At 67.0% G+C, this 57,671-nt stretch carries 52 protein-coding genes, 1 tRNA gene and 1 pseudogene (1 of these 54 running past the window's edge); 27 read left to right on the top strand and 27 right to left on the bottom strand.

Annotation, left to right across the window (positions count from 1 at the left end; all coding sequences use genetic code 11):
- Positions 1-22 carry the 3' portion of a hypothetical protein gene (locus SLQ33_RS33105; protein ID WP_319458167.1) on the top strand. Its footprint begins 284 nt before the window's first position, so only the last 22 of its 306 coding nucleotides appear in the window; its start codon lies beyond the left edge, outside the window; it ends in the stop codon at positions 20-22.
- Position 23: 1 nt separating this feature from the next.
- Here SLQ33_RS33105 and mce read toward each other — a convergent pair whose 3' ends face one another.
- Positions 24-494, bottom strand: a complete 471-nt coding sequence (mce, locus tag SLQ33_RS33100) for a methylmalonyl-CoA epimerase (RefSeq protein WP_319458166.1) — start codon at positions 492-494, stop codon at positions 24-26.
- An 83-nt stretch (positions 495-577) separates the two neighbouring features.
- On the opposite strand from mce, the gene SLQ33_RS33095 reads away from it, so the two are divergent.
- Genes SLQ33_RS33095 through SLQ33_RS33085 form a run of 3 tightly spaced genes read left to right on the top strand, consistent with a single transcriptional unit; the run spans position 578 to position 3,107 of the window.
- Positions 578-1,759, top strand: coding sequence for an acetyl-CoA C-acetyltransferase (locus SLQ33_RS33095; protein ID WP_319458165.1), 1,182 nt, complete (start codon positions 578-580; stop codon positions 1,757-1,759).
- A gap of 51 nt (positions 1,760-1,810) precedes the next feature.
- On the top strand, positions 1,811-2,194 hold the full coding sequence (locus tag SLQ33_RS33090; RefSeq protein WP_319458164.1) for a DUF3817 domain-containing protein: 384 nt from the start codon (positions 1,811-1,813) through the stop codon (positions 2,192-2,194).
- Positions 2,195-2,207: 13 nt separating this feature from the next.
- Positions 2,208-3,107: a tetratricopeptide repeat protein gene (locus tag SLQ33_RS33085; RefSeq protein ID WP_319458163.1), complete on the top strand. Its 900-nt coding sequence runs from the start codon at positions 2,208-2,210 to the stop codon at positions 3,105-3,107.
- 87 nt (positions 3,108-3,194) lie between these two features.
- Here the strand turns inward: SLQ33_RS33085 and glgB are convergent, their stop codons facing one another.
- Together glgB and SLQ33_RS33075 are read right to left on the bottom strand one after the other, a co-directional pair.
- Positions 3,195-5,402, bottom strand: coding sequence for a 1,4-alpha-glucan branching protein GlgB (glgB, locus tag SLQ33_RS33080; protein ID WP_319458162.1), 2,208 nt, complete (start codon positions 5,400-5,402; stop codon positions 3,195-3,197).
- Positions 5,403-5,406: 4 nt separating this feature from the next.
- Positions 5,407-7,494 (bottom strand): alpha-1,4-glucan--maltose-1-phosphate maltosyltransferase, encoded by a 2,088-nt coding sequence (locus SLQ33_RS33075; protein WP_319458161.1) that lies wholly within the window; start codon positions 7,492-7,494, stop codon positions 5,407-5,409.
- Between the two features lie 193 nt (positions 7,495-7,687).
- Here SLQ33_RS33075 and glgP point away from each other — a divergent pair, with 193 nt between their 5' ends.
- The 3 genes from glgP to SLQ33_RS33060 all read left to right on the top strand — a co-directional run bounded on the left by glgP (position 7,688) and on the right by SLQ33_RS33060 (position 11,965).
- Positions 7,688-10,300 (top strand): alpha-glucan family phosphorylase, encoded by a 2,613-nt coding sequence (gene glgP / locus SLQ33_RS33070; protein ID WP_319458160.1) that lies wholly within the window; start codon positions 7,688-7,690, stop codon positions 10,298-10,300.
- Between the two features lie 65 nt (positions 10,301-10,365).
- Positions 10,366-11,151, top strand: a complete 786-nt coding sequence (locus SLQ33_RS33065) for a virginiamycin B lyase (protein WP_413467775.1) — start codon at positions 10,366-10,368, stop codon at positions 11,149-11,151.
- A 97-nt stretch (positions 11,152-11,248) separates the two neighbouring features.
- Positions 11,249-11,965, top strand: coding sequence for an MspA family porin (locus SLQ33_RS33060; protein WP_319458158.1), 717 nt, complete (start codon positions 11,249-11,251; stop codon positions 11,963-11,965).
- A 55-nt stretch (positions 11,966-12,020) separates the two neighbouring features.
- Here SLQ33_RS33060 and SLQ33_RS33055 read toward each other — a convergent pair whose 3' ends face one another.
- The 3 genes from SLQ33_RS33055 to SLQ33_RS33045 are packed head-to-tail and all read right to left on the bottom strand — an operon-like array spanning position 12,021 to position 16,828.
- Positions 12,021-13,451 carry a neutral zinc metallopeptidase gene (locus tag SLQ33_RS33055; protein ID WP_319458157.1) on the bottom strand — a complete coding sequence of 477 codons (1,431 nt, stop codon included), beginning with the start codon at positions 13,449-13,451 and terminating at the stop codon, positions 12,021-12,023.
- 54 nt (positions 13,452-13,505) lie between these two features.
- Positions 13,506-15,500: an ATP-dependent DNA helicase gene (locus tag SLQ33_RS33050; protein WP_319458156.1), complete on the bottom strand. Its 1,995-nt coding sequence runs from the start codon at positions 15,498-15,500 to the stop codon at positions 13,506-13,508.
- Positions 15,497-16,828, bottom strand: coding sequence for a nicotinate phosphoribosyltransferase (locus SLQ33_RS33045; RefSeq protein WP_413467774.1), 1,332 nt, complete (start codon positions 16,826-16,828; stop codon positions 15,497-15,499). Before SLQ33_RS33045 ends, SLQ33_RS33050 begins: the two co-directional genes overlap by 4 nt.
- A gap of 54 nt (positions 16,829-16,882) precedes the next feature.
- Here SLQ33_RS33045 and clpS point away from each other — a divergent pair, with 54 nt between their 5' ends.
- From clpS to SLQ33_RS32990, 11 genes are all read left to right on the top strand, one after another.
- Entirely contained in the window at positions 16,883-17,185 is a 303-nt protein-coding gene (gene clpS, locus SLQ33_RS33040) for an ATP-dependent Clp protease adapter ClpS (RefSeq protein ID WP_319458155.1), read from the top strand.
- A 4-nt stretch (positions 17,186-17,189) separates the two neighbouring features.
- Positions 17,190-17,777 carry a DUF2017 domain-containing protein gene (locus SLQ33_RS33035; protein ID WP_319458154.1) on the top strand — a complete coding sequence of 196 codons (588 nt, stop codon included), beginning with the start codon at positions 17,190-17,192 and terminating at the stop codon, positions 17,775-17,777.
- A 76-nt stretch (positions 17,778-17,853) separates the two neighbouring features.
- Positions 17,854-18,906, top strand: coding sequence for a P1 family peptidase (locus SLQ33_RS33030; protein WP_319458190.1), 1,053 nt, complete (start codon positions 17,854-17,856; stop codon positions 18,904-18,906).
- Between the two features lies 1 nt (position 18,907).
- On the top strand, positions 18,908-19,321 hold the full coding sequence (locus tag SLQ33_RS33025) for a M67 family metallopeptidase (protein ID WP_319458153.1): 414 nt from the start codon (positions 18,908-18,910) through the stop codon (positions 19,319-19,321).
- 20 nt (positions 19,322-19,341) lie between these two features.
- On the top strand, positions 19,342-19,614 hold the full coding sequence (locus tag SLQ33_RS33020; protein ID WP_319458152.1) for a MoaD/ThiS family protein: 273 nt from the start codon (positions 19,342-19,344) through the stop codon (positions 19,612-19,614).
- Between the two features lies 1 nt (position 19,615).
- The gene (locus tag SLQ33_RS33015; RefSeq protein ID WP_319458151.1) at positions 19,616-20,587 is read left to right on the top strand and encodes a cysteine synthase; all 972 of its coding nucleotides are present in this window, start codon (positions 19,616-19,618) and stop codon (positions 20,585-20,587) included.
- Positions 20,578-21,255: a rhomboid family intramembrane serine protease gene (locus SLQ33_RS33010; protein WP_319458150.1), complete on the top strand. Its 678-nt coding sequence runs from the start codon at positions 20,578-20,580 to the stop codon at positions 21,253-21,255. The genes SLQ33_RS33015 and SLQ33_RS33010 overlap by 10 nt, the downstream gene beginning before the upstream one ends.
- 172 nt (positions 21,256-21,427) lie before the next feature.
- On the top strand, positions 21,428-22,201 hold the full coding sequence (locus tag SLQ33_RS33005; protein ID WP_319458149.1) for a cyclic nucleotide-degrading phosphodiesterase: 774 nt from the start codon (positions 21,428-21,430) through the stop codon (positions 22,199-22,201).
- A gap of 18 nt (positions 22,202-22,219) precedes the next feature.
- Entirely contained in the window at positions 22,220-23,002 is a 783-nt protein-coding gene (rph, locus tag SLQ33_RS33000; RefSeq protein ID WP_319458148.1) for a ribonuclease PH, read from the top strand.
- Positions 22,999-23,598 carry an RdgB/HAM1 family non-canonical purine NTP pyrophosphatase gene (gene rdgB / locus SLQ33_RS32995; RefSeq protein ID WP_319458189.1) on the top strand — a complete coding sequence of 200 codons (600 nt, stop codon included), beginning with the start codon at positions 22,999-23,001 and terminating at the stop codon, positions 23,596-23,598. Before rph ends, rdgB begins: the two co-directional genes overlap by 4 nt.
- A 150-nt stretch (positions 23,599-23,748) precedes the next feature.
- Positions 23,749-25,188, top strand: coding sequence for an MFS transporter (locus SLQ33_RS32990; RefSeq protein ID WP_319458188.1), 1,440 nt, complete (start codon positions 23,749-23,751; stop codon positions 25,186-25,188).
- Here SLQ33_RS32990 and SLQ33_RS32985 read toward each other — a convergent pair.
- Genes SLQ33_RS32985 through SLQ33_RS32970 form a run of 4 tightly spaced genes read right to left on the bottom strand, consistent with a single transcriptional unit; the run spans position 25,181 to position 27,343 of the window.
- Complete coding sequence (locus SLQ33_RS32985; protein ID WP_319458147.1) at positions 25,181-26,026, bottom strand: GAF and ANTAR domain-containing protein; 846 nt, start codon at positions 26,024-26,026, stop codon at positions 25,181-25,183. The two genes, SLQ33_RS32990 and SLQ33_RS32985, sit on opposite strands and share 8 nt — an antisense overlap.
- Before the next feature lie 24 nt (positions 26,027-26,050).
- On the bottom strand, positions 26,051-26,428 hold the full coding sequence (locus SLQ33_RS32980) for a DUF3817 domain-containing protein (RefSeq protein ID WP_319458146.1): 378 nt from the start codon (positions 26,426-26,428) through the stop codon (positions 26,051-26,053).
- On the bottom strand, positions 26,425-26,805 hold the full coding sequence (locus SLQ33_RS32975; protein WP_319458145.1) for a hypothetical protein: 381 nt from the start codon (positions 26,803-26,805) through the stop codon (positions 26,425-26,427). Before SLQ33_RS32975 ends, SLQ33_RS32980 begins: the two co-directional genes overlap by 4 nt.
- On the bottom strand, positions 26,786-27,343 hold the full coding sequence (locus SLQ33_RS32970) for a hypothetical protein (protein ID WP_319458144.1): 558 nt from the start codon (positions 27,341-27,343) through the stop codon (positions 26,786-26,788). The genes SLQ33_RS32975 and SLQ33_RS32970 overlap by 20 nt, the downstream gene beginning before the upstream one ends.
- A gap of 307 nt (positions 27,344-27,650) precedes the next feature.
- Between SLQ33_RS32970 and SLQ33_RS32965 the strand changes: the two genes are divergently transcribed.
- Positions 27,651-27,732 (top strand) — tRNA-Leu (locus SLQ33_RS32965).
- A 30-nt stretch (positions 27,733-27,762) separates the two neighbouring features.
- Here the strand turns inward: SLQ33_RS32965 and SLQ33_RS32960 are convergent.
- From SLQ33_RS32960 to SLQ33_RS32905, 12 genes are all read right to left on the bottom strand, one after another.
- Positions 27,763-28,227, bottom strand: a complete 465-nt coding sequence (locus tag SLQ33_RS32960; RefSeq protein ID WP_319458143.1) for an NADAR family protein — start codon at positions 28,225-28,227, stop codon at positions 27,763-27,765.
- Positions 28,228-28,366: 139 nt separating this feature from the next.
- Entirely contained in the window at positions 28,367-31,783 is a 3,417-nt protein-coding gene (locus SLQ33_RS32955; protein ID WP_319458142.1) for a DEAD/DEAH box helicase family protein, read from the bottom strand.
- A 155-nt stretch (positions 31,784-31,938) separates the two neighbouring features.
- The gene (locus SLQ33_RS32950; RefSeq protein ID WP_319458141.1) at positions 31,939-32,829 is read right to left on the bottom strand and encodes a hypothetical protein; all 891 of its coding nucleotides are present in this window, start codon (positions 32,827-32,829) and stop codon (positions 31,939-31,941) included.
- Between the two features lie 43 nt (positions 32,830-32,872).
- Positions 32,873-33,106, bottom strand: a complete 234-nt coding sequence (locus SLQ33_RS32945) for a hypothetical protein (protein ID WP_319458140.1) — start codon at positions 33,104-33,106, stop codon at positions 32,873-32,875.
- A 13-nt stretch (positions 33,107-33,119) separates the two neighbouring features.
- On the bottom strand, positions 33,120-34,280 hold the full coding sequence (locus SLQ33_RS32940) for a restriction endonuclease subunit S (RefSeq protein ID WP_319458139.1): 1,161 nt from the start codon (positions 34,278-34,280) through the stop codon (positions 33,120-33,122).
- Between the two features lie 8 nt (positions 34,281-34,288).
- Positions 34,289-35,746, bottom strand: a complete 1,458-nt coding sequence (locus tag SLQ33_RS32935) for a class I SAM-dependent DNA methyltransferase (protein WP_319458187.1) — start codon at positions 35,744-35,746, stop codon at positions 34,289-34,291.
- Between the two features lie 264 nt (positions 35,747-36,010).
- Positions 36,011-37,648 carry a peptide chain release factor 3 gene (locus SLQ33_RS32930; RefSeq protein WP_319458138.1) on the bottom strand — a complete coding sequence of 546 codons (1,638 nt, stop codon included), beginning with the start codon at positions 37,646-37,648 and terminating at the stop codon, positions 36,011-36,013.
- A gap of 28 nt (positions 37,649-37,676) precedes the next feature.
- Positions 37,677-39,491 (bottom strand): sulfatase-like hydrolase/transferase, encoded by a 1,815-nt coding sequence (locus SLQ33_RS32925; protein ID WP_319458137.1) that lies wholly within the window; start codon positions 39,489-39,491, stop codon positions 37,677-37,679.
- On the bottom strand, positions 39,484-39,951 hold the full coding sequence (locus SLQ33_RS32920; protein ID WP_319458136.1) for an SRPBCC family protein: 468 nt from the start codon (positions 39,949-39,951) through the stop codon (positions 39,484-39,486). Before SLQ33_RS32920 ends, SLQ33_RS32925 begins: the two co-directional genes overlap by 8 nt.
- Positions 39,952-39,989: 38 nt before the next feature.
- Positions 39,990-42,365: a lysylphosphatidylglycerol synthase transmembrane domain-containing protein gene (locus tag SLQ33_RS32915; protein ID WP_319458135.1), complete on the bottom strand. Its 2,376-nt coding sequence runs from the start codon at positions 42,363-42,365 to the stop codon at positions 39,990-39,992.
- A gap of 50 nt (positions 42,366-42,415) precedes the next feature.
- Complete coding sequence (locus SLQ33_RS32910; protein WP_319458134.1) at positions 42,416-44,206, bottom strand: penicillin-binding transpeptidase domain-containing protein; 1,791 nt, start codon at positions 44,204-44,206, stop codon at positions 42,416-42,418.
- A gap of 70 nt (positions 44,207-44,276) precedes the next feature.
- Entirely contained in the window at positions 44,277-45,530 is a 1,254-nt protein-coding gene (locus SLQ33_RS32905) for a multidrug effflux MFS transporter (RefSeq protein WP_319458133.1), read from the bottom strand.
- Positions 45,531-45,596: 66 nt separating this feature from the next.
- Between SLQ33_RS32905 and SLQ33_RS32900 the strand changes: the two genes are divergently transcribed.
- Positions 45,597-46,085: a MarR family winged helix-turn-helix transcriptional regulator gene (locus tag SLQ33_RS32900; RefSeq protein ID WP_319458132.1), complete on the top strand. Its 489-nt coding sequence runs from the start codon at positions 45,597-45,599 to the stop codon at positions 46,083-46,085.
- 7 nt (positions 46,086-46,092) lie between these two features.
- Here the strand turns inward: SLQ33_RS32900 and SLQ33_RS32895 are convergent, their stop codons facing one another.
- Positions 46,093-46,728: a TetR/AcrR family transcriptional regulator gene (locus tag SLQ33_RS32895; protein WP_319458131.1), complete on the bottom strand. Its 636-nt coding sequence runs from the start codon at positions 46,726-46,728 to the stop codon at positions 46,093-46,095.
- A 122-nt stretch (positions 46,729-46,850) separates the two neighbouring features.
- On the opposite strand from SLQ33_RS32895, the gene SLQ33_RS32890 reads away from it, so the two are divergent.
- From SLQ33_RS32890 to SLQ33_RS32880, 3 genes are read left to right on the top strand one after another with little or no spacing between them, the layout of a single operon-like run.
- The gene (locus tag SLQ33_RS32890; RefSeq protein WP_319458130.1) at positions 46,851-47,387 is read left to right on the top strand and encodes a nuclear transport factor 2 family protein; all 537 of its coding nucleotides are present in this window, start codon (positions 46,851-46,853) and stop codon (positions 47,385-47,387) included.
- Between the two features lie 12 nt (positions 47,388-47,399).
- Positions 47,400-48,281, top strand: a complete 882-nt coding sequence (locus SLQ33_RS32885; protein ID WP_319458129.1) for an SDR family NAD(P)-dependent oxidoreductase — start codon at positions 47,400-47,402, stop codon at positions 48,279-48,281.
- Positions 48,271-48,828: a nuclear transport factor 2 family protein gene (locus SLQ33_RS32880; protein WP_319458128.1), complete on the top strand. Its 558-nt coding sequence runs from the start codon at positions 48,271-48,273 to the stop codon at positions 48,826-48,828. The genes SLQ33_RS32885 and SLQ33_RS32880 overlap by 11 nt, the downstream gene beginning before the upstream one ends.
- A 26-nt stretch (positions 48,829-48,854) precedes the next feature.
- Here SLQ33_RS32880 and SLQ33_RS32875 read toward each other — a convergent pair whose 3' ends face one another.
- Positions 48,855-49,652, bottom strand: coding sequence for an oxygenase MpaB family protein (locus SLQ33_RS32875; protein ID WP_319458186.1), 798 nt, complete (start codon positions 49,650-49,652; stop codon positions 48,855-48,857).
- Positions 49,653-49,753: 101 nt separating this feature from the next.
- On the bottom strand, positions 49,754-51,250 hold the full coding sequence (locus SLQ33_RS32870) for a transposase (protein WP_319458127.1): 1,497 nt from the start codon (positions 51,248-51,250) through the stop codon (positions 49,754-49,756).
- A gap of 229 nt (positions 51,251-51,479) precedes the next feature.
- On the opposite strand from SLQ33_RS32870, the pseudogene tnpA reads away from it, so the two are divergent.
- From tnpA to SLQ33_RS32855, 3 genes and pseudogenes are all read left to right on the top strand, one after another.
- Positions 51,480-51,851 (top strand): annotated as a pseudogene (gene tnpA, locus SLQ33_RS32865) (IS200/IS605 family transposase); the annotation flags it as partial.
- 282 nt (positions 51,852-52,133) lie between these two features.
- Positions 52,134-52,571: a DUF732 domain-containing protein gene (locus SLQ33_RS32860; protein ID WP_319458126.1), complete on the top strand. Its 438-nt coding sequence runs from the start codon at positions 52,134-52,136 to the stop codon at positions 52,569-52,571.
- A gap of 90 nt (positions 52,572-52,661) precedes the next feature.
- A complete protein-coding gene (locus tag SLQ33_RS32855; RefSeq protein ID WP_319458125.1) occupies positions 52,662-54,416 on the top strand; it encodes an MOSC and FAD-binding oxidoreductase domain-containing protein in 1,755 nt (584 codons plus the stop codon).
- Positions 54,417-54,419: 3 nt separating this feature from the next.
- On the opposite strand, the gene SLQ33_RS32850 is transcribed toward SLQ33_RS32855, so the two are convergent.
- Positions 54,420-56,048 (bottom strand): NAD(P)/FAD-dependent oxidoreductase, encoded by a 1,629-nt coding sequence (locus SLQ33_RS32850; protein WP_319458124.1) that lies wholly within the window; start codon positions 56,046-56,048, stop codon positions 54,420-54,422.
- Between the two features lie 86 nt (positions 56,049-56,134).
- On the opposite strand from SLQ33_RS32850, the gene SLQ33_RS32845 reads away from it, so the two are divergent.
- Positions 56,135-56,437: a hypothetical protein gene (locus SLQ33_RS32845; RefSeq protein WP_319458123.1), complete on the top strand. Its 303-nt coding sequence runs from the start codon at positions 56,135-56,137 to the stop codon at positions 56,435-56,437.
- A gap of 6 nt (positions 56,438-56,443) precedes the next feature.
- On the opposite strand, the gene SLQ33_RS32840 is transcribed toward SLQ33_RS32845, so the two are convergent.
- The gene (locus tag SLQ33_RS32840) at positions 56,444-57,550 is read right to left on the bottom strand and encodes an aminoglycoside phosphotransferase family protein (RefSeq protein WP_319458122.1); all 1,107 of its coding nucleotides are present in this window, start codon (positions 57,548-57,550) and stop codon (positions 56,444-56,446) included.
- Between the last annotated feature and the right edge of the window lie 121 nt (positions 57,551-57,671).

The raw sequence follows: 57,671 nt of genomic DNA, 5'->3' as shown, positions 1-57,671 counted from the left end.
CCCGACGAGGAAGTGGTCCTAGGTCAGTGGTCGTCGGCCGGCTCGACGAGCTCGACCAGCACGCCGCCAGCGTCCTTGGGGTGGATGAAGTTGATTTTGGAGTTCGACGTACCCCTGCGCGGCACGTCGTAGATCAGCCGGATGCCATCGGCGCGCAGCTTGTCGGAGATCGCTTCGAGGTCACTGACGCGGTAGGCGAACTGCTGCAGACCCGGACCGCGCTTGTCGAGGAACTTGGCGATGGTCGAGTTCTCGTCGAGCGGGGCCATCAGCTGCACCTGGGCGCTGCCCTTGGCTGCGCCGCGGACCGACAGCATGGCTTCGCGAATGCCCTGGTCCTCGTTGACTTCTTCGTGGAGGACGATCATGCCGAGGTGGTCGTGATACCACTTGATGGCGACGTCGAGGTCGGGGACCGCAATCCCGACGTGGTCGATCGCGGTTACCAACGCACTGGCGAGCACCGGACGTGCATCAACCTGCTCGGTCGTCATAACGTAACGGTAACCTTTACCTGAATGTTTGCGGAATGTGTGATCGGCCACATCTGCCGGCACCTGGCCCTTGGAGGTAGCAAATGACCACGTCGGTGATAGTTGCTGGAGCACGCACCCCGATAGGCAAGCTCATGGGTTCGCTGAAGGACTTCTCCGGTAGCGACCTTGGGGCGGTAGCGATCAAGGGCGCGCTCGAGAAGGCCGGGGTTCCGGCGTCGGCCGTGGAGTACGTGATCATGGGTCAGGTGCTGACGGCGGGGGCCGGGCAGATGCCCGCTCGCCAGGCCGCCGTCGCAGGGGGCATCGGGTGGGACGTGCCGTCACTGACCATCAACAAGATGTGCCTTTCCGGCATCGATGCCATCGCGCTGGCCGATCAGCTGATCCGGGCGGGCGAGTTCGACGTCGTCGTCGCCGGTGGCCAGGAGTCGATGACCAAGGCGCCGCACCTGCTGATGGACAGCCGCTCGGGCTACAAGTACGGCGACGTCACCGTGCTCGACCACCTGGCCTACGACGGCCTGCACGACGTCTTCACCGACCAGCCCATGGGTGCGCTCACCGAGCAGCGCAACGACGTCGACCAGTTCACCCGCGCCGAGCAGGACGAATTCGCTGCCCGGTCGCATCAACTGGCCGCCGCCGCCTGGAAGGACGGGGTGTTCGCCGACGAGGTGGTGCCCGTCTCGATCCCGCAGCGCAAGGGCGACCCGATCGAGTTCGCCGAGGACGAGGGCATCCGCGCGAACACCACTGCGGAGTCGCTCGGTGGGCTGAAGCCTGCCTTCCGCAAGGACGGCACCATCACCGCGGGCTCGGCGTCGCAGATCTCCGACGGCGCATGTGCTGTCGTGGTGATGAACAAGGCCAAGGCCGAGGAGCTCGGGCTGACCTGGCTCGTCGAGATCGGCGCGCACGGCGTGGTGGCCGGCCCCGACTCGACGCTGCAGAGCCAGCCCGCGAACGCCATCAAGAAGGCGATCGCCAAGGAGGGCATCACCGTCGACCAGCTGGACGTCATCGAGATCAACGAGGCGTTCTCGGCGGTCTCGCTGGCCTCGACCAAGGAGCTCGGCGTCGACGCCGACAAGGTCAACGTCAACGGCGGCGCCATCGCGGTCGGCCACCCGATCGGCATGTCGGGCGCCCGCATCACCCTGCACGCGGCGCTCGAGTTGGCCCGAAAGGGCTCCGGCTACGCCGTCGCCGCCCTATGCGGGGCCGGTGGGCAGGGCGACGCACTGGTGTTGCGACGCCCCTGAGCCGGCGACGTCAACGACGCTCTGTAGTAGCTGGCCGCGGATTCGGGCACAATGGCGGCCATGACGACGACCTCCGAGGTTCAACGCAAGGGAAGCACCGTTGCGGGCTGGTTCCGGTTGATCGCCTTCGCGGAGGCGGTCAGCTGGGCAGGTCTGCTGATCGGGATGTACTTCAAGTACCTCGGTAGTCCGCAGACAGAGGTGGGCGTCAAGGTCTTCGGGCCCATCCACGGAGGCATCTTCATCGCCTTCGTGGTGGCCGCACTGCTCGTCGGAATCGCGGTCAAGTGGGGCCTGGGCACCTGGTTGTTGGCGTTGCTGGGCAGCATCGTGCCGCTGGGCAGTGTGATCTTCCTCATCTGGGCCGATCGAACCGGCCGCATGGGTGCTCCGGCGACCGTCACAACCGCACCGCCGGTCGCCGAACCGACGTGACAGACTTGAAGGCGTGACGCGTCCACGACCTTCCATCGGACCCGCGCTCGCCGGCGCAATCGACTTGTCAGCACTCAAACAGCCCCCGCCGAGCAGTGCCGGCGCGGCGGCGACCCTTGCTCCCGGCGGCGTCGAGGTCACCGAGGCCAACATCGAAGCCGAGGTGATCGTCCGCTCGAACACGATGCCGGTCGTCGTGCTGTTGTGGTCACCGCGCAGCGAGGCCAGCATCGCATTGGGCGACACTCTGGCCGCGCTGGCTGACGCAGACGGCGGCAAGTGGTCGCTGGCGACGGTCAACGTCGACACCACCCCGAGAGTGGCGCAGATGTTCGGCGTCGAGGCCATCCCCACGGTGGTGGCGCTCGCCGGCGGGCAACCGCTGGCCAGCTTCCAAGGTGGCCAGCCGCCCGAGCAGCTCCGCCGCTGGGTCGACTCGCTGCTGAACGCCACCGCGGGCAAGTTGGCCGGAGGGGCCGAGGGCGAGGTCGAGGCCGAGGAGGTCGACCCCGAGTTGGCGCAGGCGCGCGATTACCTCGACAACGGCGACTTCGACGCCGCCATCACCGCGTATCAGGCCATCCTCGACGCCAAACCCGGGCATGCCGAGGCCAAGGGCGCGATTCAGCAGATCGTCTTCCTCAAGCGGGCGACGGCCCACTCACCCGACGCCGTCGCGCGCGCCGATGCGGCGCCCGATGACATCGACGCAGCATTCGCCGCCGCCGACGTCCAGGTGTTGCAGCAGGACGTTGCCGGTGCCTACGACCGCTTGATCGCGTTGGTGAAGCGCACCGCCGACGACGAGCGGACAAAGGTGCGGACCCGGCTCATCGACCTGTTCGACCTGTTCGATCCCGCCGACCCGGTCGTCATCGCGGGTCGGCGCAACCTGGCCAACGCGCTCTACTGACTTCCTTCTCGCCGAGACTGCGGTGAGATCGCTGATTTCGCGCTCAGGACGATCTCCCAGCAGGCTCGCCGGTGATCCGGGGTCGAGCTAGGCGGGCTCGAACCACACCGCGGCCAACGGCGGCAACACCATGACCGCCGACGCCGGGCGGCCGTGCCACGGGTCGTTGGTGGCCTCGACCGCGCCGTAGTTGCCGATTCCCGCGCCGTTGTAGACGTCGGAATCCGTGTTGAGCACCTCACGCCAGGTGCCGGCATGCGGCAGGCCGAGCCGGTATTGGGCGTGCTCGGAGCCGGAAAAGTTGAACACGCACGCCATCACCGAGCCGTCGTCGCCGAAGCGCAGGAAGCTCAGCACGTTGTTGGCCGAGTCGTTGGCGTCGATCCACGAGTAGCCCTCGGGACTCGAGTCCCGTGACCACATCGCCCGGCTGGAGCGGTAGATGCCGTTGATGTCGCGCACGAACCGCTGCAGGCCGCCCGAGAAACCCTGCTCGCCCAACTGGAACCAGTCGAGGCCGCGTTCCTCCGACCACTCGGCGCGCTGGCCGAACTCCTGGCCCATGAACAGCAACTGCTTGCCCGGATGTGCCCACTGGTAGGCAAGCAGCCCGCGCAACCCGGCCGCCTTGACGTGGTCGTTGCCGGGCAACCGCGCCCACAACGTGCCCTTGCCGTGCACGACCTCGTCGTGGCTGATCGGCAACACGAAGTTCTCGCTGAACGCGTAGAGCAACGAGAACGTCATCTCGTGGTGGTGATAGCTCCGGTGGATCGGGTCGCGACTGATGAACGCCAACGTGTCGTTCATCCAGCCCATGTTCCACTTCATCGAGAAGCCAAGTCCGCCAAGGCTCGTCGGCCGGGTGACTCCGGGCCACGACGTCGACTCCTCGGCGATCGTCACGATGCCAGGCGCGAGCTTGTGGACGGTGGCGTTCATCTCCTGCAGGAACTGCACCGCCTCGAGGTTCTCCCGGCCGCCGTACACGTTGGGCGTCCAGCCGTCGGCCGGACGCGAGTAGTCCAGGTACAGCATCGATGCCACCGCATCGACCCTCAGGCCGTCGACGTGGAACTCCTGAAGCCAGTACAGCGCGTTGGCCACCAGAAAGTTGCGCACCTCGGGTCGGCCAAAGTCGAACACGTATGTGCCCCAGTCGAGTTGCTCGCCCCGCGTGGGGTCGGAGTGCTCGTAGAGCGGGGTGCCGTCGAAGCGGCCAAGCGCCCATGCGTCCTTCGGGAAGTGCGCGGGCACCCAGTCGACGATGACCCCGATGCCAGCCTGGTGCAACCTGTCCACCAGATACCGGAAGTCGTCAGGAGTTCCCAGCCGCGACGTCGGCGCGTAGTACGACGTCACCTGATAACCCCACGAACCGCCGAACGGATGCTCGGCGACCGGCAACAGTTCGACGTGGGTGAAGCCCTGCTCGACCACGTAATCGGTTAGCTCCGTGGCCAACTCGCGATAGCTCAGCCCCGGACGCCATGACATCAGGTGCACCTCGTAGGTGCTCATCGGCTCGAACACCGGATTGCGCGACGCACGCTGCGTCATCCACCCGTCGTCGTTCCACGTGTAGTCGCTCGTGGAGACCCGCGACGCGCGCTGAGGCGGAAGCTCGGTGGCGAACGCCATCGGGTCGGCGCGTTCGGTGATCACGCCGTCGGCGCCGTGGACGCGGAACTTGTACAGGCCGTCGGTCGGGAAGCCAGGCCAGAACAGTTCCCAGACGCCCGTCGCCCCCAGCGTGCGCAGCGGGGCATCGATGCCGCTCCAGTGGTTGAACTCACCGATCAGACTGACGCCCTTGGCATTCGGCGCCCAGACTGCGAACGAGACACCATCGACGGGGCCGTCGGGAGTGTGGTACGTGCGCGGGTGCGCACCGAGGACCTCCCACAGCCGTTCGTGCCGGCCCTCGGAGAACAAGTGCAGGTCGACCTCGCCCAGTGTGGGCAGGAAGCGGTACGGATCGGCCACCGTGTGAACGTGGGGGCTGGCGTCGCCGCTCGGATAGCTGATCTCGAGTCGGTAGTCGATGAGTCCAGTGAACGGCACGGCGACCGCGAAGAGCGCGTCCTCGACGTGGCTGAACGGGAAGCGCTCGTTGCCGATGAGCGCCACCACCTCAAGGGCATTCGGGCGCAGCACCCGGATGACGGTGTGGTCGGCGTACTCGTGCGCGCCGAGCACCGAGTGCGGGTCGTGGTGCTCGCCGGCGAGCAACCGCCCGAGGTTCGCGGCATCGGGCCGCAAGTGGCTACTGGTGAGTGAGTTGGTGCGGGTCATGGTGTCATTCCCTCCGCAGCAGTTGGAGCCGCTTCTCGGGTGAGAGCTGCGGCATGTTCAGTACGTGTGCGACGGCCCGAACGGGGTCGATGCGGACGTAATTCGATTGCCCCCACTGGTATTCGTCACCCGTGATCTCGTCGCGCACCCAGAACCGGTCGTACGGCTCCAGCCCGAGTGCAGCCATGTCGAGCCAGATGTTCGACTCCTCCGGGGCGAACGCGTTGAGCGTGACGACCACGAGCACACAGTCACCCGTGACGGGGTCGAACTTGCTGTAGGCCAGCAGCGCATCGTTGTCGACGTGGTGAAACTTGATGGTGCGCAACTGGCTCAGCGCAGGATGCAGCCGCCGGATCTCGTTGAGCCGGGCGAGGAACGGCTCCAACGATTCGCCGCTGGCCACTGCCGCGTCGAAGTCCCGGGGACGCAACTGGTACTTCTCGGAGTCGAGGTACTCCTCGCTGCCCGCGCGCACGGGTTGGTGTTCGAAGAGTTCGTACCCGGAGTAGACGCCCCACGTCGAGCTCATCGTCGCCGCCATCACTGCCCGGATGGCGAACATGCCGGGACCGCCGTGCTGGAGGGTCTCGTGCAGGATGTCGGGCGTGTTGGTCCACAGGCTCTGCCGCGAGTAGTCGGCGTGCTCGGCGATGGACTCGCCGAACTCGGTGAGCTCCCACTTCGCCGTGCGCCAGGTGAAGTAGGTGTAGGACTGGGTGAAGCCGAGCTTGGCCAGCCCGAACAGCCGCGCCGGCCGCGTGAACGCCTCGGCCAGGAACAGCACGTCGGGGTCGTCGTTCTTGGCCTCCGCGATGAGCCAGGCCCAGAAGTTGGGCGGTTTGGTGTGTGGGTTGTCGACCCGAAACACCTTGACGCCGTGCGAGATCCAGAACCGAACGACCCGCAGCACCTCCTGGTAGATGCCCGCCGGGTCGTTGTCGAAGTTGATCGGATAGATGTCCTGATACTTCTTCGGCGGGTTCTCCGCGTAGGCGATGGTGCCGTCGGGCAACACGGTGAACCACTCGGGGTGATCCTTGGCCCACGGGTGATCCGGCGCGCACTGAAGGGCCAGGTCGAGGGCGACCTCGAGGCCTTGGTCGCGGGCAGCGGCGACGAAGTCGTCGAAGTCGTCGATGGTGCCCAGCTTGGGGTGCACGGCGTCGTGGCCGCCCTTGCTGCTACCGATGGCCCACGGCGAGCCGACGTCCTTGGCTCCCGCCGTCACGGTGTTGTTCCTGCCCTTGCGGTGCACCTTGCCGATCGGGTGGATGGGCGGCAGGTAGACGATGTCGAAGCCCATCTTCGCGATCCGCGGTAGCGCCTTGCTCGCGGTGGCGAAGGTGCCGTGGGCGGCGGTGCCCTTGCTGTCCGTACCGCCGGTGGACCGCGGGAACATCTCGTACCACGCGCTGAACCGGGCCAATGGGCGATCCACCCACACGCCGTATTGCTCACCGCGGGTGACGAGTTCGCGGAGCGGATACGAGTGGAGCAGGTCGGTCACGTCCTGAGCTAGGGCGGCGCCAGCGCGGGTGTACGGGTCGCCGGGCTGGCGCAACCTGGTCGCCGCGTCGATCAACGGGAAGCGGTCCTGGCGCGGGACTCCCGTCGCCGCGCGCTCCAGCAGCCCCGCGCCAATCAGGAGGTCGTTGTCGAGCTCGGACTCGCCCTGGCCCGCCTCGAGCTTGGCGGTGACGTGCTTGCGCCAGGTCGCCAACGGGTCACCCCAGCCGTCGACCCGGAAGGTCCACAACCCGACCGCGTCGGGGGTGAACTGGCCGTGAAAGACGTCGGGCGTGCGCCCCAGCGTCATCGGATACAGCTGTGGTCGTTTCTTGGAGGGCGTGATCACCTCGTCGATCGGCACCGCCTCGACGGGTGGCACGGCGACGCCAGCGGGCGGCTTCGCCAACCGTGGGTAGCTCTTGCCGTGATAGCGCACCACCAGGGTGGCCGCAACGGCGTCGTGGCCCTCACGCCACACTGCCGCCTTGATGGGCATCACCTCGCCGACCACGGCCTTGGCCGGATATCGGCCATTCGAAACCACTGGCGCGACGTCATCGATCTCGATACGACCGGCCACTACCCAACTCCTCACGCCCACGGCCAACCACCGCGCGCTGTAGTGCGTTCCGCTTCAAAGCCTTGTCGCGCCTATACCCACCGTAGTGTCAGGCTCAACCCACTGTGGCGGATGCGGCGGCGACGTTTCAGTCTGCTCGTCGAGCAATTGCTCAGCGCTCGTCGGGTTCGAAGAGTCAGTAAGGTGAAGACACGTGAAAGCCCTCCGCCGATTCACCGTCCGTGCTCATCTGCCCACGCGACTCGCGGCGCTGGAACGACTGTCGGTCAACCTGAGGTGGTCGTGGGACACACCGACCCAGGATCTGTTCGCCACAATCGATCCCGAACTCTGGGCGCAGGTCGGACCCGACCCGGTTGCATTGCTGGGCGGCGTCAGCCCCAAGCGTCTGGACGAACTCGCCGTCGACGAATCGTTCCTCCGCAGACTCGATCATCTGGCGGGTGAGCTCGACGACTACATGAGCCGTCCGATGTGGTACCAGGAGCAGGTTGCGGCCGGGGTTGCGCTGCCAACGGGCATCGCCTACTTCTCGATGGAGTTCGGCGTCGCCGAGGTGTTGCCGAACTACTCCGGAGGGCTGGGAATCCTGGCCGGCGACCACCTGAAGTCGGCGTCGGATCTCGGGTTGCCCCTGATCGCGGTGGGTTTGTGGTACCGCTCCGGCTACTTCCGCCAGTCGCTGTCGGCCGACGGGTGGCAGCACGAGAACTACCCGGCGCTCGACCCGCAGGGCCTTCCGCTGCGGCTGCTCGCCGACGACGGGGGAGCGCCGCTGCTGGTGTCGTTGGCCATGCCGGACTCCAGCGAGCTCAAGGCTCGAGTCTGGATCGCTCAGGTCGGTCGAATTCCGTTGCTGCTCTTGGATTCCGACATCCCAGACACCGAGCACGACCTGCGCAGCGTCACCGACCGGCTCTACGGCGGCGACCAGGAACACCGCATCAAGCAGGAGATCCTTGCCGGTATCGGCGGCGTCCGGGCGATCCGGGCCTTCACCGCGGCCGAGGGGCTGCCGGAACCGCAGGTGTTCCACATGAACGAGGGCCACGCCGGGTTCCTCGGCGCGGAGCGCATCCGCGAGCTCGTCACCGACGGCGGGCTGGACTTCGACACCGCGCTGACCGTGGTGCGCTCCAGCACCGTGTTCACCACCCACACCCCGGTTCCAGCGGGCATCGACCGCTTCCCGGTGGAGATGGTGAAGCGGTACTTCGGGGGTTCCGCCGACGGCCCGGCGGGCGCCATGTCGCGGCTGCTGCCCGGCGTCCCGCTGGATCGCATCGTGGCGTTCGGTGAAGAGGACGACCCGACGAAGTTCAACATGGCGTTCATGGGGCTGCGCCTCGCGCAGCGGGCCAACGGGGTGTCGCTGCTGCACGGCGAGGTCAGCCGCGGCATGTTCAACGAGTTGTGGCCGGGCTTCGACCAGTCGGAGGTGCCGATCGGGTCGATCACCAACGGCGTGCACGCGCCGACGTGGGCGGCGCCGCAGTGGGTGGAGCTGGCACGCGAGCTCATCGGCAGCGACGACCTCGGTTCGTTGAGCGAGGCGGAGACGTGGCAGCGGCTGCAGCAGGTCGACCCGGGTCATCTGTGGTGGATCCGCTCGCAGCTGCGCGAGCTCTTGATCGGCGACGTGCGGGCCCGGTTGCGCCGGTCCTGGCTGGAGCGTGGCGCGTCGGATGCGGAGTTAGGCTGGATCGCAACGGCTTTCGACCCGAACGTGCTGACCATCGGGTTCGCCCGCCGGGTGCCGACGTACAAGCGGCTCACGTTGATGCTGCGTGATCCGGAACGGTTGGAGCGGCTTCTGCTCGACGAGGAACGGCCGCTTCAGCTCATCGTCGCAGGCAAGTCGCACCCCGCCGACGACGGTGGCAAGGCGCTGATTCAGCAGGTCGTGCGCTTCGCCGACCGCGAAGAGGTGCGCCACCGAATCGCCTTCCTTCCGGACTACGACATGTCGATGGCGCGGCTGCTGTACTGGGGCTGCGACGTGTGGCTCAACAACCCGCTGCGCCCGCTGGAGGCGTGCGGCACGTCGGGCATGAAGAGCGCGCTCAACGGTGGGCTGAACCTGTCGATCCGCGACGGGTGGTGGGACGAGTGGTACGACGGCGAGAACGGCTGGGAGATTCCCACTGCCGACGGACTCGCCGACGAGACCCGCCGCGACGACATCGAGGCCGCGGCACTCTACGACCTACTCGAGAAGTCGGTGACGCCGAAGTTCTACGAGCGCGACGAGCAGGGCGTCCCGCGGCGGTGGGTCGAGATGGTCCGCCACACGCTGCAGGTGCTCGGGCCCAAGGTGCTGGCGTCGCGGATGGTGCGCGACTACACCGAGAAGTACTACGCACCGGCCGCGCAGTCGCTGCACCGCACCATCGAACCCGTCGACGGGGTGCCGTTCGGCGCCGCCCGCCAATTGGCCGCGTACTGCGAACGGGCCCGCGACGCATGGCCAAAGATTCAGATCACCGACGTCGACAGCTACGGCCTGCCCGACACGCCGCTGCTGGGCTCCGAACTGACCCTCACCGCGAGGGTTCACCTGGCCGGACTGCGGCCCGACGAGGTGGTGGTGGAGGCCGTCGTCGGGCGCGTCGACGCAGGCGACGCGCTGCTCGAGCCGGAGACCGTGCCCATGACGCACACCGGCTCCGCCGACGGGGGCAACGAGGTGTTCTCGACGTCGACACCGCTGCCGGTGGCCGGTTCCGTCGGCTACACGGTGCGGGTGCTGCCGCACCACCCGCTGCTGGCGGCCGACAACGAGTTGGGGCTCGTCACGCTCGCGTGAATGGCATCGTCGAAGTGGCCGTCGACGGCGGACCGTATGCGCTGACCGCCGGGCCCGACGGCGCCATGTGGGTCACCCTCGTGCACGGCGGGGCGATCGCCAGGGTGACCGCGGCCGGCGACGTCGACGTCCATCCCGTCGCCACCGACGCCAAGCCGTCGGTGATCGCCGCCGGACCCGACGGTGCGCTGTGGTTCACCAGAACCGGTGACGACCGGATCGGCCGCATCACCACCGACGGCCGCCAGTCGGCCTTCGAATTACCCACCGGCAGTGCGCCGTTCGGCATCACGGTGGGTCGCGACGGCGCGCTCTGGTTCACGGCGATGACGTCCGGGGTGATCGGCCGGATCAGCGTCGACGGCGAGCTGACCCAGGAGCTCGTCGTGGGCGGCAGGCCGTCGATGATCACGACCGGTCCCGACGGTGCGTTGTGGTTCACCATGCACCAGGCCAATGCGATCGGCCGGCTGGAGCAGTCCGGGCGGCTGACCAAGCGCGAGGTGCCCACCCGCAATGCGGGCCCCGTCGGCATCGCCGCCACACACGACGACACCGTCTGGTTCACCGCGATCCTCGCCGACAAGATCGGGCGCATCCCCATGGACGACGCGATCCAGGAACTCGACCTGCCCGGCAAGCCGCACGCGGTGATCGCCGATCCGACGGGCGGCGTGTGGGTGAGTCTGTGGGGCGCCGATCAGCTGGCCAGGGTGAGCGCGGACGGCGAGGTCGCGATCATCGACCTGCCGGCGGATAGCGAGCCGCACGGGCTGGCGCTCGGAGTCGACGGCGCGTTGTGGGTGGCGCTGGAGACCGGCTACGTCCTGCGGTTTCCCACCGCGGGCTGATCGACGCCGTTTCGCAACCTTGCGGTGGGGGTGTCTACCCGGTTGGAGCGCCTCGGCGAGTTATCTTCCGAAGACAGCCACGTCAGGGGGTTTCGTCATGCCATTTCGCAGGCTTGCCTTGCTCGCCGTGTGCACCGTGGTCGGTGGGCTGACCGCTCCGGTGGCGTTGGCCGAGCCCGACTCGGAAGTGGTCGCGGAGCCCGTCGCGGCGCAAGCACCGGTTGCCGACGACGGCCGCATCGTGTCGCCGCCACCGCAGCTCACCGACACACCCGACGGCTGGACGCTGTCCCTGTCCGCGAAGGACGAGACGCAGTTCGCGAACGCGCCGCTGACCACGGCGCTCTCGTCGCGCGAGTACGTCGTCGGAGGCACGTACAACGGCACGCTTCGCGGCCCCGACGATCCCGAGGTGCCCCACGGAACCATCGAGGTCGGCTACCAGATCGGGTGCGGCATCGATATGAGTACGTCGAACGGCGTCACGTTGACGGGCAGCATGGGCATCACGCCGTCGCTGGGATTCGCAGGCGTGGACATTCCGTCGCCGCTGCCAGAGGGCTTCGTACCGGTGGTCTCGACGCCGATGACGGGCGGTGTCGCGATCGGCTTGAAGCCCGGCATCATCAACATCGTTCCGGTCACCAAGAAGGAGTTCGAGGGCTTCGATCCCTGGGTGATGATCAGCAACTTCCACGTCAAGATCGACGGGTGCGTCGGTCAGTCGTTCATCCGGTCGTATGCGTTCCTGACCCGTTCGACGAAGATGTCCGACGCGATCGTGGCGTACTACGGCACGACGAAGGTCGTCTGATTGCGATTTGGGCGCGGAAACGGTCGCTGAGCGTCCGAAAGCGCGCCGAAATCGCTCAGGGGAAGCGCTTGTAGCAGCGTTCCTCGTCGCCGAGTACGCCGATTCGGAATGCGTCGATGCGCGAGAAGCCCGATGGCACCGTCGCGCCGTTGACGTCGCTGGCGACGTAGCCGTTGACGAGCAGGCCCGAAACCGCCTCGTCGACGTCGCCCGCGGTGATCGTGATGGTGTTGCCGTCGGGCGTGCTGATGTTCGACGTCATCTTCTCGGTCGCCACCCCGGTGAGGCAGGCGGTGCGCAGGGCGGCCACGGCGTTGTCGAGCGCGACGCCGCGTGCATGTTGTAGCGCCATCACATAACGCGACACCACCACCGAGTACCCCGTGTTGTCCCCGCTCGCCAACCCGCGTTCACCGTCCTCGGACGGCGTGCCCAGGTCCTGCAGCGCGGGCAGGTCGATCACGATCGTGTTGGTGGCGGGGCAGAAGACCGCGGGATCGTCGCTGCTCGAATCCGGGCATTCCTCGGAGGCGTCGAACACGACCTTGGGGGGATCCTCGGGCTCGAACACCACGTTCATCGCGTCGACGATGTCGCGCACCGACTCCTTGGTGATCTCGAGCTCGCCGGTTTCGTTGCGCTGCAACAGGACTGGCAAGTCGCCGCGGCGCTGCTCGATCTCATCCTTGTCGATCGCGGCGCACGACGCCGCGCCGTCGGTGAAGCCGAACTGGAACGCCGAGACCCGTTCGAACGCCGAGCCGTGCGGGTCCTCGGTGGCCTCCGGGTCGCCCCGCTGCAGTAGCGGGTCGCGGAACCCGATCATCGCGGCGAGCAGGTTGTTGAGCCCGTCGGCGGTGCTGAGCGTGAACCGCGGCGAGTTGCCCTCGGCCACCCAGCGCATGTACACGCCGGCCAGACAGTCGGCCTGTTGTTCGGAGACCAGCGTCGGGGTGTCCTCATCGGTGATCCCGGCCTGGTGCTGCACCGCGTGGCCGTATTCGTGGGCCAGCACCATCGACACCGCCATGTCGCCGTTCGCCTCGCGAAGGGCCGGCAGCAGTTCACCGCGGTCCCACCCCATCGTGTTGTCGTCGAAGCAGTATCCGGCGTTGACCAGACCCAGCGTGTCCCCGCCGCAGAACTCCGTGTTCTCACCGTCGGAGTCCCACGAAAGAACCTCGTCGACGGGCGTGAACTCGCCGTCGAACGTCTCGCCGTACGCGGACTCCCAGAACTCCTCGATGTCGCTGACGGCGTTGCGGCCGAGCTCGTCGACCTCGCCGCCGTCGGTGCCGATGACGACACGCGACGGGCCGAGTGCGTCGGGGCGCAGTCCGGTGTCGCCGTTGACCGCAGGCATTCCGGCGACGCGGAACGGGTCGGCGAAGATCGAAACGGGCTTGCCCTGCAACGTCGTCGAACACGACGTCACGAGCATGGCGGTACACGCCAGCAGGACACCAGCCCAGTGTCGTCGGCCCATGTGTGACGCCGCCTTTCGTCGTGCCGTCGAGGATAGTGAACGACCGGCGGGCCGCTAGCCGGATCGCAGGCGTTGCAGCGCGCCCCGAACCCGGGCTGCGTCCGTCGTCGCCCAGAACGGCGGCAGCGACGCCCGCAGATATCCGGCGTAGCGGGCCGTCGCCATCCGCGAGTCGAGCACGGCGACGACGCCGCGATCGTCGACGCTGCGCAGCAGACGCCCGGCGCCCTGAGCGAGCAGCAGCGCGGCGTGGCTGGCGGCGACCGCCATGAAGCCGTTGCCGCCGCGCGCGGCGATCGCGCGCTGCCGGGCCGTGACGAGCGGGTCGTCGGGGCGGGGGAACGGGATTCGGTCGATGAGCACCAGCGACAGTGAGGCGCCAGGCACGTCGACGCCCTGCCACAGCGACAGCGTGCCGAAGAGCGACGTGGCTTCGTCCTCGGCGAACCGGCGGACCAGCGTCGACGTCGTGTCCTCGCCCTGACAGAGCACGGGGGTGTCGAGCCTGTCCCGCATCACTTCGGCGGTCGCCTTGGCCGCGCGCATCGACGAGAACAGCCCGAGCGTGCGTCCACCCGCGGCGGTGATGAGCGCTTCGATCTCGTCGAGTTGCTCGGCCGATCCGGCGCTGTCGCGGCCCGGCGGCGGGAGGTGGGCGGCGACGTAGAGGATGCCCGACTTCTCGTGGACGAACGGCGACCCGACGTCGATGCCGTTCCACTTCGCGTCGTCGCCCTCGCCGAACTGCAGACCCCACGACCGCGCCATCGCGTCGAAGGTGCCCCCGACGGTCAGCGTCGCCGAGGTCAGGATCACGGTCGAGGTGTCGAACAGCCTGCCGCGCAACAGGTTCGACACCGACAGCGGTGCGACGCGCAGCACTGCGCGTTTGTTTCCGCGGATCTCGTCGTGATCGAGCCACACCACGTCGCTGCGGTCCGGGATGGCGGGCCCGAACGAGGCAAGGATGCGCGTCGCGATGTCGCTGACGTCGGACAGTGCGGTGACCGCCTCGTTGCGGGCGGCCGCGGCCTTCGGATCGGTGGGGGAGGTGTCGATGGTGGAGCGGACACGGTCGGCGGCGTCGCGAATGGCGGTGAGGAACGTCGTCATGTCGTCGTCGAGGGAGTCGATGCGGCCGGGCTCGGCGTCGTGAATCGCCGAGGAGAACGTCGCGATGGTGGCCTCGAGCCGTTGTGCGAGTTCGGGTTCGACAAGCCGGGCCGCGCGGCGGTGGGCGACGCCGAGTCCAGTGGCCGACAGCTCGCCGGTGGCCACGCTGGTGACGCGGTCGACGAGCTCGTGGGCCTCGTCGACGATGAGCAGTTCGTGTTCGGGCAGCACGTTGACGTCGGAGATGGCGTCGATGGCGAGCAGGGCATGGTTGGTGACGACTATGTCCGCGTGGCCGGCCTTGTCGCGGGCCTTCTCGGCGAAGCAGTCGGTGCCGTAGGGGCAGCGCGTCGCCCCGACGCACTCGCGCGCCGACACGCTGACCTGACCCCACGATCGGTCGGGCACGCCGGGGGTGAGCTCGTCGCGGTCACCGGTCTCGGTGTCCGACGCCCACTCGGTGAGCCGTTGCACGTCGCGGCCCAGCGCCGTGGTCGCGACCGCGTCGAACAGTTCCTCCTGCGAGGTGTCGTCGGGCTCGCTGGCAGCGTCGTTGTGAATCTTGTTGAGGCACAGGTAGTTCCCGCGCCCCTTCAGCAGGGCGAAGTCGGGGCGCCGGGACAGTTCGGGAGTCAGCGCGTCGGCGAGCCGCGGGAGGTCGCGGTCGACGAGCTGGCGTTGCAGCGCAATGGTGGCCGTCGACACCACGACGGGTTGGTGGCTGGTGATGGCGCGTGCGATCGCGGGGACCAGGTAGGCCAGCGACTTGCCGGTGCCGGTACCAGCTTGCACGGCGAGGTGCTCACCGGTGTCGAAGGCGTGCTCGACGGCGCGTGCCATCTCGACCTGCCCAGCACGTTCGGTGCCGCCGAGCGCCGTGACGGCGGTGGCCAGCAGATCGGTGACGGGGGTGGCGCCGTCCGGAGTCGTGGTCAACGGGCGGGCGGAACCATGCGGGTGGGGATCGCCGGCTCGCCGCGCGACAGCTTCAAGCCGTCCCACGGCAGGCTGAGTAGGCCTTCGGCGACGAGTTTCCGGGCCGCGGAGAGGTCGAAGTCGGCGACGGGGCTGCCGTCCCTGACGAGCGGACCGCACAACGGGCGGGCAACGAGCCCGAGCTGATCGGCGGGCGGCTCGCCGAGTGGATGCACGACCTCCTCGACGACGGTCCCCGTCGCCTTGGCGAAGCGGTGGGCCTGCTTGCGTCCGCCGTGCGACTCCTTGTGTGGGCTGCGCTTCTCGACGGGCATGCCGTCGACCTCCACCAGCTTGTAGACCATGCCCGCGGTGGGCGCGCCCGAACCGGTGACCACCGACGTGCCGACGCCGTAGCTGTCCACTGGTTCGGCGCGCAGGGCGGCGATCGCGAACTCGTCGAGGTCGCTCGAGACGACGATCTTGGTGCGCGTCGCCCCGAGGCCGTCGAGTTGGGCTCGGACCTGGCGGACCAGCACGCCGAGCTCGCCCGAGTCGATGCGCACCGCGCCCAGGTCCGGCCCGGCCGCCGCGACGGCGTTCGCCACGCCCCCGGTGATGTCGTAGGTGTCGACGAGCAGCGTGGTCCCGACGCCAAGTGCCTCGACCTGGGCCCGGAAGGCGCCGACCTCGTCGGGTCCGTCCGCCGTGGTGTGCAGCAAGGTGAAGGCGTGGGCGCTGGTGCCAAGGGCGGGCACCCCGTGGGTGCGTTGGGCCTCGAGGTTGGACGACCCGGCGAATCCCGCGACGTAGGCCGCCCGCGCTGCCGCGACGGCGGCCTGCTCGTGGGTGCGCCGGGAGCCCATCTCGATGAGGGGGCGACCCGCTGCGGCGCTGACCATGCGGGCGGCGGCGGAGGCGATGGCCGAGTCGTGGTTGAAGATCGAAAGGGCCAGCGTCTCGAGCATCACGCTTTCGGCGAAGGTGCCGTGCACGGACAGCACCGGCGAGCCGGGGAAGTACAGCTCGCCCTCGGCGTAGCCGTCGACGTCGCCGTTGAAGCGGAAGTCGGCCAGGTAGGCCAGCGTGGCGGGATCGAGGAAGTCGTCGAGGGTGGCCAGTGCCGCGTCGTCGAACCTGAACGCCTGCAACGCTTCCACGAAGCGCGCGGTGCCCGCGACGACTCCGTAGCGCCGTCCCTCGGGTAGCCGCCGGGCGAACAACTCGAACGTCGTCTGGCGGTGTGCCGTTCCGTCGCGGAGGGCGGCGGCCAGCATCGTCAACTCATACTTGTCGGTGAGCAGCGCCGTTGTCGCATACTCCTCGCGCAAGCGCTCGTCGGTGGCCACACTGGCAACCGTAGCCGTTCGCGGTACCCGACCACCCCCGACTATTCTGGCCACATGGTCACCCCAGCGCGGACCCGTCCGGGAACTCGCGAGGAACGCAGCGTCGAGACCGCCGATGCCACCGACAACCCCTGGGTCACCGTCGTCTGGGACGACCCCGTCAACCTCATGTCGTACGTGACGTACGTCTTCCAGAAACTCTTCGGATACAGCGAGCCGGATGCGACGAAGCTGATGTTGCAGGTGCACCACGAGGGCAAGGCCGTGGTGTCGTCGGGCAGCCGCGAGTCGATGGAGGTCGACGTGACGAAGCTGCACTCCGCCGGCCTGTGGGCCACGATGCAGCACGACCGCTGAGCACGTGCGCAAGTGGAAGCGGGTGGACACCGCTGATGGCGCGCGCTTCCGTTCGGCCCTCGCCGCGCACGAGTCGGCGTTGCTGCGCAGTCTGGTGACGTCGCTGGTGGACATGCTCGACGAACGCGAAACCTCCTCGCCGACAGACGAACTCGAAGAGCTCACCGGGATCAAGACCGGACACTCGAAGCCGCCCGACGATGACACTATGAAACGGTTGCTGCCCGACTTCTACCGCGTGCAGACCGAGCATCCGGCCGGTTCGGGCACCGCAGAGAGTCTCAACAGCGCGTTGCGCGGGCTGCACGAGCCCAGCATCATCGACGCGAAACGCGAAGCGGCGCAACGTTTGCTGGCGACGCTTCCCATGGCGGGCGGTAAGTTCGAACTCACCGAGCCCGACGCCCACTGCTGGGCGGCGGCCGTCAACGACGTACGGCTGGCACTGGGCACCATGCTCGAGATCGGACCCAGCGGGCCGGATCGCCTGCCCGAAGGTCACCCGATGGCTGGTCACCTCGACGTGTATCAGTGGCTGACGGTGTTGCAGGAGTACCTGGTGCTCGGGCTGATCAGCAAGGCCGGGAAATGAGCGATTTCGGCGCGGTAACCGCCGCTGGGCGTCCGAAAGCGCGCCGAAATCGCGGGGGGAAGGCATGAACGGGCAAATGAGCGGGTCGATCACCGACGTGTCCGGAATCCTCGTCGGGCACCACCATCGACTAGACGCCGACGCGAGCCTGGGCTCCGGATGGGCGTGCGGCACCACCGTCGTACTGACGCCGCCCGGCACCACCGGCGCCGTCGACGTCCGCGGCGGGGCGCCCGGCAGCCGCGAGACCGACCTGCTGGACCCAGCCAACAGCGTGCGCTACGTCGACGCCGTCGTGCTCACGGGTGGCAGCGCTTACGGATTGGCCGCTGCCGACGGGGTGATGCAGTGGCTCGAGCAGCACGACCGCGGCGTGGTGATGGACGGTGGGGTGGTGCCCATCGTTCCGGCCGCCGTCATCTTCGACCTTCCCGTCGGCGGATGGCGGTGCCGCCCCACCGCCGAGTTCGGGTTCGCCGCGGCGGAGGCGGCCGGAGCCGACGTGGCGATCGGCAACGTCGGCGCTGGCGTCGGGGCGCGGGCCGGCGTGCTCAAGGGCGGCCTCGGCACCGCGTCGATCAGGCTCGACATCGGGGTCACCGTCGGCGCGATCGTCGCCGTCAACTCGGCAGGAAACGTCGCCGATCCGGTCACGGGGCTGCCGTGGCTGGCCGACCAGATCGCCGAGTTCGGGCTGACCCCGCCGCCGACCGAAGAACTCGCGGCCTTCGCCACGCGCGACGCCGAGCTCTCGCCGCTGAACACCACGATCGCCGTCGTCGCCACCGACGCACTGCTCAGCAAGGCGGCGTGCAAGCGCGTGGCCGTCGCCGCCCAGGACGGGCTCGCGCGCACCATCCGGCCCGCTCACACGCCCCTGGACGGCGACACCGTCTTCGCGCTGGCCACGGGTGCCATCGAGGTGGCCCCGGCCAGCTGGCCAGGAGCCGCCACGCCCGCCGCGATGTCGCCGGAGACCAAGTTGACTACCGCCGTCGGCGCTGCCGCCGCCGACTGTCTGGCCCGCGCGGTGATGGTCGCAGTGCTGGCCGCCGAGGCAGTCGCCGGAATACCGACCTACCGTGACATGTTGCCCGGAGCGTTCGCGAACCTGGAAGGACAGTCCTGACGTGCTGGTGATTCGCAGTGACCTGGTCGAGGCCATGGTTGCCCACGCACGCGCCGACCATCCCGACGAGGCGTGCGGCATCATTGCGGGCCCCGAAGGATCCGACCGGCCGGAGCGGTTCGTGGCGATGGTCAACGCCGAGCGGTCGCCGACGTTCTACCGGTTCGACTCGGGCGAACAGCTGAAGGTGTGGCGTGCAATGGACGACGCCGACGAGGTGCCCGTCGTCGTCTATCACTCGCACACCGCCACCGAGGCCTACCCCAGCCGCACCGACATCTCCTACGCCGCCGAACCTGACGCGCACTACGTGTTGGTCTCCACGCGTGATCCCGACGAACACGAATTGCGGAGCTACCGCATCGTCGACGGTGTCGTGACCGAGGAACCGGTCAGCATCGTCTCCGCCTACTAGCCCGAAGGAAAGAGCCCCACATGTCCGTCACCGTGTCCATCCCCACCATCCTGCGCACCCACACCGGCGGAGAGAAGCGCGTCAGCGCCACCGGCGACACGCTGGCTGCGGTCATCGCCGACCTCGAGGCCAACTACTCGGGCATCACCGAGCGCATCGTCGACGGCGAGAAGCTGCACCGCTTCGTCAACGTCTACGTCAACGATGAGGACGTGCGTTTCTCGGGCGGCCTCGACACCTCGATCGCCGACGGTGATTCGGTGACGATCCTGCCCGCCGTCGCGGGAGGCTGAATTGGCCCGCTACGACTCGCTGCTCGAAGCGCTCGGCAACACGCCGCTGGTCGGACTTCAGCGGCTGTCTCCGCGCTGGGACGACGGCGAGGACGGTCCGCACGTGAGGTTGTGGGCCAAGTTGGAGGACCGTAATCCGACGGGTTCCATCAAGGACCGGCCTGCGCTGCGCATGATCGAGCAGGCGGAGCGGGACGGGTTGATCAAGCCCGGCGACACCCTGCTCGAGCCGACGAGTGGCAACACCGGGATCTCGTTGGCCATGGCGGCGTTGCTCAAGGGCTACCGCATGATCTGCGTGATGCCGGAGAACACGTCGATCGAGCGTCGTCAGCTGCTGGAGCTCTACGGCGCCAAGATCATCTACAGCCCTGCCGAGGGCGGCTCGAACACTGCCGTCGCGACGGCGAAGGACCTCGCCGAGGAGCATCCCGAATGGGTGATGCTCTACCAGTACGGAAACCCGGCCAATGCGGCCGCACACTACGAGGGCACCGGCCCGGAGGTGCTCGCCGATCTGCCGGAGATCACGCACTTCGTTGGCGGGCTCGGCACCACCGGGACGCTGATGGGCGTCGGCCGGTACCTCCGCGAGCAGGTGCCGGACGTACAGATCGTCGCCGCGGAGCCGCGCTATGGCGAGGGCGTCTACGCGCTGCGCAACATCGACGAGGGCTTCGTGCCCGAACTGTACGACCCCGACGTGCTCACCACGCGGTACTCGGTCGGCTCGTTCGACGCGATCAAACGGACCCGCGAACTGGTTCAGGTCGAGGGCATCTTCGCGGGCATCTCGACCGGGGCCATCCTGCACGCCGCGCTGGGCATGGCGACCAAGGCGATCAAGGCGGGGGAGCGCGCCGACATCGCGTTCACCGTGTGCGACGCCGGCTGGAAGTATCTGTCGACCGGCGCGTACGCCGGTAGCCTTGATGACGCGGAGGACGCGCTGGAAGGGCAGCTATGGGCTTGAGCGGACCGGGAGCGTTGACCCCGGCGGAGAAGAAGGCGCCGGCCTGGAAGATCGGCGGGGCGACGATCCTGAGCTTCGTCGCGATTCTGTACGTAATCGAGGCCCTCGACACGGTGATGGGCCACCGCCTCGACCAGGACGGCATCCGGCCGCTGGAAGTCGACGGGCTGTGGGGCATCCTGTGGGCGCCGCTGCTGCACGGCGGCTGGCCGCACCTCATCGCCAACACGGTGCCCGCGTTGGTGCTCGGCTTCCTGGTGACGCTGGCCGGGATCGGACGCTTCGTGTACGCGACCGCGATCATCTGGGTGCTCGGCGGGCTCGGCACCTGGCTCATCGGCAACCTCGGTGTGCACTGTCCCTACGTTGGCGTGCAATGCGGGTCCACCCACATCGGCGCGTCCGGGCTGATCTTCGGGTGGCTGACGTTCCTCATCGTGTTCGGGTTCTTCACCCGCACGCTGTGGCAGATCGTCGTCGGTGTCGTCGTCTTCTTCGTCTACGGCAGCGTCCTTCTCGGGGTGTTCCCCGGCACGTTGGGGGTGTCGTGGCAGGGCCACCTCTGCGGTGCGCTCGCCGGGATCGTCGCCGCCTACGTCTTGGCCGGACCGGAGCGCAAGGCCCGGGTACGGCGCAAGGCGGGCGTCCCTCCGCAACTCACTACCTGACGCTTTGCTGTGGCTCGTCCGTCGGTGAGGCGTTCGCCACATTTCGCCCGCAGCCGGTCGGGTGACTCACAGGAGTCAATCCTGGTCACGGGTCACGAACGCGACCAAAGATGAAACTTGACCCCGAAAGCTGTCATGTTTTCGCCACATGCATATGGGGCATGGCAAGCTAGTGAACGTGCGAATCACCGTACTGGGATGCTCCGGCAGCGTTGTCGGGCCAGATTCGCCAGCCTCGGGTTATTTGGTGACCGCACCCGATACGCCACCGCTGGTGATCGACTTCGGTGGCGGCGTGCTGGGCGCACTTCAGCGGCACGCCGATCCGGGGACCGTCGGGGTATTGCTCTCGCACCTGCACGCCGATCACTGTCTCGATCTGCCGGGCCTGTTCGTGTGGCGTCGCTATCACCCGAATCCGCCGACGAGTCGCGCGCTCATGTACGGACCCGAGGCGACGTGGGCGCGGCTCGGTGCGGCGTCCTCTCCAGAGGGTCGCGAGATCGACGACTTCACCGACGTCTTCGACGTGCGTAAGTGGGTCGACGGCGAGGCGGTCCAGATCGGTGAGCTCACCGTGGAGCCGCGGCTGGTGTGCCATCCGACCGAGTCGTACGGCATGCGCTTCACCGACCCGTCCGGCGCGACGTTCGTCTACAGCGGCGACACCGGCTACTGCGATCAACTGATCGAGCTGGCCCGCGGCGCGGACGTCTTCCTGTGCGAGGCGTCGTGGACGCATTCGCCGGACCGGCCCCCCAAGTTGCACTTGTCAGGCACCGAGGCCGGCCGCGCCGCCGCGAAAGCCGGTGTGCGCGAACTGCTCTTGACGCACATCCCACCCTGGACGTCGCGCGAGGACGTCATCAGCGAGGCGAAGGCCGAATTCGACGGACCCGTCCACGCCGTGGTGTCGGACGAGTCGTTCGACGTCACCCATTCCTAGAGCCGATAGGGTTGGCGGGTGTCCAGACGAGAAGACGGCCGCCTCGATGACGAGCTGCGTCCGGTAAGCATCACCCGCGGTTTCACGTCACATCCGGCGGGCTCGGTGCTGGTGGAGTTCGGTCAGACCCGCGTGATGTGCACTGCAAGCGTGACCGACGGCGTGCCGCGGTGGCGCAAGGGTTCGGGCCTGGGCTGGTTGACCGCGGAGTACGCGATGCTGCCCGCCGCCACCCATGACCGTTCCGACCGCGAGTCGGTCAAGGGTCGGGTGGGTGGTCGCACGCAGGAGATCAGTCGGCTCGTCGGACGGTCGCTGCGGGCGTGCATCGACCTGGCTGCGCTGGGGGAGAACACCATCGCCATCGACTGCGACGTGCTGCAGGCCGACGGCGGCACCAGGACGGCCGCCATCACCGGCGCGTACGTCGCGTTGTCCGACGCGGTGACGTATCTGGCCGCCGCGCAGAAGTTGTCCGACCCACGGCCGCTGTCGTGCGCGATTGCGGCGGTCTCCGTCGGCGTCGTGGACGGGCGGGTGCGCGTCGACCTGCCCTACACCGAGGACTCGCGCGCCGAGGTCGACATGAACGTCGTCGCCACCGACACCGGCACCCTGGTGGAGATCCAGGGCACCGGCGAGGGTGCGACGTTCCCGCGCTCGACGTTGGACAAGATGCTCGACTTGGCGATGGCGTCGTGCGAGCAGTTGTTCGTCATTCAGACGGCGGCGCTGGAGTTGCCCTATCCCGGCACGTTGCCAGAGCCGTCGTCGCCGCCGAAGAAGGCGTTCGGAAGCTGACCGATCTGCTGGTGGCCAGCCGCAACCCGAAGAAGCTGGCCGAACTTCGCCGCGTGCTCGACGCCGCGGGTGTCTCCGGATTGAGGCTGCTGTCGCTGGATGACGTGGCGCCGTTCGACGAGGCGCCGGAGACGGCCGCGACGTTCGAGGACAACGCGCTCGCCAAGGCGCGCGACGCGTTCACGGCGACCGGATTGGCGTCGGTGGCCGACGACTCGGGGTTGGCCGTGGACGCGTTGAACGGGATGCCAGGGGTGCTGTCCGCGCGGTGGTCGGGCGTGCACGGCGACGACGCGGCCAACACCGCGCTGCTGCTGGCGCAGCTTCGGGACGTGCCCGCCGAGCGACGTGGTGCGGCGTTCGTGTCGGCGTGCGCGTTGGTGTCTGCCGCGGGGGAGACCGTCGTGAGGGGCGAGTGGTCCGGAGCCATCGCGAGCGAACCGCGAGGCGACGGGGGCTTCGGCTACGACCCCGTGTTCGTGCCGGCGGGGTCGGCGCGTTCGGCAGCCGAGTTGACTCCGGGGGAGAAGGACGTGGCGTCGCATCGTGGCCGGGCGTTGGCGCAGTTGGTGCCTGCTTTGCGGGCGCTCGTCTGACTGTGCGGTTTCATTCGGGACACGCCGCGCGTGGCGGATGAGGACGCACACTCAAATCACCGGCTCACCAAATTTACATAGTGTACCTAACTGTGTAACATCCGCCGAGTGAGTCGTAACGGTGTCGGTACGCCTGCGGCGTCCGCGCCGATGGCTCATCCGGGCATCCTGGTCGCGGTGTTGGCGGCGGCGGGCATCAGTGTCTCGTTGATGCAGACGCTGATCATCCCGCTGATTCCCGAGCTGCCAAACCTGTTGCACACCAGCCCATCCAATGCGTCGTGGGCGATCACCGCGACGCTGCTGACGGCCGCGGTGGCCACACCCGTGTTCGGCCGGCTCGGAGACATGTACGGCCCCAAGCCGATGCTCATCGCGTGCGCGCTGCTGCTGATCGGCGGATCGTTGATCGCGGCGTCGACCAATGCGCTGATCCCACTGATCGTCGGCCGGGGACTACAGGGCTTCGGCCTCCCGATCATCCCGCTCGGCATCAGCGTGTTGCGGACGTGCGTGCCTGCCGAGAAGGTCGGCAGCGCAATGGGATTGATGAGCGCGTCGCTCGGCGTCGGCGGCGCTCTGGGACTTCCGCTCTCGGCGGTGATCGCCCAGCACTACGACTGGCACGTGCTGTTCTGGTTCTCCACCGGGCTGGGCGTCGTGGCGCTGGTGATGTTCGCGACGCTGGTTCCGCACGTCCCGCCGCGCGCGGCGCATCGGCTCGACCCGCTGGGCGCTCTGCTCCTGGCAGGTGGGCTGGTGACGCTGCTGGTCGGAATCTCGAAGGGGCAGAACTGGGGCTGGACGAGCGGTCTGACCCTGTCGATGTTCGGATCTTCGGTGGTGATCTTCGCGGTGTTCGGGTGGTGGGAGCTGCGGGTGTCGTCGCCGACCGTCGACCTCCGGACCACCGCGAGGCGCCCGGTGCTCACGACGAACATCGCATCGATCGCCGTCGCGTTCGGCATGTTCGCCCTGGCGCTGGTGGCGCCGCAGGTCCTCGAGCTACCGCCGGAGACGGGGTACGGGCTCGGACAGTCGCTGCTGTGGACCGGGCTTTGGCTGGCGCCAGGCGGCCTCGCGATGATGGTGACCTCGCCGATCGCGGCGCGCATCGCCGGTGCCCGTGGACCGCGGTTCACGTTGGTAACCGGCTCGCTCATCATCGCTGGTGCGTACCTCTCCGGGCTGGTGCTGCTCGCCGCGCCGTGGCAGATCATGCTGCTCAACATCCTGGTGGCGGTTGGCGTCGGCTTCGCCTACGCGTCGATGCCCGCACTCATCAATGCCGCGGTGCCGATGTCGGAGACGGCGGCGGCCAACGGCATCAACGCGCTGGCGCGGTCGCTGGGTACCTCGATCTCCAGTGCCGTGATCGGTGCGATCGTGGCGGGGATGACGATGTCCTTCGCCGGGCACGAGATCCCGACCCTGACGGGGTTGCGGGTCGCGATGCTGGTGGCCGCCGGCGCGGCCGTCGTCGCGGCGATTCTGGCGCTGCTCATTCCGGTGCCGGATCCGGGTGCGATAGCCGAGCCCGAGTGCGACGACGAGCCGTCGCCAGCCGCGGCGGCCGCGCGTACTAGTTGACGGCGGGATCCTGGCCGTTGGTCGCTGCGCCGTTGGGCTGGCTGAGTCGCTGCACCAGGTCGCTGGCGATGACGTGCAGGCGGATGTTCTTGGCCTGGGATTCGCGGCGCAGCATCTCGAACGCTTCGCTCGCGTCGATTCCGTGTAGTGCCATCAGCATGCCCTTGGCCTGCTCGATCGGCGCGCGATTGACCAGCGCGCCCTGAATGGTCTCGGCGACGAGGGCGGCCGACTTGTAGCGCGCGAAGTCGCCGATGGTGCGAGAGACAGTCGTCGTGAGCAGGTCGAGGATCTCCGCGTCGATGCCGTCGAAGGCCGCACGCTCACGGCCGTACAAGTTGAACGATCCGAGCGACTGCTCGTCGGTGAACAAGGGCGCGGCAAGGAAGCTGCGAACCCCTTGTGCGCGGGCGGCCGCGCAGAACCGTGGCCAGCGTTCCCGCGCCTCCTCGGCGTCCACGAGGACGACTTCCCCGGTTCGGGCCGCGTGCAGGCACGGCCCCTCAGCGGCGTCGTACTGCTCGCTGTCGACCTTCAGGGTGCGCTCGTCGGTGTGGACGGCGGTGTAGGTACGGCCACCCATGTCGATGGTGACGCCGGAGCTGTCGGCACCGTCGATCGCTTCGTGCGCGATCTCGACGAACTGCTGCAGCAGTTCCAGCAGGTCTTCCTCGTCGGCGACGCTGCGGCCGATGCGGACCAGTATTCGACCGAGCTCGGTTGGCGTCATCTGGCCGGTCGTCGCGGCGGTGACGACCAGGTCGGCGGCCAGCTCCGTGGTGTCGTCGGGGGCGTCGACGCGGATCGAGTTGTCGACGCGCGGATCGTAGTTCTTCATGTCGACTTCATTTTGACACGGACGTCAGAGGCCGAACTGAGCCTTGACCTGTTTGGTCTGGAAATGCTCGACGATGATGCCGAGCAGGGGGATCGTTCCGGCCAGCAACACGCCGACGGTCTTGAGCATGGGCCAGCGCACCTTGACGGCCAGGTTGGCGGTGAAGAGCAGATAGACGAAGTACACCCACCCGTGGACGACACCGATCCACCCCAGGTCGTCGACACCGAAGCCGTACTTCATCACCATCTCGTAGCACAGCGCGATGAGCCAGACGCCCGTCGTCCACGCCAGTATTCGGTAGCCCAGCAGCGCCTTGCGGACGGTCTCCTTGGGCGTCGCCGGCGCCGGGTCGGAGGCCACCGGTGCGTCGGCGGGGGCTTCGGGGTCGGGGCTGCTCATGTCGTGGTCCTGTCGTCGGTTTCTGCGTCGGCCTTGGCGAGCTCGGCCAGGTAGGCGTTGTACTCGCGCAGCGTGGGATCGTCGTCGGATTGCGTTGCGGGCTTGGGTCGTTCGGGCAACAGTCCGTCGGGTAGCTCGGTCAGCTCGCCGTGGTGGGGCGTCGGTGGTGGGGCTTCTTCGTAACGGACGAACTTGTAGTAGCCGTAGACGCAGAAGGCCGCGAACATGGGCCATTGCAGCGCGTAGCCGAGGTTCTGGAAGGTGCCCGACGCGGACTCGTAGCGGGTCCACTGCCACCAGGCCAGCGCCAGGCAGCCTGCGGCGGCGAGGCACACCAGCGCGATGAGCGCTGGTCTCCTACGCCGTGTAGTGGACATTCGTCCACGGTACCGCGCGGTCCTTCGGTCCGATGAACCCATCGAGACGTGCGGTATCGGCTTTGCGGTAGATCGAGACGTCTCGCTTGGAGGAGCGGGTCCAGTGGATGTCGAGGCTGTCCAACGCGGCGGTGAACAGACCGATGATGTCCTCGGACCGATTGGAGAAGTGATAGCGGATGCTGCGGACGCCGCGGTCGTTGGCCACGACGCGGCAACCGTCGCTGTGGATGAGGCCGCAGACGAATTCCTCGGTGGCCTGGTCGACTAGCGCCTGTTGCCACGGCTCGAGCGTGATACGGCGGTGGTGCTTGCGGCCCGGGCCGTGTTGAGGGAAGAGACACGGCCAGTGTTTGGAGTAGAGCGAGACTTCGAAGCAATTCTTGGGCAGCCGCCGAGCATTGGCGTGCTGGCCAAGCATCAATGAGTCGATGGCCTCGCGGCAGCGGGTGATGATCGCGGGGTATTTCGCGTCGCACGTGATCCTGAGCCGCCACACCCGGCGCATCCGCGAGATGCATCCATCGCCGAGGTACATGCCCAGAAGGTACGCATAGGGCGGAGCGGGAAGCGTCGAAAATTCATGGAGGACTCCGCACTGCGACGATGCACCTGGTTGCCGCAAACTGCGTGGTGGGTTGCATCGCCAGTCACGGACAGTCGGACGCGGGATTCCCGTCTGCCGCGCGACCTCGCAGTCGTTGAGCCCGGTCGCGATGAGGCGCTGTACTTCGTTGAACTCTTCCGCCGACCTCAAGTGTGCCCCTCCCGTCGGGTGTAATCCCAAGGTAGGAAGCACTACCGACAGAAATTTCGTGGCACCAGGCAGGTACGATCAGCACTCTGCGCGAGTGGCGAAATGGCATACGCGATGGATTTAGGTTCCATTGTCCTTAGGACGTGGGGGTTCGACTCCCCCCTCGCGCACAACTCAGAACGTCTGTCGGCGTCAGCGCGCTAGGGGAACGGGCTGTCCGGCTGGGCTCGGAGTCGCATCCGAACCGCCATGAGGATCACGCCGAGAGCGTTTGTCCCGGGTTTCGAACAGTGGTCGGCGCAGGCACATGAACCCCAGACCTGGTCATGCCACGTGTTCCCTTCGACCAGGAGAAATTCGCTGGTCGCGATGAGTCGCCGGGCGAGTTCTGGATTGTGGTTGAACTTCGCCGTGACGATCTCCTCCATCACGCCGAACTTCAATCGATCCCATTCGCCCACCAAACGTACGGTTCGACCGATCTCCTTTGCCTCAGCTGGACTCGGCGTGGCCAGGATCGCGTCGACCGCATTGGGATCACTGGTCTTCGCCGCCGCAAAGGCATGCTCGCTGGTGGGGAAGAGTCGGCCTCGGTGGGGTGTGGCAGCGGGCCAGAAGTTGGAGAGGAACCGATACGTGCCGGAGAACGAGTCGATGATCGGCATGTGCAGCGCGTCCGCGCGGGATGCGGTGTCCCTTAGATGTTCGTTCATGCCCTGACCTCTTAGAGGTTCGCCGCGGTCGCGGCGCTATGCGGTGACGCTACGCGCGGACACCGACAAGGCGCCGTTCCGCGCTAACGCCCTACGCGACGCCGTCTTCCGGTGCTGCGTTCGTCTTGACCGTGCGCAGGATGGCGACGATGGAGGCGACGTCGGCCTCCGGGAACACCGAATCTGGTCCCGTCGGTGCGCTGTCGGTGAAGGGCGATTCGTACAGTCGGGCCGGGTCCATGACGCCGTTGGCGGTGAGCTCGTCGACGATGAGGTTGATGAACCGGATCTGGTTGACGCCGAACTTCGTGTCGTCCAGGTAAGCCCCGAACGCCTCGATCGCCGCTTGGCGGTCGAGGCCGACCAGCGACCGGATGAACAGCCCCAGGCCATGCGCGTGCTCCTTGGCGTGCGCGATGTCGCCCTCGTCACCGACGCCGCTGTCCAGCAGCATCGCCTCCAAGGCCGTCAGGTCGTCGGCGGTAAGCGGCCTGTTGCGGCGTAAGCGTTGCAGCGCAACGTGATCAACGTGCTGCTTGAGGTAGGCGGCGGCCTTGGCGCGGAAGCGTTCCCAGTTGGTGCCGGGGGTGACGCCGGGGAGGTCGATGAGCGTCGGTTCACCGAGCTCGTCCTCGAAGTCGGTGTACACGGTGACCTTCTTGGCCTTGTCCAGGAAGCGGAGCAATCCACGCAACCGGCGTCGCGCAAGTTCCAGCATCGGCAGCGTCACGTCGACCCACCACTCGTCACCGGCGACCTCGTCGAGCAGCACCTGCTGTTGGGCTACCGACGGGATGGCCGTCTGATTCAGCAGGCCCGAAGCGATGTTCTGCAGGTCGACGCGCAGGCGCTCGGTGGCGACGGCGTCACCCTCCAGCTGGGCGAGCTGACGGCGCAGGATCAGCATGTCGAAGCGTTTGGCGTCCTCGTCGTCGTCCTTGTGGCTCGACGGTAGCCCAGCGAGATGCTCGGCGACCTCACCCGCTGCATCGGGCGTCAAGCTCGACCATGCCGGCCATTCGGCGTACTGCTCGACGTACTTTCGGTGCGGTCGGACCAGGAAGTTGGCCAGGTTCATGCCGACGACGACGCGGTGCAGCGTCCACGCGACGTCGACACGAAGTCCCCGCTCGGATTCGGTGCCCGACCCTTCCGGTGGGTCGTCCCCGTTGGGTTTGGTCGCGGTGTCGAGCGCGGTGATGAGTCCGAGTCGCGTCTCGAAGATGCGTTGGTTCAACGACTTCTGCAGCGAGCCTTCCGAACCCGGCAGGTTCTGGTTGAAGTATTCGAGGTTGCCACAGAAGTCGAAGACGTAGAAGTTCTGCTTGTGCTGACCCGGGCCGAAGAGGTCGGATCGCAGCCGGGTGCCGCGGCCGATCATCTGCCAGAACTTGCTCTTGGAGCGAACGAGCTTGAAGAACACCAGGTTGACGACGTCGGGCACGTCGATGCCGGTGTCGAGCATGTCCACCGAGATCGCGATGTGCGGGGCCTTCTCGGTCACGGAGAAGTCGTCGATCAGGGTCTGGGCGTAGTCCACGTTGTGGGTGATCACTCGCGCGAAATGACCGGCGTATTCGGGGTATTGGAGGTCGAAGCGCTGCGCGATGAACTGGGCGTGGTCGCGGTTCTTGGCGAAGATGATGGTCTTGCCGAGCCGGTCGCCGCCAGCGACCTTGTGGCCCTTGTCCATCAGCGTCGCGAGCACCTTGTCGACGGTGTCCTCGTTGAACAGGAACTTGTTCAACTCCTCCGACGTCACCGAGTCCGGGACGTCACCGTCTTCGCCCCAGTCCAGCGCGTCCCATTGGTCCTTCTCCTGCTCGGTGAGGTCGTCGTAGCGGATGCCCTGCTGCAGGAACTTGGTGCCGACCGACACCCCGACGGGCGGCACCAGAAACCCTTCCAGCACGGCTTCGTCGAGGCTGTAGGCGTCGGTGGGCACGCCGTCTTCCAGGTGGAAGAGGCGGTAGGTGTTGTGGTCGACCTCGTCCTTGGGTGTGGCGGTCAAACCGACGAGCAGCGAGTCGAACCACTCGAAGATCGCTCGGTACTTCTGATACACCGAGCGGTGCGCCTCGTCGATGATCACCAGGTCGAAGTAGCCCGGGCCGAACGTTCTCGCGCCCGATTCGGTGTCGTTGATCAGGTTCATCATCGTCGGGTAGGTCGAGACGTAGACGCGACCGTCGGCGATCTTGTCGGTCACCAGGTTGACGGTGGTGGCGGCCGGGAGGTGTTCCTTGAAGGCACCGACGGCCTGCTTGACCAACGCGGTCCGGTCGGCGAGGAAGAGCACCCGCTTGACCCAACCGGCCTCCATCAGTTGCTTGACGAGGGCGATGACGGTGCGCGTCTTGCCGGAGCCGGTGGCCATCACCAGCAGCGCCTCGCGTTGTTTCTTGGTGAAGGTGTCGTCGATGGCGCGGATGGCACGGTGTTGGTAATGGCGTTCAACGATGGCCGAATCGATGGCAGCGGCGGCGAGGTCGAGGCGCGTCTGGCGCCGCTGGATCATCAGTTCGAGCTCGTCCTCGGTGAAGAAGCCCTGCACCTGTCGAGATGGATACCCCGCCGCGTCGTCCCATAGCCAGTGCTCGTAACCGTTGGTATAGAAGATGATTGGTCGACGACCGGTCATCGCCTCCAGGCAGTCGGCGTAGAGCTTCGCCTGCTGTTGCCCGACGTCGGGGCTCTTGGTGGTGCGCTTGGCCTCGATGACCGCCAATGGGAGGCCGTCAGCGCCCCACAGCACGTAGTCGACGAAGCCAATGCCGTTGGCGGTGGGCATGCCGCGGACTTCGTATTCGCGGTCGCGGGCCTCGGTGAGCGGCCAACCGGCCTCGGCCAGCAGCAGATCGATGAAAAGGTCCCGGGTTTCGGCCTCGGAGTAGTCGCGATCGTCGGTCTGTTGGTTGGCAGCCTGCGCCTGTTTGATCTGCTCGCGGAGATCGGCGATCTCGGCGTCCTTGGCGGCGGCGAGCTCGTCACGTTCGGCCAACGCCTTGGCGTGGGCTTCGTCCTGTTGCTTGAACTTGATGGCGAGTTGGGCGAGTTCCTCACGGCTGAGCGGTGCCGCCTTCGCGGCGAGCTTCGGATCGAACGCCGACTTGAGCGGCACGGCTTGGGGATTGGTGGAGTAGTGGAACGCCGCCCACACCATGACGTGGTGCAACTCGCGAAGGGCGTCGAAGCCTGCACGCGTCGGGATGGGCCGCGCTTCGTGGACGGCGGTGTTGCCGAGCCGGCGAATAAGGTTGAGCTTCTGCGAGATTCCGACACCGGTCTTCGACCGGAACGCGGGATCGTTGCAGCGGGCTGCCAGATCGTCCTTGTACGGAATCGGAAGCGCAAGAACGTCATACAAGTGATTGACCAGTTGCTCGATCGCGCGGCGCGCGTAGATGCAGGCCGAGCGCGGATCGCTGGTGGCGTAGCTCTCCGCTCGCGCGCAGTCGGCGTGGACGGCGGGCCAGCCGACGATGTGGAGGAAGGCGAAGTTGCTCACTGTGCGCGTGCGCAGAGGGTCGCGCGTGAAGGCCGGCCCCGCGCCATGCCGCCTCCCTTTTGATCACCCAATCGGCTACTCAATTGAACTTATCAACTTTCCGGCGTGCGAGGCCGCGATCGGCTGTCAACCTTTGGAGCCGGGGTGCCGATGACCTAATTGGCGCCAAGGATGACTTCTGCAAGCTCGGCAGTGGGTTTGACGTACGTCGAACCGTCTTCGGTCAGGTAGGCAACCATCGAGACAGAATCGTCTGAGCCGAGGTAGTACACCGACGGTGTGATGGCGCCAGGACTGGTTTCGAAGAGGTTTTGCGCGATTGCGGCAAGTTCTCCGCACGCGACGAGCGCACCGTCGTCAACCACGACCGCTAGCACTGTGTGCCGGTCCGGGATCGCGACGAGCAACCCGCTCCGAAGATTGGGAAAGTACGGCCGGACGAACTCGCGCAGCATCAGGATTCGCGACGGGCCGAAGTAGTCCTCGAATTGAAATGCGTGTAGTGGCAGCGCGCCGTGATCGCGTTCGACGTCAACGATCTCATGGTGCGGATCGGGAAGCGCACGAAGGTTCTCCATTGCGGCGGCCCACAGTACGGGCCAAGGGCCGAGATCGGCCACGTACTCAAGTGATTCGAGTTCGGAAACGACGTGAGGGTGGTCAAGCGCAAGCACGACTTCGAGGCCGTCGACCATTCCGCGGACTGGATAGTCGGTTTCGGTGTCGCCGCGTGCCAATCGAACGCGCGGATAGACGATGCTGAGTTCGGCCTTTGGAGTTGGATCTTCTCGCAGCGCCATGAAACCGCTGACGTGGCGGTCGATGTGCCGCGTCCACTCTTCGGCCGGTTCTCTTGCGACAACGGCGGCCAGATTGGCAAGGCCGAAGACGACACCGTCGACGGTGTAGCTGTCGTCGCCGTTCCACCGGTACTCAAGCCTGTGTTGGCCGAGCACTCGGCCGAGCGTGGCGTGGAAATCGTGGGCCTGGCTCCGCGTTAGTACCGGCAGCACGGTATCGGGTGTTTCGTCGCTGTGGCTCGACATCTGGTTTCTCCGTTCGGGTCGTTAGCCCGCGGTCACGAGCCGACTAGCTTCGCAGCGCCCACTGACAAGTTGGAGAAGGCGGGTCGACGTCGGACCGGACGACCGACATCAGGACCGGGTAAGCGCCGGTCTTCATGGCCTCGGGGCGTGCAACCAACTCGGCGAGATTGGATCGCGGGGCGCTGACGACCTTGCAGGTGCGGTTGCTGATTTCTGCGACGGTCAGGCCACCCGGGTTGCCGTCGACGAGAAAGAGCTTGACTTGTTTGCCGCTCATAGCATTTCGCTACTCACAGTTGGCCTGAGAAGGCACGGGATTGGAGGGAGGCGAAGAGTCCATGCAAGTGAGCGGCTTGACGCTTGACGATCGATTCCTGCACGCGGATCTGCTCGATAGTATGTCGGAACTTCTTCTGCGCTTCGAGTGGCGCACTCAACACCTCGAAACTGCGAACAAGTTCCAGGTTCAAGTTTGGCTGATTCCCTCCACGCGCCATTGCCCGTAGCCGCTGGTAACCGAGTTGCATCTGCATGAGCAGGAACTCAGAATCCAACTCGGAGGAAGGTTCCAGCACCGCGCACGCCTGATTGACCGCTGAGGCAGTGCGCAGAATTCCACAGCGACCTCGCGTCGTGCCTTGCCCATACATCGCCACAACAACTGAGTTGACAGGGAAGATCCTAAGTCGAGCGTCCTTGATGCCAGCTTCGCTAACGGTCTCTTCTGTACCCGTGATCTCGCCTCGGACTTCTCCTGTCTTCACCCATGGAATTCCGCCGCCGTAGTTGCTCGCCTCGGACCTCGACGGCGTAGCCCCAGTGCTAACGCGGACCATTTCGTCAAGGCGCGCTCGCCTCACGGTTGCTGTAGGGGCGTCGATTGAGCCGAACGTCGTGTGGAACGTTGATTGCATGAGGCTAGCGAAGTAGTGGACTAGTTTGAGTCGCTTGACGCGGAGGGCGTCGGCGTGGTCGAGGATCGCGGCGATGCGGCGCTGCTCGTCGAGTGGAGGCAACGGAATCGGCAACGCGGCATACTGCTTGGCGTTGATGTTTGGCTGAGCGACGGCTCGTTGTGCGGATGCAACCCACGCGCGGTAGCCGGAACTCTGAGTAAACCGGAACACGTACCGGGGGAGAACGCGGTCAGTGTCAACCTGAAACCTGATGAGATAGCCGGCATAGACAGCGGGGGTGGACCCTGCCGAATGGATATACGTTTTCCCAACCGTTGCACCGGATCTGGCGAAGAGCAGATCTCCCTCGTGGAGAACAGCCTTCGCCCAGTCCTGACGTTCGCCGTCGGGCGCCACTATGTCCGAGTTCAGATTCCCATCGTCTCGGATGTCGGTGATCCGGATGTAGCGTGGGTCGCCTTTGCGCCAGGTGCGTGACGAAAGGCCTACTCCATACTGGCCGCCGGACTTTGCGAGTTCACCGAGTGTGGCCACGGGCCACGTCACGAAAGCATCGCCTTCAACTCCGCCAACCCCGTGGCGATCTCGCCCTCCAACGTCTCGATCTCAGCGATGATCTCCAGCGGCGGACGATGCTCCACGTCGTCGTGGACGATCTCCTTGTACGTGTTCAGCGACAGGTCGTAACCCTGCGCGACGATGTCGGCCTTCGGCACGCAGAACGACCGCTCGGTACGCGCGCGCTCGCGCTCCGATGAGTCCCGTGATAGCCACCGCGCCAGCGCATCCGGAAGGTCGTTGGCCTCGATCGGGTTCCGCTTGTCGTCCAGTGAGAACCCGTCGGCCGTCACGTCGTAGAACCAGACGTGGTCGGTGCCGCCGGAGTTGGTCTTGGTGAACAGCAGGATCGCCGTCGACACCCCGGCATAGGGCTTGAACACCCCCGACGGCAGCTTGACGATCCCGTCGAGTTTCTGTTCCTCGACCAGCACGCGGCGAAGATCCTTGTGCGCCTTCGACGATCCAAACAGCACCCCGTCTGGCACGATCACCGCTGCACGCCCGCCGGGCTTGAGCAGCTTGAGGAACAACGCCAGAAACAGCAGTTCGGTCTTCTTCGTCTTCACCACGCGTTGAAGGTCCTTCGAGGTTGACTCGTAGTCCAGCGATCCGGCGAACGGCGGGTTGGCCAGGATCAGCGTGTACTTCTCGGCGTCGTCGCTTGCGCCTGCGGAGAGTGAGTCGCGGTAGCGGATGTCGGGGGACTCGATGCCGTGCAGCAGCATGTTCATGCTGCCGATGCGCAGCATGGTGGAGTCGAAGTCGTACCCGTGAAACATGCTGGCGTGAAAGTGCTTACGCTGCGCGGCGTCCGTCATCACCGAAGGGTGTTGTTCGCGCACGTGCTCGGCGGCCGCGACGAGGAAACCGGCGGTACCCGAGGCAGGGTCGCAGATCTCGTCCGTCGGCGTCGGCGCCGTCATCGCCACCATCAACCTGATGATGTGGCGGGGCGTGCGGAACTGCCCGTTGACCCCCGCGCTGGCGATCTTGGACAGCAGATACTCGTACAGGTCGCCGTTGGTGTCGCGGTCGTCCATCGGGATGTCGTCGAGCATGTCCACCACCCGCGACAGCAACTGCGGCGTCGGGATGGTGAACCGCGCGTCCTTCATGTGGTGCGAATACGTCGACCCGTCGCCGCCGAGGTCGCGCAGGAACGGAAACACCTCGTCGGACACCATCTTGAGCATCACGCCGGGTTCGTCGTTCTTGAACTTCGACCACCGCAGGTGTTGCTGCCCGGGTTTGAAGAGGATGCCGTCGTCGGTCCCGGTGACCCGGGCCTTCTTTTCGGCCAGCGTGTTCAGGTCGTCGAGTCGGCGGATGAACAGCAGGTAGGTGATCTGCTCGATGACCTCCAGCGGGTTGGCGATGCCACCCGACCAGAACGCGTCCCAGACACGGTCGACCTTGCTCTTCAACTCACCGGTGATCACGTTGCCATCCACTCATCTCGCACCGCACGGAACTGAACCGCACTTTATAGACGACGGCGCTGACAACGGCGGAGATCCTGGACGTGGCTCAAGTTCGAGCGAATTTCCAATCGGCGACGACGGACTGAACGATGCGCCCCTGAACGCTGCAACTGTGCTCGAAGGTCTGTTCCAGTTCCGCGACCAGGCCGGCGTCAACGTCAGGGTGTCGACGTCGCTGCGATCCTTCGACGAAACTCGACGCTCGGCGCCAGCGGCCCGGCTCTAGTCGGTCGCGGCGACCAGTGAGCGCAGGTGCACGTCCGGGTTGTCGCGCTGGAAGCCCTCGAGTCGCCACTTCGTCGAGAAGATGACGAGCATGACGCCGTCGGTCCGCGTCAGTACCTCCGCCGAATGCTGCTTGTTGACGAACTCCGCGTCCTCGGGTTCCACGATCCGCGCGACCGTGTAGGGGAGCGATTCGAGCTCGATGGGGGCGCTGAGTTCGCCTGCCATCCGGTGGGCGGCCACCTCGAACTGCATGGGCCCGACGGCCGCGAACACCGGCGCCTGGTCGCCGCGCTTGTCCGAGCGCAGCACCTGCACGACGCCCTCCTGGTCGAGCTGCTCGATCCCGCGCCGGAACTGCTTGTGCTTACTCGGATCGGTGCCACGCGCCACCGCGAAGTACTCGGGCGAGAAGCTCGGGATCGGCGGGTACTCCACCGGAACGTCGCGGTAGAGCGTGTCGCCTGGGCGCAGCGCAGCGGCGTTGGCCAACCCGATGACGTCACCTGGCCACGCGGTGTCGAGGGTGGACCGCTGCTGGCCGAACACCGACTGCGCGTACTTGGTGACGAACGGCTTGCCGGTGGTGGCGTGGGTGAGCACCTCGCCGCGCTCGAACGTGCCCGAGCAGACGCGCGCATACGCGATCCGGTCGCGGTGGGCGGAGTCCATGCCGGCCTGCACCTTGAACACGAAGGCACTGAACGGCGCTTCCGCAGGTCGCCGGTTGCCGTCGACGTCGAGCTGCCCGCTGGGTGGCGGCGCCAGCTGTACCAGCACGTCGAGCAGCTGATTGACCCCGAAGTTCAGCGCCGCGGAGGTGAACAGAAGCGGCGTCGACTCGCAGCCCAGGAACGTGTCCCGGTCATAGTCGGCGCCGTCGGCCTCGAGGAGTTCGGACTCCTCGACCGCGCGCTCCCAGTCGGCGCCCGCAGCCTCGGGCGCGTCCTCGGGGCTGATGTGCTCCTCGGGTGCGGCCTTCGCGCCGCCGGCGGTCCGGGTGAAGCGGATGTAGTTTCCGGTGCGGCGGTCGAGCACACCCTTGAAGTCGCCCGCGATACCGACCGGCCACGTCAACGGGGTGGGCCGCAGCCCGATGCGCGCCGCGATCTCGTCCAGGAGCTCCAGCGGGTCTCGGCCGGGACGGTCCCACTTGTTGATCACCGTGATGATCGGGATGCGGCGATGCCGGCACACCTGAAACAGCTTGAGCGTCTGTGGCTCAAGGCCTTTCGCCGCGTCGATGAGCATCACCGCGCAGTCGACGGCGGTCAGCACGCGGTAGGTGTCCTCGGAGAAGTCGGCGTGCCCTGGCGTGTCGAGCAGGTTGATGACGCAGTCTTTTCCGCCGGACGCGTAGGGGAACTGCAGCGCAGTCGAGGTGATCGAGATGCCTCTGGCCTTCTCCATCTCCATCCAGTCCGACACGGTGGCGCGCCGGCCCGCCTTGCCGTGGATGGCGCCGGCTTCCTGGATGCGGTTGGCATGCAGCACCAGCGCCTCGGTCAGCGTCGACTTGCCCGCGTCAGGGTGGCTGATCACGGCGAAGGTTCGACGACGGCGTGCCTCGGCGGAAATCCGGTCGGCCGCGGGCCCGTCGACGACCACCTGGTCTGGGGAAGCGGTATCGGTCATGTCCCGTCGATGATATTGGCGACGGGCCTCAATGCCGTAATCGCGCCAACACGCTGCGTACGACACCCTCCGACTTTCCGACCGGTGGCTGTCGGTCGGCGTACGGCCACGGCTGGTTGCGCTCCGGCACCGACGAGGCCCGCGCCTGCTTGAGTTGCATCCGCAGGTGGGCTCTGAGTTCGTGCAGGTCGGGGTCGCTCCACTGATTGCGGGCCTCGATCGGATCGGCGGTCAGGTCGTAGAGCTCCCACTGGTCGTCGAGCGGATCCGTGCGGTAGTCCTCGCCGCCGATCCCGTTGGTGGCGAGGTGACGCACGCCCGGTTCGGTCCACGTCGACGGGTCGTCGAACGTCCGCACCAGCTTCCAGAGGTGTCCTGCACCCCCACGCGCGTCGGCGTCGTCGACCCGCACCACCAACCCCTCGAAGTTGGCGGCGACGTGCGCCGGCACCTTGATGCGCAGCGGCGCAGGCGGATTCACGGTTTGGCCCAACGCGCGGGCCGCCCCCGACGCGCCGGTGTCGCCCTCGAGCACGTTGTCGCGCGTCATCAGGTAGATCGCGCGGTCCTCGTCGGCGGGCGCGCCGTCGACCACCGGCATCAGGTCGCGCCCCGGCAGCGGGTGCACCTCGGAGAAGGACTCGGCCAGCGCTTCAGCCACCGAGGAAACGTCGATGCCTGCCGCCCCCAACAACGTGGGTACCAGGTCGACGTGCGACGTCGGCGCGCTGACGACGCGGGCCTGCGTCGCGTTCGGGCCAACGCGGGCGATGACGAACGGCACCCTGGTGGCCTCGTCGTACAGGTTGAACCACTTCTGGTGCAGCCCGCCGTGTGCGCCCAGCAGGTCGCCGTGATCGGAGGTGCGCACCAGCACGGCATCCTCCGAGCCGCCCTCGGTGACCGCGCGCCGCACCCGGTCAAGCGGCCCGTCGACCTCGGCGTGCAGCCGGTAGTAGAGGTCGCGGTACTTCTGCGCATTGCGCTTGTACGTGCGCCCGATCGCAGGCGCTGGCCCGTATCCGGAGTAGTACGCCTCGCGGAAGGCGATCTGCGCGGCCGGTTTGGTGCGCAGGTCCTCGTCCGCGGTGGGCGCCGTGGGCACGTGCGGTGGATCCAGCGTCGCGTCGGGCGACAGCGGGCTGCGGCGCGCCCAGGCCGGGAACAGCACGATGTCGTGGGGGTTGACGAAGCTCGCCACCAACAGGAAGGGCCGCATCGCCTCCGCGTCGCCGGCACGGCGCCGCGCGTAGCGGTCCTTCAGCCAGGCGACGATGCGGTCGGCGAACAGGGGATCGCGGCGAAAGCCACTGTTGGACATGGCCGCTCCGTGCGGCTCCGGCCCGACCCAACCGGAGAAGCCGTACGGGTCGAGCGGGTCGGCGTCCAGGTAGCGCTGCACGGCCGCCGGGTCGACCACACCGTCGTCGTCGTTGGTGGCCAGCGACTCACCCGTTGCGGGGTCCTCGAGGTCGGCGTGGGAGATGTGCCACTTGCCGTCGTAGTGTGTGTCGTACCCCGCCGCGCGGAACCAGTTGCCCAGCGTGGGCACCTCGCCGCGGCGCAGCCAGCGCAGCCGCGAGTCGTCGTACCGCTTGCCGATGCCGTCGGTCTGGGTGACGCCGTGCAGATCCGGGTACTGACCGGTGAAGATCGTCGGGCGGCTCGGCACGCAGGCGAGCGATCCGGTGTAGTGCCGCGCGAAGCTCACGCCGTGCTCGTCGAACCATCGCCGACCACCGAGGGTGCGTTGGCGCCACGCGAGTACGTCGGTCGACTCGTAGGGCGGAACCGCGCGCTCTTCGTCGGTCATGAGGATGACGACGTCTGGCCGATCAGGCATTGGTCTGCTCCATTCGTCGTGCCAGGCCCGCGAGCATCGAGTCCGACTCCTTGGCCATGCCGCGGGAGACCACCCACTCCGCGGCGCGCGCCAGCGGATTCCCGCCGATCTCGACCCGGCTGGTCAACACGACCTCGGTCGCGTCGCCTGCCGGGTGCAGGGTCCAACGATTGACCACGTTGTGTAGTCGTCGGGGGAGGCCTTCGATGGAGTAGGCCAACGCCGTCGGAGGGTCGAACTCGATGATGCGTTCCACCAGCGCGTTGCGGCCCATCTGCACGCGCCGAGTGGTGCCCAGCGCGCCGCCGTCCGCGCCGTGATTCATGATGCTCGAGTGGTCGGCGTTCTCGGCCCACGCACTCAGCGCACCGAAGTCGGCTAGCACGTCCCAGATCGCCTGTGGCTCCGCCGGTATCGTCCGGCTACGGCTGATGTCGGCCACCTCTTCATCCAACACCACTGCGGGACGCAGTGACGGCGGAACGGGGTGACGACGGGCTAGATGAGTTCCCGCTCCGTCATCCACCGCATGACCGGCCACCCGACGAACACCGGTATCCAACACGTCAGCACCCGGTACAGCAGCACCGACGGAACGGCGACCGCCGCGGGTACGCCGAACGCGGCGAGCCCGCCGATCAACGCTGCCTCTACCGCACCGACGCCACCGGGGGTGGGCGCCGCCGAGGCGAGTGTTCCTCCGATCATCGTGACGATGGTGACCGTGACAAAGGAAGTGTCGCCACCGAAGGCCGAGACGCTTGCCCACAAGGCCAGTGCGCCGCTGAGTGTCGTTGCCGCACAACCCAACACGATGAGACCGAGGCGCTTGGGTTCGCGCGCCAACTCGAGTAGGTCGGTCCCGACCTCCTTCAGCCGTGGCCGCACGGCGGTACCCAGCCAGCGCCTCGCCTTCGGCAGGAAGATGAACGTGCCCACCACGCCGAGCGCTGCGCCTGCGATCAGGTACAGCACGGTGGCCGACGGGACGAACGGCGCCAGGTTGGCCGAAACGCCCACCACGGTACTGAAGAAGATCAGCAGGCAGATGTGGGTGATCACCTGAACCGACTGTTGCAGCGCCACTGCCGTCGTCGCACGGAGCGCCCCAAGGCCGCTCTTCTGCAGGAACCGGGTACTCAGCGCGAGGCCGCCCACCCCTGCCGGAGTCGTAGTGGCGGCAAACTTGTTGGCCACCTGCATGATCAACAGATTCCGGTAGCTCACCTCCTCCGACGCGCTCGCCCATAGCGAAGTCGCGGAGCCGAGATAGCCGAGGCCCGACACCGCGAGTGCAAGCAGCGCCCACCACCAGTTCGCCGAGCGCAGTTCGGAGAAGAACGCGGGCACCGTGCTGATGAACGGATAGGCGACGTAGACCAGTGCGACCAACAGCACCAGTTGAATCATCTGGTTGCGGTTGAACCTGGTGATCGTCTCCGAGGGGATCTCGTCGGCACCCGTTCGCCGCTTCACCTCGTCACGTGCCGCGGTCATGACGCCCTTGCAGTCGGTGATCGACCGTCGAAGGCGGTGGGGAAGAGCGGATTTCGTCAGCCGCCGCGATGCCGTCAGCACCGACTCCCTGCCGAATACGTCGATGGCGGCCGCAACCGCGGGTGCCGCCCCGTACAGCGCCGTCGTCGTCACCAGCAGCTGGGCGACGTCCGACTGGAACTGGACTTCGGAGGCGCCGTACTCGGCCTCGGCGAACCCGCCGAACAGCACCTTGTCTTCGTCGACCGTGAGCTCCTTGGCGCGCAGGTCTCCATGCGAGATGCCGTGTGCGTGAAGGATGCCGAGGGCCGCCCACACCAACGCTACGGGAGTCTCCGCCGCGCACTCCTCGATGGTCGTCCCAGCCGGAGGCGTGTGCGCACGCAGCGTCCACCCGCGTTCGAGCGACGTCATCGCCACCGTCGAGGTGTTGGCCACCCCGACGTCGCCGATCGCGATCGCCATGAGCGCCTGGTGCTCCACGGAACGGCGCATCGACGCGTGCATCGGAGCGGTCTCGTTGGACCGCAACCGCAGCCAGCGCCACAACTGACGCAGGGCTCCACCGCTGCGTTGATTGGGTCCATACAGTTCGACCACGACGGGTGTCCCGCCCTCGGCGCACTCCGACGACAGCACCAGCGGCCCTGGGCCTGCCGGCCGAACCACCGTCATCGCCGACACCTCGCACTTTCGTCGCGCCAGCGCTCGAACCGCACCCGCGAGCGGCACCTCGAGGGCGGGGGTGCCGACCACGAGCACGGTCAGCGCACCGACGAACCACCCGACGGCGAGTCCGAGCAGTGAGCGGGCGGGGATCACCGCGCTGACGACGAGGTGAATCGGGACGAACGCCAGAAGCAGTGCCCACCACCAATGCCGCCAGCGTGACGGCAACCACGGGCCCGACACGGTGAGTACGGCGGCCAGCAGCGCGATCCAGCGGGGATCGTCGAGGAACTGTGACAGCAGCGTGTTGAGTCGGTCGGACAGGTCGAAATGCCAACCCGGAGCAGATATTCCAGTGCGGTTGATGGACAGCGCCAACACGGCGAGTAGCCCGGCCGCCGCGTACGCCGCGAGCAGTCGCCAATGTCTGCCGACGATCAGGCCGATCAGGATGACGAATGGTAGTGCAAGGATCGCGATGCCGTAGGCCAGGTACACCAGGTTGGACTGCGTGGGGGTGAGCACCCCGACGATGCGCGATATCGACTTTTCGAGCGCCACCCAGTCGTTTCTGGTGACCAGCGAACTGGTGATGATGACTGCCAGGAAGACGGCGGCGAATGCGAGTCGGATGATGTCGTTCGTGCGGCGGTGCAACGGTTGCAGCAGGCGGCCCGAAACGGTGATGTCCCGCCCGTCCACACGCATGCTCCCAGCTTCCCTGGCTGGCAGCGAAAATCGCCGCTGAATCGCCGTGATCAGCCTGCGACCGCCGGGCGAAGGAAGTCACCGGACACCTTGATCGCGGGCGCCGAGGTGTCGCCGCCCACCACCAACGTCGCGAACGCGATGTCATCGACGATCCCGGCGAACCATCCGTGCGAGTGCGTGTTGTCGCCGAACTCGGCGGTGCCGGTCTTGCCGCCGAGCCCAGGCACGTCCTGCAATGCCGTCGCCGTTCCGTCGGCCACTGTCTGCAGCATCATCGCGCGCAGGCTGTCGACGATGGTCGGCGGAATCTGTTCGGATGGGGTGTCGGCGGTGGTCTTCTCGTCGACGACGAGCGTGGGCGTGATCGTCGACCCGTGCCCGAGGCTGGCCTCGGCCACGGCCAGTCCGAACGGGCTGACCGTCACGGTGCCTTGACCGATCCCGTTCTCGACCTTCTGCGCCGGGGTGTCGGCATTGGGGACGTCGCCGGTGATCGTGGTGAGGCCAGGAACGGTGAAGTCGACGCCGATTCCGAACATGCGGGCCATCTTGGGCAGCGCGTCGGCGGGCAGTTTGTCGGCCAGCACGGCCATCGTCGTGTTGCACGAGCGCGCGAACGCCGTCGTCAACGGCACGGTACCCAAGTCGAATTCGTCGTCGTTGGGGATGGTGCGGTTCTCGACGGTGACGCGTCCGGGGCACGCTTCTGGGGTGTCCGGCGTCGCCAGTCCCGCCTGCAGTGCCGCCGCGGTGGTGATGGTCTTGAACGTCGAACCCGGTGGGTAGCTGCCCGAGAAGGCAATCGGCCCTTGGGCGTTCGCGGCGCCGTTCTGCGCGGCGGCGAGTATGCCGCCGGTGCTGGGGGAGATGGCGACGACGACGGCGGGCCGAGGTTCTGCTGCGACCGCCTGCTGGGCGAGCAGTTGTAGCCGCGTGTCCAAGGTGGTGCGGATCGGCTTGACGTCGCCGGGCGGCGTCGACGTGAGCTCGTCGGTGGGTTGGCCGTTGTCGTCGACGAGGTTCACCGACCAGCCTGCGGTCGCGTCGATCGTCTTCTGCCAGATGTCCGCCAGGCCGTCGATGGCGGGCGAGGACACGTCCCGGTTGGCGGTGAGCAGCGCGCCCTGTTCGGTCACGGTGACTCCAGGCACCTGGGCCAGTTGGTCGCGGACGAGCGCCAGATCCGCTTCGCGCAGCTTGATCACCGTGACGGCGTCGTCCTGAACTCCGGCGAACTGCGCGTTGATGGAGTCCGCGGTGATCGACGGGTCGAACTGCTGCAGGAGCGGCGCAAGTGCAGGCGCGGAATCCAGGTGGTCCCGCGTCAGGTTGATCACGCCGACGGTCTGCCACGTCATCAGTGGTTGGCCGTCCCTGTCGACGACCGGGGTGAGGAAGTTCTTGTCGTCGCTGTACTCGAACGTCACCCCGGCACGGAGTTTGGGGTGCAGCGCGGTGGGATCCCATTGGACGCGCCAGTCGTCGCCGGCCTTCACGGCGGTCGCGGTCGCGTCGTAGCGCATGGTGTGACCGGGGCCGAAGGTCCAGGTGTAGGTGAGCTTGGCCGTGGCCTTGTCGTCGCCCGGCTCGCTGATGTCGGTGACGTCCACGGCGACGGACGCGTTCTTGCCCATGCCGTCGAACATCGACGTGATGACGGGCGTCGCGGTGGCTGCGTCGGTCGTTTCCGTCGCGGCCGCGTTCGCATCCTTGCGCTGCAGCGCGTCGGCGAAGCCGTGCAGTGCGTCGTCCGGGCCGCTGCTGGAGAAGAGCGAGCACCCCGTCGACATCGGGAGCAGGACACACAGCAGCAGGGTCAGCACGCAACGTCGAGTCATGGCACCTCGAGGGTAGCGACGACCCTTGGGCGCTCAGCCGCCAATCCTCAGGCGCGAACCCACTCGACCGTCAGGTCGTCGCGCTTGCCGAACCCTTCCTCGTTGCCGATCCGCGCCGACCGGCGCAGACGAAGGCCGCAACGGCGAGCGTGCTCGTGCACACCATGACGATCGCTGCGGGTACTGCCGTGCCCTCACCGGCGATGCTCACCAGTGGCGAGACAGCAGCTGCCAGACCGAACTGCGTCGCGCCCAGCGCCGCCGATGCCGTGCCCGCGGCGCGGGGAGCCGCGCCGAGGGCCAGCGCGGTGGTGTTGCCGAAGATCAGGCCCATGCTGCCCACAGTCACCAGCAGCGGCAGTGCCAGCCAGGCCGGCGCGACGCCCGTTGTCGCCAGCACCACGAACATCACGGTGGCGCAGAAGCCCGTTGCCAGGCCGATGCCCGCGATGCGGCGCACGTCGTGCCGGGTGGTCAGTCGCGCCGACAGCGCGCTCATACTCAGCAGGGCGAGGGCATTGACGCCGAACATCGCGCCGTACTGGCCTGCGGACAGGCCCATCATCGTCTGATAGATGAACGGTGACGCCGAGATGTAGGCCATCATCGTCGCGAAGGCGCAACAGAACGCCAGGGCATGGCCGAGGTAGGTGCGGCTGGTCAGGTCGCGCAAAGGTGACCCCAATGCCGTCCGCGAGGCGCGCAGTTCGGCGCGCCGGTGTTCGGTGTGGGTTTCGCGCACCACCAGGAGCACCGCGGCGAGCATCAACGTCGACAGCGCGAGGATGACCGCCAGCGCGCCGCGCCATCCGATCGGAGCGATGAGAAATCCGCCGGCGAGCGGAGCGATCACGGGTGCGACGCCGCCGACGATCATCATGAGGCTGAATGCGCGTGCGGCGGCCTTGCCGGTCGCCAGGTCGGCGATGACTGCCCGGCCGATCACCATGCCCGCGGCGCCCGCGACACCCTGGAAGAATCGCGCGCCGATCAACACCTCGACCGTCGGCGCGAACACCGTTGCCGCACTGGCAAGTACGCAGGCCACCGCGCCGACGATCAGTGGCCGCACGCGACCGTATCGGTCGGAAAGTGGGCCGAAGATCAGCTGTCCCGATGCGAGCCCCAGCAGAAACGCCGTGAGGGTCAGCTGGACGGCGGTGGCGGACGTGTGGAGCTCGGCCACCATCCTCGGGAAAGCGGGCAGATACAGATCGGTGGCGAACGGGGCGACCGCCGACAGCAAGGCCAGGGTCACCAAAAGGGTCGGGGTGATGGCCCGTTCCGGTGTGGTCTGGCTGGGTGCCTCCAGGGTCGCGCTCACGTACACCTCCAAGTAGTTATCAATTGATACTTATCAGAATACAACCATTCGGCGTATGCTGGAAGCGTGAAGGGCAGAGATGGTCGTCACAGCACCGATGAGCGCTTGCGCGAGGAGCCGACCGATGAACAGTTCGCCGACCTCGCCGACCTGATCCAAGCCCTCGCCCGCAGGATCAGCACCGAGTCCCACGCAGACCCGCAGGTCATCGAACTCACCCCGACCGAGATCAACGTCATGCGGTTCGTCGACCGGCACCCCGGAACGTCTCCGGCCACCGTGGCCGGCGCCGTCGGACTGCAGCGCAGCAATCTCAGTCGCACGTTGCGCGACCTGGAGGCCAAGGGGTTGATCACGAAGACCAGCCACGAGGGGGACGGCAGGCAGGTCGAGCTTTATCCGACCCGGCGCGCGGCGGCCAATCTCGAACGGCTCCAGGCGATTTGGTCACGGCTTCTCTTGGCCGCTGGCGCCGACCGCCGCAACCTCGATGCTGCGCTGAAGCTGCTGACCGAGCTCGAAGACGGTTTGTCCGCCGGTCCCGGGTCGGGCTGAAGCCGCGTCAGCGAAGGCTCTCGTAGTCGAACAGGGCCCCGCGGATCAGCAGTTTCAGCGCGCGCACCGTGGCGTGATACTGATCGGCCGGCGCCGTCGCGCCATATTCGACGAGTCCCCTCATCAGTACGTAGATCGCGTTGGCGGCGCTGTCCGCGTCGGTCTCCTGGCTGAGTGCGCCCGACGCCGCCGCGTCCTCGACGATTCCCAGCAACACGTTGCGCAGCACCGTGAACATGGTTTCGCGGTCCGCAGAGACGCGAAGGTGCGGCGGCCCCTCGACGCGGATGGCGCGGTCGAACGCGGCGATGAACGGGTGATCGCGCATCATCTCGTCGCATTCGTCGAGCACGGCCATGAAGCGGTCGAGCACGCTGCCGTCCACGTGCGCGGCCTCGGCCAGCCGCGGCACGGCAGTGTCGACGAGCTCGGTGTACGTGGCCATGATCAACGCGGACTTGTTGGGGAAGTAGTGGTAGAGGCTGCCGCCGGTCATGTCCGCCAGCCGGGCGATCTCACGCATCGTCGCGCGGGAGTAGCCGACGTCGGCCACGCAACGCATGGTGGCCTGCAGAATCCGCTGCCGGGTCTTGTCGCCGCTCGCCCCGGCCGGACGGCCCAGCAGTGGCGAGGTCGTCGACACGATGTCCTCCAGACGTCCAGACGTTTCCATGAGTTTCGCACGGTCGGCCGCTGTTTTCGGGGAACTAATCAAACAATTGTTTGATTCATGTTAGCGTCAGGTACGTGGACGAGAGGCGAGTCATGACGGATCAATCCCTCACGACGCTGCTCGACCGCGACGGCATCCGCGAGTGCATCGTGCGCCTGGCCCGCGGCGAGGACCGTCGCGACGCCGCGCTACTCCGCGCGGTCTGCTGCCCGGACTTCACCTGTGATCACGGGATCTCGACGGGCACCTTCGAGGACTACGTGGCTTGGGTGGTGCCCGGGTCGGCGGCGATTCCGTTGACGATGCACACCCTTGGCCAGAGTCTGATTGAGCTCCGAGGCGATGCGGCCGCGGCCGAAACGCACGTCACCGCATACCACCGGATGGTCGCGGACGACGGCGCGGGCGACGTCGTCATCGGAGGGCGATACCTGGACCGCATGGCGAAGCGCGACGGCCAGTGGCGCATCGCGCACCGGACGATGTTGTACGACTGGTACCAGGAGCTCGGTCCTTCGGTCGACTGGGCGCGCGGCGTTATGGGCCTGTCGCTACCCGAGCACAGTCTCGGCCGGGCGCTCGGCGACCCCAGCGAAGCGTTCCTCCGCGACCCGGCGTTCGGACGGTAGGCGATCGACGAAATGGGCAGTCTCTCAGGCAAAGTCGCCGTGGTCACCGGCGCCAGTCGGGGCATCGGCAAGGGCATCGCGTTGGCGTTGGGCGCCGAGGGCGCGACGGTCTACGTGACCGGGCGCACCGTCGGCGCGGGATCGTCCGACCTGCCGGGCACCATCGGCGAGACGGCCAAGGGCGTCGACGGACGTGGTGGAGTTGGCATCGCCGTGCCGGTCGACCACTCCGACGACGATCAGGTGGCCGCGCTGTTCGACAAGGTCCGCTGCGACCATGGCCGGCTGGACATCCTGGTCAACAACGCCTTTGCGCTTCCCGACGATCTGACCGAGGACCGCCCGTTCTGGGACAAGCCACTGTCGAACTGGCAGATGGTGGACGTCGGGGTCAGGTCGAACTTCGTCGCCGCGTGGCATGCCGCGAAGCTGATGGTTCCCCAGCGCCGCGGGTTGATCGTCGCCATCTCGGGCTATGTGGGCGTGACGTACACCTACGGCGTGGTCTTCGGGATGTGCAAGTCGGCCGTCGACAGAATGGCGCGCGACATGGCCATCGAGCTTGCGCCGCACGGTGTCTCGTCGTTGTCGCTCTGGCAGGGCCTGACGTTCACCGAACGCGCCGAACGCGAGCTCGCCCGTCACCCGGAGTTCGCCCGGCGCACCGTGACCGACCCCGCCGTCGGGTGCAGTCCCGAGTTCCCTGGTCGCGTGATCGCCGCGCTCGCCGACGACGCGGACGTCATCAAGATGTCGGGGGGCACGTTCATCACCGCCGAAGTCGCCGACGCGTACGGGGTCACCGACGTCGACGGCAGCACCGTTCCGTCGCTGCGGGCTCTGCGTGGCTCGCCGATCTGGCGTCCGATTCCGGAGGCATCACGTGAACCTTGACCGCCAAGCCCGGGTCGACCGCATGCTCGACCGCCAGGACGTCTTCGACTGCCTGCAGTGCTTCACCCGCGGCATCGACCGCTTCGACCGCGACGTCTTCCTCTCCGCGTTCCACCCCGACGCGACCGTCGCCGCAGGCGATTTCGTGGGTGCCCCCGCCGAGCTCTACGACTGGGCCAGGGCCATGCACGAGGAGGGCCAGGTGGCGACCATGCACAACGTGCTCAACTTCCAGTGCGAGCTCGACGGCGACACCGCACATACCGAGACCTACTACCTGTTCGTGGCGCGCAATCGCGACGAGTCGAACTGGATGGCCGGCGGTCGCTACCTCGACCGGTTGGAGCGACGTGCCGGTGAGTGGCGAATCGCCATGCGGACCAACACGATCGAGTGGTCGGGAATGGTGCCCACCATGCCTCTGCCGTTCGCCGACGTCGTGGGTGTTCACGGCAACGGCGCCCCGTCGCGCACCCCAGCTGACCCGTCGTATCAGCGGCCGTTGGTCAACCGTCGTGCGCGCCACGATCCGCGTACCGACGCCTGAACCTCAGCGCTGAGGCGGATCGTCGTTCAGTCGCGGGCCAGTGCCCATCGGATGCCGCCGACCAGCGTCCGCCCGGCCAGCCGGACTGCGGTGGTCTCCACCGGCGGCAGGTAGGGCAGGCGTAGTGGCCACCTCGCCCAGGCGGGCAGCATCGCGACCGAGGTGGCGGCCAGTAGTCCGTACGGAGGTCGCGCGAGTAGTGGCAGCGGCGGCGTCAGCAGCAGATACCGGGCCGCCTCCCGAGCGGCTGCGGTGCCACGCAGCTCCGGACGGAAGGCCGACATCCGCTGTGCCAACTCGGCTTCGCTGCGCGGCGGATCGACCACCCCCAGCGCCTCCGCGACCCGCGCCGTGTCGGCGACGTAGCCGTCCCGGCCCTGCTGGTCTAGTGGTGCGGCCCCGTAAAGCTGATGCGCCAGAAGGAAACTCTGCACCTCGGCGATGTGCACCCATTCAAGGAGGTGCGGGTCGGACGCTTCATAGGTTCGCCCGTCGGGAGCCGTGCCATGCACGCGTCGATGAATGCCGCGCACCTTGTCGACGGCGCGCTGGGCGTGCTCCGCGGGCCCGAACGTCGTGACCGCGAGAAACGTGCTGGTGCGCTGTAGCCGGCCCCACGGATCTCCCCGATAGTCCGAGTGTTCGGCGACGCCCGCCATCGCCAAGGGGTGCAGCGACTGCAGCAGCAATGCGCGGAGTCCGCCGACGAACATCGACGCGTCCCCGTGCACCCGTCTGATCGGGCGGTCCTCGTCGAACCAACGGGGGCCCGGAGTGCCGTGAATTCGAGCGCGGTTGGCGGGGCCGTCGGGGCCTGCCACCATGCCGAACAGCCGTTGGCCCAAGCCATCACGCACACTCTTGACGTCCTCCCCGCAGTGAACTGCGAGGATTCCTCGTGCCGGCCGGCTGTCTCGATAGGCGTTCATGCGGCTATCGCCGTGGGCTGGTCGGTAGTGGAGGTTCGCGCCGAGCGGCTCTGTCGCATCGTGGTTTTGGCTTTACGCCTCGCTTTGATGCGCGCCACTGACCTCCGCGAGGGCGGATGTCTGCGGCCTTGCCGCTTGCGTGCTGTCGCACTACGGCTGGACTTCGGCGGCCCGTCGACGTCCTGACGGTGCAGCCAGCCGGTGCTGGCTGTCTGCAAGTCCAGCCGATCGACCCCATCGGCCCCGGTTCGGACGTGCAGTCCGAGGTAGGCCGAGAGCAGGTCTCGATCTTCGGTGATGCCACACCCACAACGGTGGACCCGTTGCGAAAGCGGCTTCTTCTTTCTCGTCCCGCACAGACAGGTTTGCGACAAGGCGGTCGTGTAGGGGCTGTACTCGTAGAGGGTGGTGCCGCCGGCGCTTTCAGCCTTACGGCGCATCATCTCCACCAGTAACCCCGGTGCCCGGTCGCGCACACTGCGCGGGAAGTTCTTCTGCCACGACACGTAATCCAGGCTTTCGCAGGTGATATCAGTGCCGTGGCCCAACAAGCGGTTGCCCAGTGCCCCATGCAACGTCTTGCGATGCTCAGCCAGGCGACGATGTAACTCGGCCACCCGGATCGTGGTCTGCTGCGCGGTGCGTGAGCGTTTCCAGCCGCATCGGCCTGTCGTGTGGGTGCCATCAGGGCGGAAACACTCGGCTGATCCGCCGCGGTGCTGGCGATCCAGATGCCGCTGCGCCCGACGTAGCCGCATCGTGTCCAACCGGATCGCATCGGCCAGCGGCTCAACCCAGCCCGACCAGCTGCCATCGACACACTGCACGGCCACCGCAATCTGAGACGGTCCCAGGTCGAACGACACCCTCCCGTTGCCGCTCGGATGCCGCCTGCTCGGATGCCCATCGCAGACCAGTTGCATGCGGTAGGTGTCGGCACCATTGATCACCGTGCGCACAATCCGTGTCGACAACACCTTCCCCGCCGCGATCAATCCATCGATCTCGACGAGTTCGGTCTGCTGCTCGGCACCGCGCCGGCCACTGCGCCCGGCCGCCGCGATGGGGATGACGAATCCGGCTCCCCACTGCAACCCGACCAGTCGGCCCGCGGCATCGGTCTTGGGCCGCAGCGCGCCATAGCCGTCCTTGGCGGCCAGAGAATGCAGACCACGGCGCGTGTTCTTGAACCGCGGTTTGCCCTTCTGGCCGAGGTGCCACTGGCGCACTGCATCGAACACCCGCGCACCCAGGTTCTGGGTCTCCTGGGCCGGAAGGTGATCGCGCACCCAGGATTTCCGCAGTGACGACGCGTAGGACTGCGCCGCATCCACGGTGAAACCATGGGCCTGCTCCACCGCCCGGAACGCCGTACCGCGACGCGTGCGCTGGGCCGCGGTGCGGCGCGGTAGCTCCCGCGCCGCCACCCAGGCCGGATCAGATTTCACGGCGCGGCTGCGGGCGATGAACTCGCCCAGCACTGCGTTGAACACCCGAACCCCGGTGAAGAACCTGATACGAATCTGGCGGCACTGCGCGCCATCAGGTCGCAGTGGCCACGACCGCACATGCGTGGGCGCACCCTTCGCCCGCCTGCGGGCACGCGGCCTACCCACCGGCAGCTCCTCGGCCGGTGTCGCCGCCTTGCGGTAGGTCTTACCCACAGCCCAACCGTAAAGATGCCCACTGACAACCACGACCTACCGCCGCACCCGGCCCAGCATGTCGCTGCTGCACGCGCACCTGGTGTTCGTAACCAATTAGCCGGCGCCCGGTGTTCACCGACGCCAAGCGCACATACTGCGAGCACACCATGCGCAGCATCTGCTTCGACCTCGCTGTCGAGCTGGTCGAGTTCAACGGCGAAACTGACCACGCATACCCGCTCGTCGCCCATCCCCCCACACTCGCGATTTCCGTTCTCGCCCAACGCCTCAAAGGGCCGCACCGCTCACGAGGTGCGCCCGAATTCACCGGCGCCTGTGTCCGCGCACGCATGCGCGGACACCTCTGGTCGCCGTCTTACTTCGTGGTCTCTGCGGTGGCGCACCCTTGTCGATCATCAAGCAATACATCGACGGACAAGCCCGACCACTCCGACCGCCGGGCTTCACCCGGCGACACAGAGGATGGGCTCTCCCCGGACTGAAGTCCGAGGCTTGCGCCCAAGAATCCGGTCAACACCGGGAGCGCCACGTCACGACAGTACGCCGGCAAACGAAGCAGCTTCACACGCACGTAAGCGCGGCCACGCTCATGAAACGCATAGTGTGCCAACCGTCACCGGTCCGTGTTCCAAATGTGACAGAAGTAGAGCAGTGTTCCAGAAGTTACGGCAGTGATTCGGATTCGTGATCCCCAGGAAGTAGAGCCCACATGACGGACTTTTCGCGCGTGATCGGCGTCTCGGCGAAAGCCGCAGGTGCACTGGCCATTTCGGCGGCGATCGTGGTGGCGGCGAACGTCGCACCCAGCGTTGCGCGTGCCGACGTTGTCAGCGACCAGTTCTTGTCGACGCTCACCAACTCCGGGGTGTCCTACGGAGATCCGAACATGGCCGTGACCATGGCCCAGTCCATCTGCCCAATGCTTTCGCAGCCGGGTGGCAACTTCGCCGCCGTCGCATCACAAATGGGTGGCACCAACGGGATCTCGCCGGGCATGGCCAACTTGTTCACCAGCATCGCGATCTCGATGTACTGCCCCAGCATGATGGCGTCGCTCGCAAACGGAAGCTGGCTTGGCCAGGGCGCAGCGATGGGAATCCCGGGACTGTCCGGTATTCCGGGGCTGTCTGGCATACCCGGCATCTGACCGTCGATCGCGTCCTCCCAGCTTTCTGACAGGCGACGACAGCTCCCATCGCGCGGGGTTGACGGCTACGTTTGATCGGGAGGTGCGGCCATGGCGACGTTGGTATCACTCAACGTCGGGCTGCCCAAGGACGTCGCATGGAAGGGCAGGACCGTTCACACCGGCGCCTGGAAGCAGCCGGTGGATGGCCCGCGAATGGTCCGCAGCGGCAACATCGACGGTGACGGCCAGGGCGACCTCGGCGGGCACGGCGGGGAGAACCGAGCGGTCCTGGTGTATCAGATCGACTCCTACCGGTATTGGGCCGCCGAACTCGGCCGTGACGACCTGGCGCCCGGTCACTTCGGAGAGAACTTCACCGTGGACGGGCTGCCCGACGACGAGGTCTGCGTCGGCGATCGCTACCGGATCGGCGATGCGGAGTTCGAGGTCACCCAGCCGCGAGTCACGTGTTACCGCGTCGGCATGCGGATGTCGGTGCCGAACATGGCGTCGCTCTTGGTGTCTCACCATCGTCCAGGTTTCTACCTGCGCGTGCTGACGGAGGGCGAGGTGGCGGCAGGCCAGGAGATCGTCAAGGTCGCCTCGGGCCCCGAAGCAGTGACGGTCGCCAAAATCGACGCGCTGCTCTATCTCCCCGGACATTCGCGCGACGCGCTCGACCGCGCCCTGCGGATCCCCGCACTCAGCCCCGGCTGGAAGACCTCGCTGGAGAACCTCGCCAAACAGGCGACGGCGACCGGCAACACCGGTTTGACCGGGGCAGCGTCGAGCCCGCCGCCCGCATGGACGGGTTTCCGCCCGTTGGCGATCACCGCGTTACACGACGAGAGCGGTTACGTCCGGTCGCTGTCCCTGGCTGACCCCGCCGGTGGCCGGCTGCCGGGATGGCTACCGGGTCAGTCGATCACCGTGCGGCTTCGGCCCGACGACGGCGAGCCCACCGTCATCAGGAACTACTCGCTGTCGAACGTGCCGGATTCCGGTGACTACCGCATCGGCGTCAAACGGGAGCCCAACGGACGCGGCAGCGGATACCTTCACGCCCGGGTCGCGATCGGCGACGTGCTCGACGTCGCGGCGCCGCGCGGCACGTTCTTCCTCGCCGACGGTGAGCGCCCGGTGATCCTGTTGTCTGCCGGCGTCGGGATCACCCCGGTGCTTTCGATGTTGCACGCGCTCGCGGAGTCGGGTTCGACGCGTGAGGTCTGGTGGCTGCACGGCGCGCGCAACGGCTCGGAGGATCCCTTTGCCGCCGAGAGCCGCGAGCTCCTGAACCGGTTGCCCGGCAGCCATTGCCACGTCTTCTACAGCCGTCCGTCCGCGTCCGACGGGGTCGGGGTCGACTTCACCGCGCCGGGTCGGCTGTCGGTGGACGCGTTGCGCGCCCTCGGTCTGCCGCGGGATGCCGAGGCCTATCTGTGCGGTCCCGCCGACTTCATGGCCACGCTGAGTGCAGGTTTGGCGGCATACGGGCTCGACGTCGCGCACATCCACAGCGAAACCTTCGGCGCCACAGCCGCACTCACGCCCGGCATCGCTGCGACACCGTCGGTTCCGCCGCATCAACCGTCTGGTCCGGCCGGGTCGGGGCCGGACGTCGGCTTCGCCCGCAGCGGCCTCACCGTGCCGTGGGGGCCGCCGTACGACAACCTGCTCGAGTTCGCGGAGGCGTGCGACGTGCCCACCCGCTGGTCGTGCCGAACGGGTGTGTGCCACAACTGCGAAACGGCGCTGCTCTCGGGTTCCGTTCGATACGACCCCGAACCGCTGGAACCGCCGGCGGACGGGAACGTCCTGATCTGCTGTTCGACGCCGGCCGACGCCGTCGTGCTCGACCTGTGACCGCTACCCGAGTTTGAACCCGGTGTAGCCGCCCGCGGCGACCTCGTCGCAGCGGCGCCGAAACTCTGGGATGCCACCGGAGTACCCCATGTACATCCGCTTCTTGCCCGGCACGTTGCCGCCGTTGTACCAGGAATTGCACGAGGGGTGGACGAGCACGGTGCCCGCAACGATCGACGTGGCGTGCTCGATCCACTCCAGCTGCGCGCCGGGCAATGCCTCGATCGTGCGATGTCCGTTGGCGCGCAGGTAGGTTAGGCAGTCGGCGATCCATTCCACGTGTTGCTCAAGGGCGGCAACGAAGTTCGATGCGGCCGCGGGGCTGCCCGGACCCTGAACCGTCAGCAGATTCGGGAATCCCGCGACCGCCAACCCGAGGTACGACATCGGGCCCTCGGAGGCCCAGTAGTCCCGCAGCAGCACGCCGTCACGCCCGCGTACGTCGATGCGCGTCAACGCACCCGTCATTGCGTCGAAACCCGTGGCGTACACGATCACGTCGAGCTCGTAGAAGCCCTGCTCGGTCTGGATCCCCGTCGGCGTCACCGTGGTGATGGACCCCTTGCGCAAGTCGACGAGGCTGACGTCGTCGCGGTTGTAGGTCACGTAGTAGCCCTGGTCGATGATCGGCCGCTTGCACGCGAACGGGTGCGTCGGCACCAGCGCCGCGGCCGTTGCGGGGTCCTTCACGATGCGGGCGATGGCCTTGCCGTACAGCTCCGTGGCCATCCGGTTGGCCTCGATGTCGAAGAAGATGTCGCCCCAGTCCAGTGCGCCCATCACCCCGCGTTCCTCGACGGCGCGCAGCTGGTCTTCGCGCGACGCGGTCTTGATCGGCGGACGGGAAAGCATGTTGATCAGCACGGAGAACGCCGACAGCCGAGCCGCACCGACGGGGTGTTCCCTTTGCGCGGCCCGGATTTCGCCGTAGTTGGCCTTGAGCTCGTCGAGCTCGCCTGGCTCGAACGAGCGGACCTGCCACGGCAAGGTGTACGCGGGGGAGCGCTGGAAGACGGTGAGGTGGCCTGCCTCCTTGGCGACGACCGGGATCAATTGCACACCGGTGGAACCGGTTCCGATGACGCCGACGCGCTTGCCGGTGAAGTCGAAGCCTTCGTCGGGCCAGCGGCTGGTGTACAGCGACGGGCCCGCGAACGTGTTCATGCCCTCGATGTCGGGTTCGATTGGCACCGACAGGATGCCCGACGCCGCGACGACGAATGGGGCGACGAACGTCTCGCCTCCTTCGGCCTCGAGCACCCACTGGGCCGCGTCTTCGTCGAATGTCATCGCGACGACGTGCGTGTGCAAGCGAATGTCGCGACGCAGATCGAGCCGGTCGGCGACGAAGTGGAGATAGGCCTCGATCTCGGGCTGGGCGGGCATCGACTCCGTCCAGACCCACTCCTGCTGGATGTCGTCGGAGAAGCTGTACGAGTACTCGATGCTCTCGATGTCGCACCGTGCGCCGGGGTAGCGGTTGAACCGCCACGTGCCACCGATGTCGTCGGCCTTCTCCAGCACGCACGTCCGCAGGCCGCGCGCACGGAGCTCGTGCAGCATGTAGAGGCCGGAGAACCCGGCGCCGATGATCACTGCGTCGAACCGGGTGTCGCCGTCGACAGCCGCCATATCGTCCTCCTTGGAACTGGCTGCCTACCTTACCGAAAGCCATACAGTAGGGACCAGTATTCGGGCGTCGGAGTACCGTAGTCCAGGTGAAAGGCCCGCTCGGGATCACGCTGTGCGCGCACGCCGCCGTAGCGATGGCGTCGTTGGCACTAGCTGCCCCGGCGACGGCCGATGACTGCGTGGACGGCTATCTCGCACGGTGTTCGGGTCCCGGTGTGTCCAGCCCTCGCGTCACGGGTCCGGCGGGCCAGGTGCCGACCGTGCAGGGGGTGCCGTGCACGGGGCGACACCTCGGCGTGTGCATCGCCTTGACGCAGGGCCGCGGTGATTTCGGTGTCTATGCGAGGGGGCCTTCGATGGCGCCTGACTCGACCGTCCGACGTCCGTAGCTTCGGTCAACCGGACAGCGCGGTGACGGAGTCCAGGTCGGCAACATGCTGTGAGAGCCGCTCGATCGCCGCCAGGGTGTAGTCCCGGGGCTGTAATTCTGGCTCAAACCTGCTGCCGCCCAGGGTGAACAATCCGAACACCCAGCCGTGCATCGACTGTTGCCGGTACGCCAGCCATGCCTCGTCGAAGGAAGGAGGGTTGTGCACACCGCCGTCACGGAGCTGCTCGAGGTAGGACCGGAGCAAGCCTTCCTCCCAGTGTCGGCGGTCGTCGGTGGCGAGGGCTCCGCCGAGCGCGTACGAGTAGTCGAGTGCCCAGTTGCCCCGAGCCACGCACTGCCAGTCGTAGAGGCCCATGCGCCCACTTTCGTCGCGCAGCCAGTTGCCGAGATGCAGGTCCTGATGCAGCAAGGTGGTTGGTCCACCGCGGTGGAGGCTGAGCGATTGCATGAATGCTCTGTAGACGTCGTTCCGTCGGCTGTACAAGGAGCTGGGCACGATGTCCTTGGCACGTTCGAGGCCAGTCAGTGTTCGCTTTTCGAATCCCACCCTGCGATTCAAGTTCTCTTGCCACTCGAGTGCCGGACGCAGTCGCTTGAGATCTCCGTTCATCCGCGGGCTGTCCCATAGCGCACTGTGATAGGCCGCCATTTCGGACACCATGTCTTCGGCGTCGTCGCGGGTGACTGGGTTCTTGAGCGGATCGGGGAACGTCCAGCCGCGGGTGGTGAGATCTTCTAGCAGTACGAGCGAGCGATGCGACTTCGCGTCGTAGCCGGAGTAGTAGGCGTTTGGGCTTCGCAGCTTGAGATCTGGTCGCGCGAGGTTGTAGAACACCGATTCGCCTTCGGCGATGCCGGTGATTCCCAGAAGCATCCGCGACCCGAAGGTCGCAGTGGACTTCGAAAAGAGCCGCTCTGGCAATCCCGCCTCGCGACCCGCGGCGTTGTACTCGACCGTTATCGCTCGACGAGCGCTGGTGCCATCGCTGCCACCCGCAACCGAGACGTCGACGACTTGGGCGCCGGGGATGTTCGAGCAGAGGGCCGAGGTGAGCCACTGCGGTGTGATCGACTCGGCAGACGGCGGCACCGTCTTGGCGCTGACTGGCACCGGACTAGTTCCAATACCGTTCAGTTAAGACTACATGGGTGTAGTTTGTAGTGCATGCCTCGTGCGGGTTGGCGTAAGCCGGAGTCGGATCGTCGGTTGTCGGATTTGGTGTCGGTGGGGG

It is taken from the genome of Mycobacterium sp. RTGN6, assembly GCF_033804605.1.
Lineage (GTDB): Bacteria > Actinomycetota > Actinomycetes > Mycobacteriales > Mycobacteriaceae > Mycobacterium.
The sequence above is the reverse complement of the archived record's forward strand: the minus strand, read 5'-3'. Positions and strand labels throughout refer to the sequence as shown.

What these genes read in the sequence shown, in the direction of transcription:
- SLQ33_RS32975 (WP_319458145.1), bottom strand. Translation starts at nt 26,805, where the DNA reads ATGTCCACTACACGGCGTAGGAGACCAGCGCTCATCGCGCTGGTGTGC.
- SLQ33_RS32885 (WP_319458129.1), top strand. Translation starts at nt 47,400, where the DNA reads ATGGGCAGTCTCTCAGGCAAAGTCGCCGTGGTCACCGGCGCCAGTCGG.
- SLQ33_RS32980 (WP_319458146.1), bottom strand. Translation starts at nt 26,428, where the DNA reads ATGAGCAGCCCCGACCCCGAAGCCCCCGCCGACGCACCGGTGGCCTCC.
- SLQ33_RS32930 (WP_319458138.1), bottom strand. Translation starts at nt 37,648, where the DNA reads ATGACCGATACCGCTTCCCCAGACCAGGTGGTCGTCGACGGGCCCGCG.
- SLQ33_RS32890 (WP_319458130.1), top strand. Translation starts at nt 46,851, where the DNA reads ATGACGGATCAATCCCTCACGACGCTGCTCGACCGCGACGGCATCCGC.
- SLQ33_RS33060 (WP_319458158.1), top strand. Translation starts at nt 11,249, where the DNA reads ATGCCATTTCGCAGGCTTGCCTTGCTCGCCGTGTGCACCGTGGTCGGT.
- SLQ33_RS33020 (WP_319458152.1), top strand. Translation starts at nt 19,342, where the DNA reads ATGTCCGTCACCGTGTCCATCCCCACCATCCTGCGCACCCACACCGGC.
- clpS (WP_319458155.1), top strand. Translation starts at nt 16,883, where the DNA reads ATGGTCACCCCAGCGCGGACCCGTCCGGGAACTCGCGAGGAACGCAGC.
- SLQ33_RS33030 (WP_319458190.1), top strand. Translation starts at nt 17,854, where the DNA reads ATGAGCGGGTCGATCACCGACGTGTCCGGAATCCTCGTCGGGCACCAC.
- SLQ33_RS32990 (WP_319458188.1), top strand. Translation starts at nt 23,749, where the DNA reads ATGGCTCATCCGGGCATCCTGGTCGCGGTGTTGGCGGCGGCGGGCATC.
- SLQ33_RS32875 (WP_319458186.1), bottom strand. Translation starts at nt 49,652, where the DNA reads ATGGTGGCAGGCCCCGACGGCCCCGCCAACCGCGCTCGAATTCACGGC.
- SLQ33_RS33090 (WP_319458164.1), top strand. Translation starts at nt 1,811, where the DNA reads ATGGCGGCCATGACGACGACCTCCGAGGTTCAACGCAAGGGAAGCACC.
- SLQ33_RS32925 (WP_319458137.1), bottom strand. Translation starts at nt 39,491, where the DNA reads ATGCCTGATCGGCCAGACGTCGTCATCCTCATGACCGACGAAGAGCGC.
- SLQ33_RS32960 (WP_319458143.1), bottom strand. Translation starts at nt 28,227, where the DNA reads ATGCCGATCATCGACTCGTTCTCCGGCACGTATCGGTTCCTCTCCAAC.
- SLQ33_RS32950 (WP_319458141.1), bottom strand. Translation starts at nt 32,829, where the DNA reads ATGTCGAGCCACAGCGACGAAACACCCGATACCGTGCTGCCGGTACTA.
- SLQ33_RS32970 (WP_319458144.1), bottom strand. Translation starts at nt 27,343, where the DNA reads ATGTACCTCGGCGATGGATGCATCTCGCGGATGCGCCGGGTGTGGCGG.
- SLQ33_RS32915 (WP_319458135.1), bottom strand. Translation starts at nt 42,365, where the DNA reads ATGCGTGTGGACGGGCGGGACATCACCGTTTCGGGCCGCCTGCTGCAA.
- SLQ33_RS32850 (WP_319458124.1), bottom strand. Translation starts at nt 56,048, where the DNA reads ATGGCGGCTGTCGACGGCGACACCCGGTTCGACGCAGTGATCATCGGC.
- SLQ33_RS33055 (WP_319458157.1), bottom strand. Translation starts at nt 13,451, where the DNA reads ATGGGCCGACGACACTGGGCTGGTGTCCTGCTGGCGTGTACCGCCATG.
- mce (WP_319458166.1), bottom strand. Translation starts at nt 494, where the DNA reads ATGACGACCGAGCAGGTTGATGCACGTCCGGTGCTCGCCAGTGCGTTG.
- SLQ33_RS32985 (WP_319458147.1), bottom strand. Translation starts at nt 26,026, where the DNA reads ATGAAGAACTACGATCCGCGCGTCGACAACTCGATCCGCGTCGACGCC.
- SLQ33_RS33010 (WP_319458150.1), top strand. Translation starts at nt 20,578, where the DNA reads ATGGGCTTGAGCGGACCGGGAGCGTTGACCCCGGCGGAGAAGAAGGCG.
- SLQ33_RS32860 (WP_319458126.1), top strand. Translation starts at nt 52,134, where the DNA reads ATGACGGACTTTTCGCGCGTGATCGGCGTCTCGGCGAAAGCCGCAGGT.
- SLQ33_RS32855 (WP_319458125.1), top strand. Translation starts at nt 52,662, where the DNA reads ATGGCGACGTTGGTATCACTCAACGTCGGGCTGCCCAAGGACGTCGCA.
- glgB (WP_319458162.1), bottom strand. Translation starts at nt 5,402, where the DNA reads ATGACCCGCACCAACTCACTCACCAGTAGCCACTTGCGGCCCGATGCC.
- SLQ33_RS33095 (WP_319458165.1), top strand. Translation starts at nt 578, where the DNA reads ATGACCACGTCGGTGATAGTTGCTGGAGCACGCACCCCGATAGGCAAG.
- SLQ33_RS32910 (WP_319458134.1), bottom strand. Translation starts at nt 44,206, where the DNA reads ATGACTCGACGTTGCGTGCTGACCCTGCTGCTGTGTGTCCTGCTCCCG.
- SLQ33_RS32945 (WP_319458140.1), bottom strand. Translation starts at nt 33,106, where the DNA reads ATGAGCGGCAAACAAGTCAAGCTCTTTCTCGTCGACGGCAACCCGGGT.
- SLQ33_RS33065 (WP_413467775.1), top strand. Translation starts at nt 10,366, where the DNA reads ATGTGGGTCACCCTCGTGCACGGCGGGGCGATCGCCAGGGTGACCGCG.